General features: G+C 71.5%; 55 protein-coding genes. 37 read left to right on the top strand and 18 right to left on the bottom strand.

The window, feature by feature from the left end; genetic code table 11:
• Positions 1–77 precede the first annotated feature (77 nt).
• The gene (locus tag BIU89_RS10195) at positions 78–953 is read left to right on the top strand and encodes an SMP-30/gluconolactonase/LRE family protein (RefSeq protein ID WP_071246294.1); all 876 of its coding nucleotides are present in this window, start codon (positions 78–80) and stop codon (positions 951–953) included.
• Between the two features lie 70 nt (positions 954–1023).
• Complete coding sequence (locus tag BIU89_RS10190; protein WP_071246292.1) at positions 1024–2094, top strand: alpha/beta fold hydrolase; 1071 nt, start codon at positions 1024–1026, stop codon at positions 2092–2094.
• A gap of 138 nt (positions 2095–2232) precedes the next feature.
• On the opposite strand, the gene BIU89_RS10185 is transcribed toward BIU89_RS10190, so the two are convergent.
• From BIU89_RS10185 to BIU89_RS10165, 5 genes are all read right to left on the bottom strand, one after another.
• Positions 2233–3426 carry an NAD(P)/FAD-dependent oxidoreductase gene (locus BIU89_RS10185; RefSeq protein ID WP_071246290.1) on the bottom strand — a complete coding sequence of 398 codons (1194 nt, stop codon included), beginning with the start codon at positions 3424–3426 and terminating at the stop codon, positions 2233–2235.
• A 31-nt stretch (positions 3427–3457) separates the two neighbouring features.
• On the bottom strand, positions 3458–4258 hold the full coding sequence (locus BIU89_RS10180) for an SDR family NAD(P)-dependent oxidoreductase (protein WP_071246288.1): 801 nt from the start codon (positions 4256–4258) through the stop codon (positions 3458–3460).
• Positions 4259–4266: 8 nt separating this feature from the next.
• On the bottom strand, positions 4267–4773 hold the full coding sequence (locus BIU89_RS10175; RefSeq protein WP_017886495.1) for a Dps family protein: 507 nt from the start codon (positions 4771–4773) through the stop codon (positions 4267–4269).
• A 112-nt stretch (positions 4774–4885) separates the two neighbouring features.
• A complete protein-coding gene (locus BIU89_RS10170; protein WP_027464983.1) occupies positions 4886–5398 on the bottom strand; it encodes a MarR family winged helix-turn-helix transcriptional regulator in 513 nt (170 codons plus the stop codon).
• A 138-nt stretch (positions 5399–5536) separates the two neighbouring features.
• Positions 5537–6103, bottom strand: a complete 567-nt coding sequence (locus tag BIU89_RS10165) for an NADPH-dependent FMN reductase (protein ID WP_027464982.1) — start codon at positions 6101–6103, stop codon at positions 5537–5539.
• A 106-nt stretch (positions 6104–6209) separates the two neighbouring features.
• On the opposite strand from BIU89_RS10165, the gene BIU89_RS10160 reads away from it, so the two are divergent.
• The 6 genes from BIU89_RS10160 to BIU89_RS18515 all read left to right on the top strand — a co-directional run bounded on the left by BIU89_RS10160 (position 6210) and on the right by BIU89_RS18515 (position 12418).
• Positions 6210–7856: a glycoside hydrolase family 13 protein gene (locus BIU89_RS10160; RefSeq protein ID WP_071246286.1), complete on the top strand. Its 1647-nt coding sequence runs from the start codon at positions 6210–6212 to the stop codon at positions 7854–7856.
• A 101-nt stretch (positions 7857–7957) separates the two neighbouring features.
• Positions 7958–9946, top strand: a complete 1989-nt coding sequence (locus BIU89_RS10155; RefSeq protein ID WP_139178956.1) for a lectin-like domain-containing protein — start codon at positions 7958–7960, stop codon at positions 9944–9946.
• Between the two features lie 143 nt (positions 9947–10089).
• Positions 10090–10749, top strand: a complete 660-nt coding sequence (locus BIU89_RS10150; protein WP_051596596.1) for a DUF308 domain-containing protein — start codon at positions 10090–10092, stop codon at positions 10747–10749.
• Entirely contained in the window at positions 10746–11009 is a 264-nt protein-coding gene (locus BIU89_RS10145) for a hypothetical protein (RefSeq protein ID WP_027464979.1), read from the top strand. Before BIU89_RS10150 ends, BIU89_RS10145 begins: the two co-directional genes overlap by 4 nt.
• A 136-nt stretch (positions 11010–11145) precedes the next feature.
• Complete coding sequence (locus BIU89_RS10140) at positions 11146–11685, top strand: RNA polymerase sigma factor (RefSeq protein ID WP_081827229.1); 540 nt, start codon at positions 11146–11148, stop codon at positions 11683–11685.
• The gene (locus BIU89_RS18515) at positions 11675–12418 is read left to right on the top strand and encodes a hypothetical protein (RefSeq protein WP_175475000.1); all 744 of its coding nucleotides are present in this window, start codon (positions 11675–11677) and stop codon (positions 12416–12418) included. The genes BIU89_RS10140 and BIU89_RS18515 overlap by 11 nt, the downstream gene beginning before the upstream one ends.
• Positions 12419–12551: 133 nt before the next feature.
• Here the strand turns inward: BIU89_RS18515 and BIU89_RS10130 are convergent, their stop codons facing one another.
• Positions 12552–13430 (bottom strand): LysR family transcriptional regulator, encoded by an 879-nt coding sequence (locus BIU89_RS10130; RefSeq protein WP_071246280.1) that lies wholly within the window; start codon positions 13428–13430, stop codon positions 12552–12554.
• 81 nt (positions 13431–13511) lie between these two features.
• Here BIU89_RS10130 and BIU89_RS10125 point away from each other — a divergent pair, with 81 nt between their 5' ends.
• Together BIU89_RS10125 and BIU89_RS10120 are read left to right on the top strand one after the other, a co-directional pair.
• Positions 13512–14801, top strand: coding sequence for an MFS transporter (locus tag BIU89_RS10125; RefSeq protein ID WP_071246278.1), 1290 nt, complete (start codon positions 13512–13514; stop codon positions 14799–14801).
• A 130-nt stretch (positions 14802–14931) separates the two neighbouring features.
• A complete protein-coding gene (locus tag BIU89_RS10120) occupies positions 14932–15537 on the top strand; it encodes a hypothetical protein (RefSeq protein WP_139178950.1) in 606 nt (201 codons plus the stop codon).
• A gap of 268 nt (positions 15538–15805) precedes the next feature.
• Here BIU89_RS10120 and BIU89_RS10115 read toward each other — a convergent pair whose 3' ends face one another.
• Positions 15806–16720 (bottom strand): cation diffusion facilitator family transporter, encoded by a 915-nt coding sequence (locus BIU89_RS10115; protein WP_083404300.1) that lies wholly within the window; start codon positions 16718–16720, stop codon positions 15806–15808.
• 48 nt (positions 16721–16768) lie between these two features.
• Between BIU89_RS10115 and BIU89_RS10110 the strand changes: the two genes are divergently transcribed.
• Together BIU89_RS10110 and BIU89_RS10105 are read left to right on the top strand one after the other, a co-directional pair.
• Positions 16769–17437 (top strand): DUF4166 domain-containing protein, encoded by a 669-nt coding sequence (locus BIU89_RS10110; RefSeq protein WP_139178946.1) that lies wholly within the window; start codon positions 16769–16771, stop codon positions 17435–17437.
• Between the two features lies 1 nt (position 17438).
• Complete coding sequence (locus BIU89_RS10105; RefSeq protein ID WP_027464973.1) at positions 17439–18416, top strand: epimerase; 978 nt, start codon at positions 17439–17441, stop codon at positions 18414–18416.
• On the opposite strand, the gene BIU89_RS10100 is transcribed toward BIU89_RS10105, so the two are convergent.
• Positions 18385–19365 (bottom strand): EamA family transporter, encoded by a 981-nt coding sequence (locus BIU89_RS10100; protein ID WP_071246270.1) that lies wholly within the window; start codon positions 19363–19365, stop codon positions 18385–18387. The two genes, BIU89_RS10105 and BIU89_RS10100, sit on opposite strands and share 32 nt — an antisense overlap.
• Before the next feature lie 72 nt (positions 19366–19437).
• Here BIU89_RS10100 and BIU89_RS10095 point away from each other — a divergent pair, with 72 nt between their 5' ends.
• Positions 19438–20352 (top strand): LysR family transcriptional regulator, encoded by a 915-nt coding sequence (locus BIU89_RS10095; protein WP_071246267.1) that lies wholly within the window; start codon positions 19438–19440, stop codon positions 20350–20352.
• Positions 20353–20432: 80 nt separating this feature from the next.
• Here BIU89_RS10095 and BIU89_RS10090 read toward each other — a convergent pair whose 3' ends face one another.
• The 5 genes from BIU89_RS10090 to BIU89_RS10070 all read right to left on the bottom strand — a co-directional run bounded on the left by BIU89_RS10090 (position 20433) and on the right by BIU89_RS10070 (position 24955).
• Positions 20433–21239, bottom strand: coding sequence for a L,D-transpeptidase family protein (locus tag BIU89_RS10090; protein WP_254791583.1), 807 nt, complete (start codon positions 21237–21239; stop codon positions 20433–20435).
• A gap of 2 nt (positions 21240–21241) precedes the next feature.
• Positions 21242–22465 (bottom strand): hypothetical protein, encoded by a 1224-nt coding sequence (locus BIU89_RS10085; RefSeq protein ID WP_071246262.1) that lies wholly within the window; start codon positions 22463–22465, stop codon positions 21242–21244.
• Between the two features lie 149 nt (positions 22466–22614).
• Positions 22615–24000, bottom strand: a complete 1386-nt coding sequence (gene purB, locus BIU89_RS10080) for an adenylosuccinate lyase (RefSeq protein WP_071246260.1) — start codon at positions 23998–24000, stop codon at positions 22615–22617.
• Entirely contained in the window at positions 23997–24509 is a 513-nt protein-coding gene (locus tag BIU89_RS10075) for a low molecular weight protein-tyrosine-phosphatase (RefSeq protein WP_017886476.1), read from the bottom strand. The genes purB and BIU89_RS10075 overlap by 4 nt, the downstream gene beginning before the upstream one ends.
• A 47-nt stretch (positions 24510–24556) precedes the next feature.
• Positions 24557–24955 (bottom strand): phage holin family protein, encoded by a 399-nt coding sequence (locus BIU89_RS10070; RefSeq protein ID WP_027464967.1) that lies wholly within the window; start codon positions 24953–24955, stop codon positions 24557–24559.
• Between the two features lie 61 nt (positions 24956–25016).
• Between BIU89_RS10070 and BIU89_RS10065 the strand changes: the two genes are divergently transcribed.
• From BIU89_RS10065 to BIU89_RS10040, 6 genes are all read left to right on the top strand, one after another.
• On the top strand, positions 25017–26096 hold the full coding sequence (locus BIU89_RS10065; RefSeq protein ID WP_071246258.1) for a histidinol-phosphate transaminase: 1080 nt from the start codon (positions 25017–25019) through the stop codon (positions 26094–26096).
• 23 nt (positions 26097–26119) lie between these two features.
• The gene (locus tag BIU89_RS10060; protein WP_027464965.1) at positions 26120–27256 is read left to right on the top strand and encodes a thiamine pyrophosphate-dependent dehydrogenase E1 component subunit alpha; all 1137 of its coding nucleotides are present in this window, start codon (positions 26120–26122) and stop codon (positions 27254–27256) included.
• 86 nt (positions 27257–27342) lie between these two features.
• On the top strand, positions 27343–28302 hold the full coding sequence (locus BIU89_RS10055; protein ID WP_071246324.1) for an alpha-ketoacid dehydrogenase subunit beta: 960 nt from the start codon (positions 27343–27345) through the stop codon (positions 28300–28302).
• Between the two features lie 41 nt (positions 28303–28343).
• Complete coding sequence (locus tag BIU89_RS10050) at positions 28344–29951, top strand: dihydrolipoamide acetyltransferase family protein (RefSeq protein ID WP_071246257.1); 1608 nt, start codon at positions 28344–28346, stop codon at positions 29949–29951.
• A 90-nt stretch (positions 29952–30041) separates the two neighbouring features.
• Entirely contained in the window at positions 30042–30623 is a 582-nt protein-coding gene (locus BIU89_RS10045; RefSeq protein ID WP_071246255.1) for a GNAT family N-acetyltransferase, read from the top strand.
• Positions 30624–30749: 126 nt separating this feature from the next.
• Positions 30750–31484, top strand: coding sequence for a GntR family transcriptional regulator (locus BIU89_RS10040; protein WP_071246253.1), 735 nt, complete (start codon positions 30750–30752; stop codon positions 31482–31484).
• A gap of 77 nt (positions 31485–31561) precedes the next feature.
• On the opposite strand, the gene BIU89_RS10035 is transcribed toward BIU89_RS10040, so the two are convergent.
• Both BIU89_RS10035 and BIU89_RS10030 read right to left on the bottom strand, forming a co-directional pair.
• Complete coding sequence (locus BIU89_RS10035; protein WP_071246251.1) at positions 31562–32014, bottom strand: PTS sugar transporter subunit IIA; 453 nt, start codon at positions 32012–32014, stop codon at positions 31562–31564.
• On the bottom strand, positions 32011–32247 hold the full coding sequence (locus tag BIU89_RS10030; RefSeq protein WP_027464959.1) for a PTS transporter subunit EIIB: 237 nt from the start codon (positions 32245–32247) through the stop codon (positions 32011–32013). Before BIU89_RS10030 ends, BIU89_RS10035 begins: the two co-directional genes overlap by 4 nt.
• A 178-nt stretch (positions 32248–32425) precedes the next feature.
• On the opposite strand from BIU89_RS10030, the gene BIU89_RS10025 reads away from it, so the two are divergent.
• The 12 genes from BIU89_RS10025 to BIU89_RS09970 all read left to right on the top strand — a co-directional run bounded on the left by BIU89_RS10025 (position 32426) and on the right by BIU89_RS09970 (position 42913).
• On the top strand, positions 32426–33694 hold the full coding sequence (locus BIU89_RS10025) for a PTS transporter subunit EIIC (RefSeq protein ID WP_071246249.1): 1269 nt from the start codon (positions 32426–32428) through the stop codon (positions 33692–33694).
• 127 nt (positions 33695–33821) lie between these two features.
• Entirely contained in the window at positions 33822–34733 is a 912-nt protein-coding gene (locus BIU89_RS10020) for a metal ABC transporter solute-binding protein, Zn/Mn family (protein WP_071246247.1), read from the top strand.
• Positions 34734–34780: 47 nt separating this feature from the next.
• On the top strand, positions 34781–35626 hold the full coding sequence (locus tag BIU89_RS10015; protein WP_051596603.1) for a metal ABC transporter ATP-binding protein: 846 nt from the start codon (positions 34781–34783) through the stop codon (positions 35624–35626).
• Positions 35626–36564, top strand: coding sequence for a metal ABC transporter permease (locus tag BIU89_RS10010; RefSeq protein ID WP_071246245.1), 939 nt, complete (start codon positions 35626–35628; stop codon positions 36562–36564). The genes BIU89_RS10015 and BIU89_RS10010 overlap by 1 nt, the downstream gene beginning before the upstream one ends.
• A complete protein-coding gene (locus tag BIU89_RS10005) occupies positions 36561–36986 on the top strand; it encodes a Fur family transcriptional regulator (protein WP_027464954.1) in 426 nt (141 codons plus the stop codon). Before BIU89_RS10010 ends, BIU89_RS10005 begins: the two co-directional genes overlap by 4 nt.
• A gap of 10 nt (positions 36987–36996) precedes the next feature.
• Complete coding sequence (locus tag BIU89_RS10000) at positions 36997–37692, top strand: alpha/beta fold hydrolase (protein ID WP_071246243.1); 696 nt, start codon at positions 36997–36999, stop codon at positions 37690–37692.
• A 364-nt stretch (positions 37693–38056) separates the two neighbouring features.
• Complete coding sequence (gene rpmB / locus BIU89_RS09995; protein ID WP_027464952.1) at positions 38057–38293, top strand: 50S ribosomal protein L28; 237 nt, start codon at positions 38057–38059, stop codon at positions 38291–38293.
• The gene (gene rpmG / locus BIU89_RS09990; RefSeq protein WP_017886456.1) at positions 38293–38463 is read left to right on the top strand and encodes a 50S ribosomal protein L33; all 171 of its coding nucleotides are present in this window, start codon (positions 38293–38295) and stop codon (positions 38461–38463) included. The genes rpmB and rpmG overlap by 1 nt, the downstream gene beginning before the upstream one ends.
• 2 nt (positions 38464–38465) lie before the next feature.
• Positions 38466–38771: a 30S ribosomal protein S14 gene (gene rpsN / locus BIU89_RS09985; protein WP_017886455.1), complete on the top strand. Its 306-nt coding sequence runs from the start codon at positions 38466–38468 to the stop codon at positions 38769–38771.
• A gap of 290 nt (positions 38772–39061) precedes the next feature.
• Positions 39062–39349: an HU family DNA-binding protein gene (locus BIU89_RS09980; protein ID WP_017886454.1), complete on the top strand. Its 288-nt coding sequence runs from the start codon at positions 39062–39064 to the stop codon at positions 39347–39349.
• Between the two features lie 193 nt (positions 39350–39542).
• Positions 39543–41594 carry a cytochrome c oxidase assembly protein gene (locus tag BIU89_RS09975; protein WP_071246241.1) on the top strand — a complete coding sequence of 684 codons (2052 nt, stop codon included), beginning with the start codon at positions 39543–39545 and terminating at the stop codon, positions 41592–41594.
• Positions 41591–42913, top strand: coding sequence for an ATP-dependent DNA helicase (locus BIU89_RS09970; protein WP_071246239.1), 1323 nt, complete (start codon positions 41591–41593; stop codon positions 42911–42913). The genes BIU89_RS09975 and BIU89_RS09970 overlap by 4 nt, the downstream gene beginning before the upstream one ends.
• A 276-nt stretch (positions 42914–43189) precedes the next feature.
• Here BIU89_RS09970 and BIU89_RS18510 read toward each other — a convergent pair whose 3' ends face one another.
• Positions 43190–43636 (bottom strand): DUF4383 domain-containing protein, encoded by a 447-nt coding sequence (locus BIU89_RS18510; RefSeq protein WP_175474999.1) that lies wholly within the window; start codon positions 43634–43636, stop codon positions 43190–43192.
• 340 nt (positions 43637–43976) lie between these two features.
• Here BIU89_RS18510 and BIU89_RS18505 point away from each other — a divergent pair, with 340 nt between their 5' ends.
• The gene (locus BIU89_RS18505; protein WP_175474998.1) at positions 43977–44777 is read left to right on the top strand and encodes a phosphatase PAP2 family protein; all 801 of its coding nucleotides are present in this window, start codon (positions 43977–43979) and stop codon (positions 44775–44777) included.
• A 187-nt stretch (positions 44778–44964) separates the two neighbouring features.
• Positions 44965–46104 (top strand): LLM class flavin-dependent oxidoreductase, encoded by a 1140-nt coding sequence (locus BIU89_RS09955; RefSeq protein WP_071246235.1) that lies wholly within the window; start codon positions 44965–44967, stop codon positions 46102–46104.
• Between the two features lie 278 nt (positions 46105–46382).
• Here the strand turns inward: BIU89_RS09955 and BIU89_RS09950 are convergent, their stop codons facing one another.
• A complete protein-coding gene (locus tag BIU89_RS09950; protein ID WP_071246233.1) occupies positions 46383–46736 on the bottom strand; it encodes a DMT family transporter in 354 nt (117 codons plus the stop codon).
• Position 46737: 1 nt separating this feature from the next.
• Complete coding sequence (locus tag BIU89_RS09945) at positions 46738–47052, bottom strand: DMT family transporter (RefSeq protein ID WP_027464946.1); 315 nt, start codon at positions 47050–47052, stop codon at positions 46738–46740.
• A gap of 106 nt (positions 47053–47158) precedes the next feature.
• On the opposite strand from BIU89_RS09945, the gene BIU89_RS09940 reads away from it, so the two are divergent.
• The 4 genes from BIU89_RS09940 (at position 47159) to BIU89_RS09925 (ending at position 51235) form a co-directional block, all read left to right on the top strand.
• Positions 47159–47737 (top strand): TetR/AcrR family transcriptional regulator, encoded by a 579-nt coding sequence (locus BIU89_RS09940; RefSeq protein ID WP_071246231.1) that lies wholly within the window; start codon positions 47159–47161, stop codon positions 47735–47737.
• Positions 47738–47924: 187 nt separating this feature from the next.
• Positions 47925–48938 carry a permease gene (locus BIU89_RS09935; RefSeq protein ID WP_071246228.1) on the top strand — a complete coding sequence of 338 codons (1014 nt, stop codon included), beginning with the start codon at positions 47925–47927 and terminating at the stop codon, positions 48936–48938.
• The gene (locus BIU89_RS09930; protein WP_083404297.1) at positions 48925–49779 is read left to right on the top strand and encodes a TIGR03943 family putative permease subunit; all 855 of its coding nucleotides are present in this window, start codon (positions 48925–48927) and stop codon (positions 49777–49779) included. The genes BIU89_RS09935 and BIU89_RS09930 overlap by 14 nt, the downstream gene beginning before the upstream one ends.
• Positions 49769–51235: a hypothetical protein gene (locus BIU89_RS09925; protein ID WP_139178943.1), complete on the top strand. Its 1467-nt coding sequence runs from the start codon at positions 49769–49771 to the stop codon at positions 51233–51235. Before BIU89_RS09930 ends, BIU89_RS09925 begins: the two co-directional genes overlap by 11 nt.
• The last annotated feature ends 31 nt before the right edge of the window (positions 51236–51266 follow it).

Here is a 51266-nt window from a genome sequence, read left to right as displayed (position 1 = left end):
GCAGCCGCAGCCGCAGCCGCGCAGCCGCGCCGCCACGCCTGAGCGATCACGGACCGCCCCCGCGGTAGACGGGGTCGATGAGCACCAACGTCACGACCGGCCCCGCGACCGTCTTCGCCGACGCCGGAGCGGTTCTCGCCGAGAGCATCGTCTGGGACCCGTCCGCACAGCTGCTCCGGTGGGCCGACATCACCCTCGGCACGCTCAACACCGCCGAGGCCGACGGCACGGTGCGGTCGAGCGTGCCGCTGCCGCCCCCGCTGGCGAGCTTCCAGCCCCGGGCCTCCGGCGGGTTCGTCGCGGCCCTCGGGGACACCGTCGTGGTGACGGACGAGCAGGGTGCCGTGGAGCGCGAGATCGCCCGCGTCACCCACAGCACCTCGGGCAACCGGTTCAACGAGGGCAAGTGCGACCCGTTCGGCCGGTTCCTGGTCGGCAGCATGAACGTGACGACCGGCGAACCCGACGCGGCGCTCTACTCGATCGAGGCCGACGGCACGACCCGGGTGCTCCGCGGCGGCTTCGGCGTGACGAACGGCATGGAGTGGTCGGAGGACGGCAGCACGATGTACGTCACCGACACCAGCGCCTCGACGGTCTTCCGCGGGTCGTACGGCCCGGACGGCGAGCTCGGCGAACTCGAGCCGTTCATCGTCGGTCAGGCGCACGACGGCCTGGTCCGCGACGACGAGGGCTGCTTCTGGAGTGCGATCTACGGCGGATCCCGCGTCGAGCGCTACGGGCCCGACGGCTCGCACCTGGAGACGGTGGAGCTCCCCGTCGCCAACCCGACCTCGGTGGCGTTCGGCGGCCCGGACATGTCGACGCTCTTCGTCGGGACGGCCCGCGAGAACCTCACCGAGCAGGACCTGGAGCAGGCGCCGCGGTCCGGTGCGGTCTTCGCGGTGCCGACGACGGTGCGCGGGTTCCCCGCGAACACCTTCAGCGGTTGAGCACGTCGTCGCCGCCCGCGCGGACGGCGGCCGGGTATCCTGGGCGACCGCCCGACCGGAGGAGACCCACGTGGACGACGAACGCCAGGCACCCCGGCCGGACCCGGCCAGCGAGCTCGCCCACGCCGAGGACGCCGACGTCACGGTGCAGGTGGACCGGGTCGCGGTCGACGGCACCTACGTCCGCGTGAGCTCGATCGGTGAGCCAGGCGAGCGGGCCTTCGTGCTCGTCGCGGGCCTGGGCATCGCGTCGACCTACTACGAGCGGCTCGCCCCGCACCTCAACGAGAACGGTCCGGTGCACGCGCTCGACCTGCCGGGGTTCGCCGGCGTCCCGCGGTTCCGCGGGAAGGTCTCGATCGAGCGCTACGCCGACGCGGTCGAACGGGTCATCGACGACCTCGGGCTCCAGGACCCGGTGCTGGTCGGGCACTCGATGGGCACGCAGGTCGTCACCGAGGTCGCCGCCCGCCGTCCGGGGATCTCCGACCTCGTGCTCATCAGCCCGGTGGTCGACTCGTCGGCGCGCACGGTGCGGCAGTCGGCGTTCCGGTTCCTGCGGTCGACGCTGCACGAGCCCGCCGCGGTCCGGTGGCACGGCATCACGGCGTACGCGCTGTGCGGGTGGCACTGGTTCCGGAAGGTCCTGCCACGGATGATCGCGTTCCCGATCGAGGAGCGCGCCGCCCACGTGCAGGCCCGCACCCTGATCGTCCGCGGTGAGCACGACGCGATGGTGCCGCGGGACTGGGTCCGCCGGCTGGCGCGGGTGTTCCCGTACGCGGTCCTCCGCGAGGTCGTCGACGGCGCGCACTCGGTCATGCACGCACAGGCCGACGCGGTCGCGCGGCTCGCGGTGGCGCACGTCGACCACCGGATCCCCGACCGGGGCGTGTCGTCGCTGCAGCGGGTGCACGACGACTCAACGTCGTCGGACCTGGCCCGGCTCAGCCCGGGGGACGCCTGGTTGCTGGTCAAGTCGAGGTTCATCGAGCTGTTCGGGATGGCCCGGAACGACGACGAGACGCTCGAGGCGGCCAAGTCGGCGCACGCCGTCGCGATGGCGGACGGCGACGACCTGCCGGTGGACCCGGCCGATCGCCGGGCGGTCGTCGACGAAGTCGCGCCGGAGTCGAAGTAGCCAGCACCGTCGGGGCGCCGAGGACCGTCGCACCAGCGCGCGTCGCGATCTGCGGGCGACCGCCTGGAGGCCCGGTGCCGGTCCGACGGACCGGCACCGGGCCTCCAGGCCGTCGCGATCACCGCGACGGGCGCGCGGTCAGGGCGTGATGCGGCCCGGCAGCATGTCGGGCGTCAGCGCGTTCGCCTCGGCGAGGACCTTGCGGGCCTCGTCGGTCTTGTCCCACACGTTCCAGAGCAGCACGCCCCGGACCGTGTCGTCGTCGTCCAGGTAGTAGACGACGCCGGTCACGGTGGGGTCCTGCCAGTCCTCGACCGTGCGGAGCTTCGAACTGACCTGCCCCACCGCCTCGTACCCCATGTCGAAGACGTCGGAGTAGAACATCGGCGTGTGGTCGTAGGTCTCGTCGGCGTCGGCCAGGTTGCGGCCGGCCTGCCGACCCTGCTGCTGGGCGTTGTCGACGTGCTCCACCCGGCGCGTGCCGAGGATCCGGTCCGGGTACTCGGCGACGTCACCGGCGGCGAACACGGAGTCGTCGTCGGTGAGCAGTGTCGAGGTCACCACGATGCCGTCGCGCACGGTGAGTCCGGCGTCGGCGGCGAGCTGCGTCGCGGGCTCGATGCCGAGTCCGGCGACGACCGCGTCGGCCTCGACCACGGAGCCGTCGTCGAGCGTCAGCCGCACGCCGTCCGCCGTCTCGGTGCCCTCGGACACCCGGCGGCCGGTGCGGAGCTCCACACCGTGGTCGACGAAGCGCTGCTGGAACGCCCGTGCCAGGTCCTCGGGGAACATGCGTCCGCCGACGACCTCGTCCGGGTCGACCAGCGTGACGCGCGCACCGTTCTGCACGATGCCCGCCGTGATCTCCTGGCCGATGTACCCGCCGCCGACGACGGCGACGTGTGCTCCGGCATCCGCGAGTTCGCGCAGCCGGCGGTAGTCCGACGCGCTGCGGTAGTCGAGCACGCGTGCCGACGGGGACAGCCCCGGCAACCCGCGCGGCTTCCCTCCGGTCGCGAGCAGGAGCCGGTCGTAGCCGTGGGTCGCGCCGTCGGCCGTCGTGACGGTCTTCGCGGCACGGTCGATCGCGGTCACCGCGGTGCCCAGGACGAACTGCGCCCCGGTCTCCTCGGTGTGCAGGTCGACCTTGTCGTCCCAGCTGAAGTGCGGGTCGGTCCAGAGCTTCTTCGACAGCGCGGGCCGTGCGTAGGGCCGGTCGACGTCCTCGCTGAGGATCCCGATCGACCCGTCGGTGTCGAGCTCGCGGATGCCGCGGGCAGCGGCGTCGGCGACCATCCCGCCGCCGACGATGAGGTAGCGGAAGTCGGTCATGACGCCTCCTGGCGGTGCTGTGGCGCCACGATCAGATCGTGGCGACCGAGCCGGAGTCGACCCGGTAGTTGGCGCCGTTCACGAAGCTGGCCAGGTCGGAGCACAGGAAGGCCACGACGTTCGCGACCTCTTCCGGCTCGCCGCGGCGCTTGAGCTCCATGTACGGCCGCTCTTCTTCGAGGAAGCTGCCGATGGCCTCGTCGAACGAGGTCCCGCGCTGCTTGGCCCGCTTGTCCATCATCGCGTCGGTCATCGGCGTGTGGATGAACGCGGGGGAGACCGTGTTCACCAGCAGGCCCTCGGAGGCGTAGGAGCGCGACAGGCCCTTCGCGAACGAGAGCACCCCGGCCTTGGCGGCGCAGTAGGGCAGTTCGTCGTCGTACGGCTGCGAGGCGTCCTCGGACACCAGGTAGACGATGCGTCCCCAGCCGCCCTGGCGCAGGTCGCCGATGAACTCACGGGTGATCCGCACCGGCCCCATCAGGTCGATGTCGATCGTCTCCGCCCATCCGGCCTCGTCGATCTCGTGGAACATGCCCTGGGCGCCGGTGACGCCCGAGGACTGCACCAGGATGTCGATCTCGCCGACTGCCTCGCGCACCTTGTCGTGCAGGGCGGCGAGGCTCTCGGCGCTCCGGACGTCGGCGGCGAAGGCGTGCAGCTTGCCGAGCGGTGCCTCGAGCTGGTCCGCACTGGTGTCCAGACGGCTCTGGTCGATGTCGGTGACGACCACGGTCGCACCCTCTGCCAGGAGGATGCGCGCCGTGTTCCAGCCGATGCCGGAGTCGCCGCCGAAGACGAGTGCGGTCTTGCCCTGGATACCGAGGTCCACCCGGGCCCCTACGCGTGCGCCGACGCGTCGGCGACGGCGGGCGTGGTGGCGGAGGCCAGCGGGGTGCTGGGCGCGCGGTTCTCGGCGGAGACCATCCACGCGAGCTGCTCGAGGCGCTCGATGAAGCCGTGGAGCAGGTCCGCGGTCGTCGGGTCTTCCTCGTCGACCTCGTCGTGGACGTCGCGCATGGTGCCGGTCGCCTGGTACAGCCGGAGCGTGACCTGGTCGATGGCGTCGTGCGTGGTGATCTCGCCCGAGGGGAACGCGTCGAGGTGGCTGCCCGCGGAGACGGTCGCCGAGCGGCCGTCCGGCACGAGGTACAGCGCGCGCATGCGCTCGGCGGTGTCGTCGGCGAACTCACGAGCCGCGTCGACGATCTCGTCGAGCTGCAGGTGGAGGTCGCGGAAGTTGGTGCCGAGGATGTTCCAGTGGGCCTGCTTGCCCTGCAGGTGCAGGTCGATGAGGTCCACGAGGACCGCCTGGAGGTTCTTGGCCATCTTGTCCGAAGCGTGCATGGTTGTGGCTCCTTTCGCGTCGGTGTGACCGTTCCGGTCTACGCGGTGCCGCAGTGCACGCTCTCAGTGCGCTCGGAGGCAACGTCCCCCGGGGCGTCCGGCGCGGTGCCGCTCAGTGCGACGGCGCGGGGTCCACCTGGTCGACGGCTTCGCGCATCTGCTCCAGGAAGCCGGCGACGATCCGCGCCTCGGACGCGGGGAGTCCCTCGGCGATCGACATCATCCGGCGGTGCATCACGCCGAGCGTGGCGCGGACCTCGTCGTCGGTCTCGGTCGTCGGCGTGATGACAAGCGCCCGTCGGTCGGTGGGGTGCGGGTCGCGGCGGACGTGGTTCGACTTGACCAGGCGGTCGATGAGGATCGTCGTCGAGGCCGACGAGATCTTGAGGTACGCGGCGAGGTCCTTCGGGCTCACGGCGGTGCCGGAGCGCTGCGCCTGCAGCAGGAAGCGCACGGCGAGCAGGTCGGTCTCGCCCATGCCCATCGAGTCGCGGGTCCGGCGGCGCATGGCCGTCTCAGCGGATCGGTACCGGCGCAGGGCGTTGAGCACCGCGACCCCGCGTTGAGTCGCGTCGTCGTCCGGGAACCAGTACCCGGACGCCTCGGTGATCTCCTGCGTCGACATGGCGTTCAGGGTAACCCGTCTCGTATCTCGGTCGTCTAGCGGACTCCCGGGTTCCGCTCCGACCGGTGCGTCCGCACCGGACGGACAGGAGGCCCGTGGCGGGGTCGCCACGGGCCTGGTGTCCGATGGTTCGTCGCGTTACGCGGCTGCCTGCTCGTCCGTGCCGGCTGCGGCCTCGGCGAGCGCGGTGAGCGCGCCCTGCACGAGCGTCGTGACCTCGGCGTCCTCACGCGGGTGGGTCTCCGCGAAACGGACGACCGACTGCGGGATGGCGACCTTGACGTCCTCCAGGACCTTCGCGCCGGCGATGCCGGCGGCCTTGCGGGCGTCGTCGTGCGCCCAGACGCCGCCGTACTGGCCGAACGCCGAGCCGATCACGGCGAGGGGCTTGCCGGACAGCGGCGAGGCGCCGAACGGACGCGAACCCCAGTCGAGCGCGTTCTTCAGGACGGCGGGGATGGTGCCGTTGTACTCGGGGGTGATCAGCAGGACGGCGTCCGCGGTGGCGACGGCGTCGCGGAAGGCGACGGCAGCGGCGGGCGGGGTGTCGCCGTCGATGTCCTCGTTGTAGAACGGCAGGTCGACGATGCCGTCGAAGGTGTGCAGCTCGATGCCCTCCGGCGCGTGGTGCGCGGCGGCCTCGGCGAGCTTGCGGTTGATGGAGTCGGCGCGCAGGCTGCCGACGAGGACGAGGACGTTCGTCATGGAGCTCCTTCTGTTGCGGGATGCTGTTGCTGGACGGAAAGGTGTCAGCGACAACCAATGCGATCGTACGGGGCGCTATTCCCAGCCCCCTGGGTACGGTGGCGACGTGACCACGCTTCGGACCCCGGCCAGCACGCCACGAACCACCGACCCGACCTGGTGGCGCGATGCCGTCGTCTACCAGGTCTACCCACGCAGCTTCGCCGACACCGACGGCGACGGGCTCGGTGACGTCGCGGGCATCACCAGCCGGGTGCCGTACCTGGCGTCCCTCGGTGTCGACGCGCTGTGGCTCTCCCCGTTCTTCCCGTCGCCGCTCGCCGACGGGGGGTACGACGTCGCCGACTACCGTGCCGTCGACCCGAAGCTCGGGTCCCTCGACGACCTCGACGCCCTGGTCCGGGCCGCCCACGAACACGACCTCAAGGTCATCGTCGACATCGTGCCGAACCACACCTCGGACCAGCACGAGTGGTTCCGGGCCGCACTCGCGTCCTCGCCGGGGTCGGCCGAGCGTGCGCGGTACGTGTTCCGCGAGGGGTCCGGCGACTCCGGGGAACTGCCGCCGAGCGACTGGGTGTCGAACTTCGGCGGCAGCGCGTGGACCCGGGTTCCGGACGGGCAGTGGTACCTGCACCTGTTCGCCCCCGAGCAGCCGGACCTGGACTGGTCGAACCCCGAGGTCCGCGCCGACTTCGAGGACACGCTGCGCTTCTGGTCCGACCGCGGTGTCGACGGGTTCCGCGTGGACGTCGCGCACGGTCTGGCGAAGGACCTGTCGACCCCGTACCGGCCCTCGAACGAGCAGGACCTGCCGCTCGACGGCTCCGACCCGCTGTACGACCGCGACGAGGTGCACGAGATCTTCGCCACCTGGCGTCGGGTGCTCGACGAGTACGAGCCGCCCCGTGCCGCGGTCGCCGAGGCCTGGGCCCCTGCACCCCGCCGCGTCCTGTACGCGCGGCCGACGGAGCTCGGGCAGGCCTTCAACTTCGACCTGCTCGAGGCCCCGTTCGAGCCCGAGGCGTTCCGTCGGATCATCGAGCGGAACCTGGCCGCCTCGGAGCACTCGGGTGCCTCGAGCACCTGGGTGCTGTCGAACCACGACGTCGTGCGGCACCCCACCCGGTACGGCCTGCCGGACGGCACCGACACCGACGCCTGGCTCATGACGGACGGCACGACGCCGGAGCTCGACCGTGCACGGGGGCTCCGCCGGGCACGCGCGGCGACGCTGCTGATGCTGGCGCTGCCGGGGTCGTCGTACGTCTACCAGGGCGAGGAGCTCGGGCTGCACGAGGCCGCCGCGATCCCGCGCGACCTGCTGCAGGACCCGAAGTGGCTCCGCACCGAGCACACCGTGAAGGGCCGGGACGGCTGCCGCGTGCCGATCCCGTGGACGCGCTCCGGGCCGTCGTTCGGCTTCGGGGACGTCGCACCCCACCTGCCGCAGCCGCAGGACTTCGGGGAGTCCTCGGTCGAGGCCGAGGACGGCGATCCCGGGTCGACCCTGTCGCTGTACCGCCGGGCGCTGGCCGCACGACGTCGGCTGCAGCAGGGGGAGGCGCTGACGTGGCTGGAGTCCGGCTCCGAGGTCGTGGCGTTCGCCCGGCACGACGGCTGGCGGTCGTTCACGAACTTCGGCACGCAGCCGGTGCCGTTGCCGGCCGGCACCGTGGTCGTCGCGTCGGGGCCGCTCGACGAGGTCTCGCCCGGTGTGCTGCCCGGCGAGACGACGGTGTGGTTGGCCTGAGCGGACAGGTTCTTCCTCCACAGCCCGGAGGCCCGTGGCGGCGTTCCACAGATCGTCTCGCCGCCGCCCGGGGGTGACCTCCCGATCGCGAGCATCGGGGCATGACAGATCCCACTGCTCCAGCATCCGGTCCACGACCACTCCGGCCGCGGGTTGTCCGCCGCCTCGCTGCGGTCGGCGCCGCGCTGACCGCGCTCGGCGTGCTCGCGGCGCCCGCCGTGCTCCCGTCCGGGTCGAGCGCCGCTGCGCTCGACTTCCCCTACGTCAACGAGTTCTCCGGTGCGTCCGGCGGCACCCTGCAGGGTGACGCCGCGGTGTCCGACGGTCGCCTGCGACTCACCGACGACGTCCGGAACCAGGCCGGGGCCTGGTCGACGAACGACACGTTCCCCTCCGACACCGGGCTCGAGATCGAGTTCACCTACGCCATGTACACCGCGAAGGACGACCCCGGGGCCGACGGCCTGCTGCTGTACCTGGCCGACGGGGCCGCACCACAGGGTGTCGGGTCGTACGGTGCCGGCCTCGGGTACGCCTGCCGCAGCACCGTGACCGAGGGCGGGGGACGCCCGTGCGACCTGCCCGGGGTCCCCGGTGGGTTCGCCGCCGTCGCGATCGACCACTACGGCAACTTCTCGTCGCGCATCAACGACTCCGGTCCCGGTGCCCAGGCCGACCACGTCGTCGTCCGCGGCTCGGGCGACGGGACCGAGGGCTACCGGTACGTCGCCGGCGTCGCGGCCCCCGGCGGCACGGTGACCGACGGAGCCACACCGCGGAAGGTCCGCGTCACCCTGCTGCCCGAGGCCGACGGCGGCCTCGCCGTGACGGTCCGGATCCAGGCCGGCGAGGCCCTGCGGACGGTACTGGACTCGGTGCCGCTGCACGGCGACGGACAGGCCCCGCTGCCGAGCACGCTCCGCCTCGGGTTCGCCGCGGCCACCGGCAGCCACGTCGACAAGCACGAGGTCGACGCGCTGCAGGTGTGGAAGCCGGCGGACCTGTCGGTCGAGCACGACCTGCCCGCGACCGTCACGGCCGGCGACCCCGTCCGCTACGACGTCACGGCTCGGAACCCCGGTCCGAACGCCGCCGATCCGAGCCCGTTGCACGTCGACGTGCCGGACGGCATCGAGGACGTCACCTGGACGTGCACCGCGGCGGCGGGCTCCGCCTGCGCGACCGCGACGGGGAGCGGTGACGTGGCGACCGACCTGTCCCTGCCCCGCGACGGTTCGGCCGTGGTGACGATCGAGGGGCGGGTCGCCACGGGCACCGAGGGGAGCCTGGAGAGCGTCGCGACGATCGCCACGCCTGCGTCGTTGTCCGACACGAACGAGACGGACAACATCTCGCGGGCGAGCACGACCGCGACGGCACCGGCGGCCGTCGCGCACGTGGAGACGGACAAGTCGGTGTCACCGTCGACCGTCGCACCCGGAGACGAGGTCGAGTACCTCGTGACCGCACGGAACCGGGGTCCGGCGGTCGCGGAGCACGTCGGGGCCGTCGACGAGCTGCCCGAGGCCATGCGCTTCGCCGGTTCGGACGACGGGTGCACCGCCGAGGGGCAGCGCGTGACGTGCCGATCCGACGCCTCGCTCGACGTGGGGGAGACCCGGGCCTTCCGGATCCGCGCCGTGCTCGATCCGGGCTACCGGGGGGACGGATCCGACGTGGTGAACGTGGCGACCGCGACCTCGCCGACCGACCCGGACGGGGGCGACCCGTCCACCGGTGTGGCGATCGTCGTCGACCCGGACGACGACGGACCGGCGCCGAGCCCTGCGCCGACGACCGGTCCTGCGCCGGACGACGGGGACGGATCGGGTGCCGGCGGTTCCGGTGGTGGCGGCCCCAGCGACGGCGACGGCCCCGGGACGGGTGCTGACCACGGGCGTGCGGGTGCGCCGGCAGCTGACCACGGCGCCACTGCGCCCGTGGGAGCTCTCGCTTACACCGGTGCCGAAGGGGTCGGCCTCGCCGCCGCGCTCGCCGCCCTGGCCGCCGCCGTCGGGTCCGTGTGCTGGTGGCTCGCCCGACGTCGTGCCCGCCGGAACGCGCCGACCGACGACCCGCAGCAGCCCTGAACGCCGCCGGGACGGCACCGGACGCGGTGCCGTCCCGGCGCACGGGTGTGCACGTCCACAGGGGGTGGAGACGCCGCCGGTCGGGCGTTCACCCCACCGGCGGTAGGATCGGATCCACGATCCGCATGCCCGAAAGAGGTCTCGTGTCCGACACCGTGGACGACGCCACCACCGTGGAAGACGCGACCCAGCGCGCGCGGTACTGGCCGATCCCGATCCTCCGGGCGGTCCCCGCAGCGGTCGTCGCGATGGTCATCACCTTCTCGACCAACCACGCCGCGGGCTACGGTCTCGTGCTGTTCGGCGGCTTCGCCCTGGTCGAGGGCCTCGTGCTCCTGTTCGCCGGGATCTCCCGACTGCCCCTCGATGGCCGTTCGCGTCGCACGACCCTGCTGCAGGCCGTCATCACCCTGCTCGCCGCGGTCGCCGCGTTCGCGTGCAACGGGTTCGGGCTGCCGGCCTTCATCACGGTCATCGTCGCGTTCGCGGTGCTGACCGGGGCCCTCGAGCTGTCGCAGGGGCTCCGTGCCCGGCGTCGCTCACCCTTCGCTCGCGACTGGACCACGATCGGCGGCCTCACGCTGCTGCTCGCGGTCGCCTTCCTCGTCACGCCGCCCGACTACTCCCAGCAGCTCGGTGGCGTGGAGCAGGTCACCGGCACCCTCGACGCCTCGATCGTGCTCGTCGGCCTGCTCGGCGCGTACCTCGCCATCACGGCCGTCTTCCACGTGATCGCCGGCCTCTCGCACAAGTGGGGCACGGCCACGCCGGCCGTTGCCCCGGACGGAGCACCACACGCATGACCACCCCCAGCCGTCGTGACCGTCTGCGCCCGGTCGAGCTCCTCGGGATCTCCGCGATCGTCGCGGTGTTCACCGGGCTCGTCGTGCTGTTCTCGACGCGGGAACTGCAGCTGGCCGTGATCTTCCTCGGCGTCGCGTTCATCGTGGTCGTCGTCGTGCTCGCGATGCTGCAGCTCGCCTCGTCGAGCGAGCAGGACGACAACGACATGCTCGGCGGACACAAGACGCCGGGCGAGGGCGACGGCGACGACTTCCACTGACGGCTGACGGCTGACGGCTGACCCAGCGGCGACCGTGTCCTGACGCCGGACACGCCCGAGGTCACGAATCAGGAACGGTCCTGTCAGGATCGCGGGTCCTGCCGACACCTCTGGGTGAAGGAGGTGGGATGTGGACGTGACGACCGGCACCGACACGGACGAAGGACTCGTCCGTGCGATGGCACAGGGGGACACCGGAGCGCTCGCACGAGCGTTCGACCGGTACGCCGCCACCCTCACCCGCTACGCCTGGGCACTCGTGGACAACCGCTCCGACGTCGAGGAGATCGTGCAGGACGCGTTCCTCACGCTCTGGCAGCGGGCGGCGACCCTCGAGCTGCCGGCGGACACCGTGCTGCCGTGGCTGCTCGTCGTCTGCCGCAACCACGCCTTCAACACCGGCCGCAAGCAGGCCCGTCGTCGCGCGGACGAACTCCCCGAGCACCTCGCCTCGCCCGCCGACCACGACGAGGCACGCGAGACCCTGCGCTGGGTCCGTGCCGAGATCGCCGCGCTCCCCGACCTCGACCGCCGCATCTGCGAGCTCTGCCTCCTCGAGGGGTACTCCTACGCCGAAGCCGCTGAGCTCCTCGGGCTCACGGTCGGCGCGGTCACCCAGCGGGTCTCCCGCAACCGACGTCGACTCAAGAAGGCGGTGATGCACGATGAACACTGAACCTCCCCAGGGAGACGAGCTGCAGCGCATGCTCGTCTCGATGAAGCAGAACGTCCTCGAACGCGCCACGCCCCGCCCGAAGCGACGTCGTGGTCGCTCGGGCGTCGTGGTCGGCGTCGTCGCCCTGCTGGCACTCGGCACCGCGACCGGTGCCGTGGCCCTGACCCTGTCGCAGCAGAACGCCGACCCGGTCGTCGCTCCCACCCAGACCCAGCAGCCCGAGCCGTCGCCGTCCGCGACCACGCCGAGCTCCGCCCCGATCACGGGCGCCCCGACCCCGAAGCCCACCCCGACCCCGCGCAACACCGTCGCCACGATCCCCACGAGCTGCCGCTCGATCGTGCCCGCGTCGGAGTACTCGCGGTTGTTCGGAGATGCGTCGGTGACCGAGAAGGACACCCAAGACCCCGACACCGTGGACGTCGTCTCGGCGTCGATCAGCTGCGTGTGGCAGAAGCCGGATGCGGACAGCTCGTTCCTGTCCGTCTCGATCCACACCGCGAGCGCCGAGCACGTCCAGTACCAGATCGACTCGTTCGGCGACGAGGCTGGCGGCACCTGCACGGAGCGACCGGACGGCACGCTGTGCCAGCTCCGAGCGACCCTCGACGACGGCGCCGCCAAGGCGTACACCCTGTACGTCCGCGGCGACAGCTACGTCGTCGTCGACCAAATCGGCTTCCCGACGAACGGTCTGCTGAACGCCGTCATCGGGGAGATCTGGGGGGACTGACGGCCCGGAGGCACGGGGCGGACCCGACCCGTGCCTCCAGTCCGTCGGTGGTCAGATCGTGAGCAGGAACGGTCGCCTCGCGCACCGTGACGCGACCGTTCCTGCTCACGGAGCACACCGACCACGCGCCGCGTCACCCCACCCGCGCCGCCACGATGTCGCGCGCCAGCGTCCGGACCGCACGGCTCGGTTCCGGGGACGTCCGGACCGCCAGACCGATGCGGAGCGGGTCGACCTCGTCCTCCAGGTCGAGCACCGCACCGTCGTACCGCACCCCCGAGTCCGGCACGACCCCGACGCCGAGCCCGGCCGAGGCGAACCGGATCACGGCGGGCATGTCGTTCATCTCCGCGACGATGCGCCGCCGGATGCCGAGCCGCTCGAGTGCCCCGTCGAGGATGATCCGGTTGCCGAACCCGTGCGCCGTGTCGACGAAGGGTTCATCGGCGAGTTCGGCGAGCGACACCGACGACCGGCCGGCGAGCGGGTGGTCCGACGCGGTGAACACCCGGAACGGCATCTCCCGCAACGGCTCCACGACGACGCCGGCGGGCACGGTGGGCAGGCCCGTGTAGGCGATGTCGAGCCGCCCGGCGACCAGGTCCTGCACGAGCCCGGTCGTCCCAGACGGCGAGGTCATGAGCTCCACCGCGACGAGCGGGTGCTGCCGTCGGAACCGCTGCAGCACGCCTGTCAGGTCGACGATGTCCATGCTCGTGAAGATGCCGAGCCGCACCCGGCCCCGCAGGTCGGCGTCGTCGGCGGTGGCCAGGTCGCGCATCCGGTCGAGGGACTCGAGCACCGCGCGGGCGTGGGGGAGCAGGTCCTCGCCGGCCGGCGTCAGGACGAGCTGTCCGCCGGTGCGGTCGAAGAGCCGCACCCCGAAGCTGCGCTCGAGCGAGGCGATGCCCGCGGACACCGTGGACTGCGCCGCCCAGAGTCGTTCGGCCGCGCGGGTGACACTGCCCTCGGCGGCGACGGTGACGAACTGTTCGAGCAGTCGGGTCTCCATCGTCCGAGTATCGAACAGATCGATCGCGCACATCAAGCGCATCCGTTGGACTCGATGCACCCCGAGCGCGATCATCGGAGCATGTCAACCGTCACCGACAGCCCGACGGGCACCGTCCCCGCCACCACCGCCGCTCCCGCATCCGCGAGCGACCGTGTCGTCGCCCCGCGCGGACGCCGTGTCCACACCCGTCGGCGCCACGGTTTCGGCTTCTGGGTCGTCGCCTTCGCGTTCCTCGCGGTGATGGCCTTCGCGACCGTCCCCGCGCCCCTCTACGTCATCTACCAGGCCCGCGACGGGTTCCCGACCTTCACCACGACCGTGATCTTCGCGGCGTACGGGGTCGGGGTGGTCGGGTCGCTGTACCTGGCGGGACACCTGAGCGACGTGCACGGGCGGCGCCCGCTCATCCTCGTGTCGATCGCGCTCGAGCTCGTCGCCGCGGTGCTGTTCCTGCTCTGGAACGACGTCACCGGCCTCATCGTCGCCCGGCTCGTGACCGGCCTCGGTGTCGGGACGCTGACGGCGACCGCGACGGCGCACCTCGGTGAGCTCCGGGTCCGTGCGACCGGGTCGAGCGACTCCGCGAAGGGGGCGAGCGTCGCCGCCGGGGCGGTGAACCTCGGTGGGCTGTCGCTCGGCGCCCTGGTCGGTGGAGCGCTCGCCGAGTTCGTCGGGCAGCCGCTCATGGTCCCGTACGTGGTGTTCGTGATCGCGCTGGCCATCGCGTTCGTGCTGGTGCTGGCCGCACCGGAGACGGTCGGCCGCCCCGAGCAGCCCGTGGCCTACCGCCCGCAGCGCATGCAGGCTCCCGAGGGCCAGGGAGCTGCGTTCTGGGCAGCCGGTGCAGCAGCGTTCGCGGCACTCGCCGTGCAGGGCCTCTTCACGTCGGTCGCGCCGAGCTTCCTCGGCACCACCTTCCACGTCACCGACCGCCTGGCCGCCGGGGCCACGACCTTCGGGGTCTTCGCCGCGAGCGCGCTCTCGCAGATCGTCTTCGCCCGGCTGTCGCAGCGTGCGCAGATCCGGCTCGGCATGGTGCTGCTGGTCGTCGGGCTGGTCGTCCTCGCCGTCGCCGCGGTCCTGCTGCAGGTCGCCGGGTTCATCGGCGGCGGGGTCGTCGCGGGCGCCGGGGTCGGCCTGCTGTTCCGCGCCGCGATCGGCAGCGCCGCAGCACTGGTCGGGCCGGAGCGTCGGGGCGGCGTGCTCGCCGCCACGTTCCTCATCGCCTACGCCGGACTCACCGTGCCGGTCGTGGCCGTCGGGGCGGCGCTGCTGGTGATCCCGACGCTCCCCGTCCTGATCGGGTACGTCGTGCTCGTCGCCGTCCTGGCCGTCGTCGCCGGCACCCGGCTGGCCGCGCGCGCCTGACGCGCCACGGGCCTGGCGTCCGCCCGTCGCCTCCCGGAACCGGGTTCCGGACACCGGACCACGCGATCGCGCGGTGCCGTGTCCGGAACCCGGTTCCGTCGTGCGGACGCACTCCCGGCATACTGGGTGCGTGCCCCGGAACCGCAACCGTCCCGTGATCACGGGGATCGCGGCCGTGGTCGCCGCCGGTCTCCTCGCCGGCGGGCTGTTCCTGACGGCACGGCAGGGTGCGGACGACCCGACCATCGGCGCCGGCTCGGCCTCACAGACCCCGGTCGATGCGCCGACCGCCGCCGGCGACGGCACCGTCACGATCACCCGCACCGGCCCTGACCTGCCCGGCAGCACGGCGCTCGGCCGGTGCGACACGACGACCCAGGCGGCCGTCGCGCAGTACGAGACCGAGGCCCTGGGCCGCGTCACCCTGCAGTGCGGCACCGCTGCCCAGGGTTACGAGCACATCCGGGTGCGGCACACCGCCGACTGGCAGGACGTCGTCGCCGGGCACGGCTCGCGCGACTGGGACGACGCCATGCTCACCGCGGTGCAGACGGCCCTCGAGGACCCGCGCCCCGGGTTCCCGCTCGACGCCGGCGACGGCAAGGTCTGCTACGCCGCACCCGTCCGGTTCGACGACGGTTCGCGCCCCGACGACGAGCCCTTCGTCAAGGTGATCGTCTCGGCCACCACCGACCGGGTGATCACGGCGTACCCCACCCGCACCGACGACTGCTGACGCCCTCGCTGTCCACCCGTTCTGCGACAGACCACGCTGCCCACTGACGTCGAACGACACCGCCGTCGTCGTACGACATCGACGCTGTCGCAACCACCGCCACGCAACAGTCCGCGTCTGCACGAGGCGACGAGGTCGTCGTCGTACGACGTCGACCTCGTCGTTCCGCGTCGTCCCCCACCGCCGCAGCGTCCAGACGCCCAAACGCCCACACGCCCACACGCCGAGACGCCCAAACGCCCACACGCCCACACGCCGAGCGCGCGACCTACGCGTGCACCTCGTACTCGTGCCGCCGGTGCGACGCCGGCTCCAACTGGAACGTCGAGTGCTCCACCGGCACGTCGAAGTGCTCCGCCACGCACCGCTGCAGCTCGTCGAGGATCGCCGGGGCGTGCGCCGTCGAGAAGCAGTGGTCGTCGACGACCACGTGCGCGGTCAGGTTCGGCACCCCGGTCGCCACGAGCGTCGCGTGCAGGTCGTGCACGGCGATGACGTGGTCGAGCTCGAGGATGTGGCCCCGCACGTCGTCGAGGTCGAGCCCCGGCGGCGTCGACTCGAGCAGCACGTTCGCGGTCTCGCGCAGCAGCCGGATCGCCCGCGGCAGGATGAGCAGGCCGATCAGGATCGCGGCGACGGAGTCCGCCCGCTCCCATCCGGTCAGCATGAGCACGACCGCGGCGATGATGACGGCCACCGACCCGAGGGTGTCGTTGAGGACCTCGAGCCGGGCGGCACGCGAGGTGAAGCCCTCACCCGAGGCCCGGAGCAGCACCGCGTAGGCCACCAGGTTGCCGACGAGTCCGACGATGCCGAAGACGAGCAGCGGCCCGGAGTGGATCTCCTCCGGCACGACGAGCCGCTGGACCGCCGAGATGATCACGTAGACGCCGACGGCGAGCAGGATCGCGGCCTGCGCGGTGGCCCCGAGGACCTCGGCCCGCTGGAAGCCCCAGGTGCGCTGTGCGGTCGGCGACCGGCGGGCGAGCCGCGTCGCGACGAGTCCGATGCCGAGTCCGCCGGTGTCGACGACCATGTGACCGGCGTCGACGAGCAGTGCGAGCGAACCCGTGACCACGGCACCCACGACCTCGGCGAGCAGGATGCCCGCCGAGATGCAGAACGCGATGAGCAGGGCGCGCTCCGAGGCGTGCCCGACGCCGTGCCCGTGGTCGTGTCCCATGTGCGACATCGTAGGGATCCGCACTGACGACATGCCAGGATCGTCAGCGTGAGCCGGTCGCCCTACGAGCTGTCCACACCACCCGAGGTGCTGGCCCGGCTGCACCCCCGGCTCCGGACCTACTTCGCTGCCGTCCCGCCCGGACACGTCGGTCGCGGCGAGGGCGTCTTCACCGTGGTCGGCACCCCGCGCCGGTGGGTCTGGCCGGTCCTCGCGTGGTTCGCGCGCGACGCCGTCATGTTCCCGGTGTGGGAACGGGACGTGCCCTTCACCGTCGAGAACCGCCCGGCTCGCGTTCGTCGTGGATCCGGCACCGGCCTGGAGGCCCGCCCCGCCGTCCGCGCGCACCGCACCTTCCGGTTCCGCTCAGGCGCCCGCACGATGGTGGACGCCATCACCGCCGAACCCGACGGCCTGGTCGACCACCTCGGTTGCCGCGGGCGCGTCAGCGCGCGTCTGCGGGCGCAGGTCGACGACACCGGTCCGGACGCGGGCGCCCTGCGCCTGGTCTCCACGCGCGTGACGTTCCGTGCGCTGGGACGCGATCTGCGCCTCCCGGCCGCCCTGAGCCCGCGTGTGACGCTCACGGAACGATTCGATGACGAAGCCGACCTGCAGCGCGTGTCCCTGGTGCTCACCGCGCCGGTGGTCGGCACGCTGTACCGGTACGAGGGGGCGTTCCGGTACGAGATCGCGCCGGACACAGAACGGGGATGAGATGAGCGACGAGAAGGGCCGCGTCGTGATCGCGGGAGCGAGCGGCTTCGTGGGGCGGTACCTGCGGGACGCCTTCGCGGCAGAGGGCTACCGGGTCGTCACCATCGGCCGGACCGGCGACGCGGTGTGGGGCAACACCCTGCGCATCCGGGAACTCGTCGACGGTGCCGCCATGGTCGTGAACATGGCGGGCAAGAGCGTCAACTGCCGCTACGGCCGACGCAACCGTGCCGAGATCATGCGCTCACGGGTGGACACCACGCTCGAGCTCGCCGAGGCCATCCGAACGTCGGAGCACCCGACGCCGCTGTGGATGAACGCTTCGACCGCGACGATCTACCGGCACGCCGACGACCGCCCGCAGGACGAGACCACCGGCGAGATCGGCGAGGGGTTCTCGGTCTCCGTGGCCCGCGCGTGGGAGGACGCCTTCTTCGGCGCCGACCTGCCCGGCACCCGTCGTGTGGCGCTCCGGATGGCGATCGTGTTCGGCGACGGCAGCGCCCTGCTGCCGCTCCTCCGGCTCGCGCAGGCGGGCCTCGGCGGGCCGCAGTACGACGGGCCGTGGGTGCCGACGCGCTCCCGGCTCCGCGCCGGCACGTACCACCACCACCGGCCCACGCACGGTCGGCAGCGCTTCAGCTGGGTGCACATCGCCGATGTCCTCGGGTCGATCCGGTTCCTCCGCGACCACCCGGAGATCGAGGGGCCGGTGAACCTCTCGAGCCCGAACCCGTCCGACAACCGCACCGTGATGGCGACCATCCGCGACGCCGTCGGACGCCGGTTCGGGGTGCCGACCTGGCGGTGGATGCTCGAACTCGGGTCGTTCGCGATCCGCACCGAGACCGAACTCGTACTGAAGAGCCGGTGGGTGGTGCCGACCCGGTTGACCGAGGCGGGCTACGAGTTCCGGTACCCGCACCTGCGTGGGGCGCTCGCCGGGATCATCGCGGAGCGCCGCCAGCACCGGGGCTGAGCACCGGCACCGGGACCCCGTCGACCGGAGCTGGTGTCGGGGCCGGATCCGGCGCCGGGTTCCGGCCCGGTCGCTGCCCGCGGTCCCGCGCCGGACGCGACGACCACAGCACGGCGGCCACGACGACCGCGCCGGCGAGCACCTCGACCAGGTCGGGCACCTCGCCGAAGGCCGCCCACGACGCGAGCACCCCGACCACCGGCACGAGCATCGAGAACGGCGCGACCGTGCTCGAGGGGTAGGTCGCCAGCAGTCGCGACCAGATGCCGTAGCCCACCAGGGTCGCGACGACCACGATGTAGAGCAGGCCGAGGTCGGCCGGCAGCGCCGCCGGCGTGAACGCGGTGCCGAGTGCGGCCCCGATGCGGTCCGGTCCCTCGACCACGAGCGACAGCACTGCCATCGGGATCGGCGGCACGACCGACCACCAGAGCGTCAGGTGCAGCGGGTTCGCGGCTCCTGCTCGCCGGGTCGCGACGTTGCCGATCGCCCACCCGAGGGCGCCGCACAGCGCCAGCACCACCGGCAGCAGGGCCGCCGTCTGTGACCGGTGCAGGGCGATCAGACCGAGGGCTGCGACCGCGATCGTCACGCCGATGACCTGACGGCCGGTGAGTCGTTCGCGCAGGAACACCCCGGCGAGCACGACCGTGAACGGCGCCGAGGCCTGCAGGACGAGCGAGGCGAGCCCGGACGGCATCCCCGACGCCATGCTCAGGTACAGGAACGAGAACTGCAGCACGCCGAGCCCGAACCCGACGAGCAGCAGTCGCCCGAACGGGATCTTCGGCCGCGGCACGAACAGCAGCGTCGGGACCGCCAGGATCGTGAACCGCAGAGCCGCGAGCAGGAACGGCGGGAAGTGCTCGAGCGCGAGCGCCGTCGCGGGGAAGTTCAGTCCCCAGACCACGGCCACCACGACGGCGAAGAGACGGTCACGAGCGGTCATGCTCCTCATCGTCCCGGCCAGTACGTTGTAGGTCCATCGAATCCTTCGCGAAGCACGATGTAGGGTCCCTGCATGGTCGACTTCGACGTGCAGCTGCTGGCGGTCCTCCGCGAGCTCGCCGAGCGTGGCAGCGTCACGGCCGTCGCCGAGGCCACCCACCGCACACCGAGCGCCGTCTCCCAGCAGCTGCAGACGCTGCAGCGGCAGGTCGGGGTCCCGCTGGTCGAACGCGTCGGGCGCGGCGTGCGTCTGACCCCGCACGGCCAGGTCCTGGCCGGCCTGGCATCCGGGGTCGCGACCGCCATCGCCCGGGTGGACGCCGCCTGGCAGGAACACCTCGGCGGCACGACCGGACTGGTGTCCCTGGCGATCTTCCCGTCCGCCGCCGAACTGCTGTTGCCCGGCGTGCTCACCCGGATGCAGGCGCACCCCGGCATCGCGCTGACCCTGGTCGACGTCGACGTCAGCGAGGGGGAGTTCGCACCGCTCGCCGCCGACCACGACGTGGTCGTCGGGCACCGGTCGGACGGCGTGCGACCGGCCGACCAGGGATCGGTGGACACCCTGCCGCTCCTGCGCGAACCGCTCGACGTCGCCCTGCCGCCCGGGCACGCCCTGGTCGGCCGCGCACGCGTGGGCATCGACGAGGTCGTCGCGGAACGCTGGATCGGCGTGCCGGAGGGGTACCCGATCGACCGGGTGCTGCACGCGATGGCCGCGGCGACGGACACCCCGCCGAGCGTCGCGTTCCGCACGATCCACCTGCCGGTCATCGAGAACCTGGTGGCGGCAGGGCACGGCATCGCACTCGTCCCGCGGTACACGTCGGGCACGCGGGCCGCCGGGCGCTTCCACCTGGCGGAACTCGCCGACGTCCGTGCCGGACGCCGCATCGAGGCACTGGTCCGCCCCGACCGTGCCGTCCGGCCCGTGGTGCGCACCGTCCTGGAGGCGCTGGTCGCCGTCGCCCTGGACGTCACCACCTGAGACGGTGGCGCCCACCGCCGGGCGCACGCCGTGCCTCCAGGCCGCGTCAGCGCCCCTGGAACGTCAGCGCCCCCGGAACGTCAGCGCACCTGGAACGGCGTGCCGAGCGGCAGGAGCTCCGCCAGGGCCGTGATGTCGGCGTTGTGCATGCGGATGCAGCCGTGCGAGGCGGCGGTGCCGATGCTCGACGTGTCCTCCGTGCCGTGCAACCCGATCTGGCCCGGGCCACCGCCGAAGGAGTTGAGCACGTCCGAGAACGCGGTCGTGCCGTACGCGTACGGGCCGTAGCCCTCGTTCGTCGGCGCGAGCAGCTCGGTCAGCGCGAACCGGCCGGTCGGCGACGGGGTGCCGCCGGTGCCGGTGGCGACGGGGTAGCTCTCGACGACCTTGCCGGCCTCGTAGAGGTCGAGGGTGTTCGTCGAGCGGGTGACGACGATCGCGTACGGGTCCTCGGACAGGGTGACGGCGCTGGCCGGTACCCAGCCCGTGCTGCCGTTCGGGCGCTGTGCGAGCTGCACCTCCGCCCAGCCGTCCTGCTGGTCGACGACCCGGAAGACGAGCGGGGCGCCGGAGGCCTGCGGGTTCTCGAGGGTCTGTGTCGCCGTGCCGCCCGCGCTCGCGCTGACCGGGACGGACGCGCCGCTGACGGCGGCGACGGTGGTGCTGGCCGGGGCGTCGACCGCGTCGACGGGTGCTGCCGACGGGGTCGGCTCCGGTGCCGTCGTGGGAGTCGGCGTCGGCGCCGCGACGGACCTGCTCGGGGTCGGGGCGGGCGCGGCCGACAGGGGGCCGAGCGCGACGAACGCGACGGCCCCCGCACAGACGACGGCCACGGCGGCGGCGATCACAGTCGCACGCCGCCGTGGCTCGGTCGGGAGGATCGGCAAGATCAGCCCGTGAAGTTCGCCGTTCCGGGCACCGGTACGGCGACCGGTGCCGTGCCCGCGTCACCGGCAGCGGCCGGGTCGGCGGTGACGGTGAGCGCGGCCTGTGCGGCCTGTGCGGACGAGGCACCGACGAGACCGACGCTGTAGGTGCCGGCGGTGTTCACGAAGTCGGCGGGCAGGACGATCGTGCCGGAGACGTTGCCCTCGGCGTCGGCGCGGAACGCGACCCCGGGGATCTCGGTGCCCTGGGCATCGGTGCCGACGCCGGCGCCGACGGTCTCGCCCGGAGCGAAGCCCGAGCCCTGGATGCGCACACCGGTGGTGGTGGCCGCGGTCAGGGTCGCGGTCGGGGTGAGGAGCTCGGCGGCCGCGGTGGGCTGCGGCGTGAAGTAGGTCGTGGTGTCGTCGACGCGGAGCGCGGAGATCGAGCCGCTGGCGTCGGCGGCGAGGGCCTGGCCGGTGACCTCGAGCGGGGCGGCGAGGCTCTTCAGCTCGGTGCCGGGCAGACCGGTCGGTGCCGGAGCGCCGTCCACGGTCGGGGCCGGGGTGGGCTGGTCGGTCGGCGCGGGGGTCTCGGTCGGCCCGGTCGGCGGCGGGGTGATCCCGCCGGCGATGTCGATGCCGACGTAGACGACGTAGCCGACGACCTCGGCGTCAGCGTCCCGCAGGTCGGCTGCGAGCTCGGCCGTCGACTCGACGTCGCCGGTCGTGGGGTCGATCCAGTTGCTGGTACCGCTGACCGTGCCGCCGCCGTCGGTGACGGGCGCGTCCGTGGCGAAGACCACGGACTGTGCGGTGGAGTCGTCGCCCGCCTGGACCGCGAGGCCGAAGGTCGTCGCACCGGTCGTGGTCATGCTGATCCCGGCGGCGAGCGCGGGGACGGCATCCGGGGCCACCGGCGTGTTCAGCCCGCGGACCAGCGCGACGGCCTCGCCCTCGGAGACGGACAGGCCGTCCTCGTCGAGCGTGGCGTGGTCGGTGATCGAGCCGCCACCGCCCAGATCGTTCACGGACGCCCAGTACCACTGGTCGGTCAGCGGGAAGGTGCCGGTCGGCGCGGCGGTGAAGTCGTCGGCCGAGTCGGTCCAGGTGACGATGGCCGAAGCGGTGGAGCTCGTCACGAGGGCGGTCGAGACCGTCGGGACGAGGGCGGCGGAGACGCCGAGCACGGTGGCGCCGACGGCGGCCGCGGTGATGCGAGAACGAAGCACGGTGTGGAGATCCATCCGATCAGTGGACAGGGTGCATCCACTGCGACGCCCCCGTGCTGAGATCTACTCAGCACCATGAACCTATCGAACCGCTCAGGATTCCGCACCCCGGGACGCGGATCCGACGACGAACCGGCGGCCGTCCGGCCGCCGGTTCGTCGTGCTCAGACGTCGAGGTGGTCGACCAGCTCGTCCGCCAGGCCCGTGTAGGTCGCCGGCGTCAGGTTCGTCAGCCGGGCCTTCGCGCCGTCGGAGATGTCCAGACGGTTCACGAACACGATGAGGTCCTGCTGGCTCACCCGCTTGCCCCGCGTGAGCTCCTTGAGCATCGCGTAGGGGTCCTCGATGTTCGACTGCCCGGCGGTGACCTCGGCACGGATGACCGTCTGGATGGCCTCGGCGAGGACCTCCCAGTTGTGGTCGAGGTCGTCGGCGAGCTTGACCTCGTTCACGGCGATCTCGCCCAGCCCGCGGCGCAGGTTGTCGAGCGCGAGCAGCGAGTGCCCGAACGCGACACCGATGTTCCGCTGCGTGGTGGAGTCGGTCAGGTCGCGCTGCAGTCGGCTCGTCACGAGGGTCTCGGACAGCGTCGAGAAGAGCGCCGACGAGATCTCGAGGTTCGCCTCGGCGTTCTCGAACTTGATCGGGTTGATCTTGTGCGGCATCGTCGACGACCCGGTCGCACCCGCGACGGGGATCTGCGTGAAGTACCCCATCGAGATGTAGGTCCACACGTCGGTCGCCAGGTTGTGCAGGATCCGGTTGGCGTGACGCACCCGGTCGTAGAGCTCGGCCTGCCAGTCGTGCGACTCGATCTGCGTGGTGAGCGGGTTCCACGTCAGGCCGAGGCCCTCGACGAACTCGCGGGACAGCGCGGGCCAGTCGGCCTCGGGGTCCGCGGCGAGGTGTGCCGAGAAGGTGCCGGTCGCGCCCGAGAACTTGCCGAGGTACTCGCCGCCCTCGATCTGGGCGAGCACGCGCTCGAGCCGGTAGACGACGACCGCGAGCTCCTTGCCGAGCGTCGTCGGGGTGGCCGGCTGACCGTGGGTGTGCGAGAGCATCGGCACGCTCTTCAGCTCGACGGCGAGCGTCCGGAGCTTCTCGAGCACGGCGCGGAAGCCGGGCAGCCAGACCTGGTCGACGGTGTCCCGCACCGTGAGCGCGTAGGACAGGTTGTTGACGTCCTCGCTCGTGGCGGCGAAGTGGGTGAGCTCGGCGATCGCGTCGAGCCCGAGTTCGGACAGCCGGCGGCGCACGAAGTACTCGACGGCCTTGACGTCGTGCCGGGTCGTCGCCTCGATGTCGGCGAGCTCCGCGATCTGGTCCTGGCCGAAGGTCGAGACGATCCGGCGCAGCGCGGCCTTGTCGTCCACGCTGAGCGGCGAGGTGGTGAACATCGCGTGGTCGGTCAGGAAGATGAGCCACTCGACCTCGACCACGATGCGCGCGCGGTTGAGGCCGGCCTCGGAGAGGTGCTCGCCCACCGTGTGCACGATCGGGTAGTAGCGCCCGTCGAGCGGGCTGATCGGCTGCGGGGGAAGGGGGGTCATGGGGCTCCCTGACGGACTGCCGGCTCGAGCTGGTGGAAGAGCGCCCGGCAGGCCCGTTCGACGGTCGAGAGCACTCGGTCGAACTCGTGCCGGTCCGCGTAGTACGGGTCCGGCACGTCGGCCTGCTGGGGCCAGGCGGCGTCGTACCGCAACAGGAGCGTCACCTTGGCGGAGTCGTCCATGGTCGGGGCCCACGAACGCAGGATGCGCTCGTGGGAGCGGTCGAGTGCGACCACCAGGTCGAGGTCCGGGAACCGGTCCGGGTCGAACTGACGGGCGCGATGCCTGCTGCCATCGTATCCGCGCGCCGCCAGCGCTGCGATCGTGCGCTCGTCGGCGGGTTCCCCGACGTGCCAGTCACCGGTGCCGGCCGACTCCACCTGGAACCGGTCGGCGAGGCCGGCGTCCGCGGCGATCTGCGCGAAGACGACACCGGCCATGGGGGAGCGGCAGATGTTGCCGCTGCAGACGAACGAGACGCGGAACGGGGCGTCGACGTCCTGGGTCATGAGCACATCATGACGCAGGGCGGGGTCCTCCGCGAGGCCCGCCGGGGTCACGCCCGCTGGCGGTTGAGCACCGGGCGGGCGAAGAGCCCGATCAGCCAGGCGAAGACCGCGAGCACGAAGGCACCGACGATGCCCCAGCCGAAGGAGTCGACCTCGAGCCCGAAGCCGAACGCGTCCGAGATGCCCGCGACGATGAGCAGCAGGATCGCGTTCACGACGAACGAGATGAGCCCAAGCGTGAGGATGTAGATCGGGAACGCCACGATCCGGATGACCGTGCCGATCACCGCGTTCACGAGACCGAACACGAACGCCACGAGCAGGAAGGTGAGGACGGTCGCGGTGGTCCCGCCGTCACCGAACGGCGTGACGGAGACGCCGCTGACGATCAGCGTGGTGAGCCAGAGCGCGAGGGCGTTGACGACGAGGCGGACGAGGAATCGCATGCGCCCATGATGCCCTCGCTTCCCCTCGTGGGTGCCGTGGGCCTGCCGGTAGCCTGAACCCGTGAGCGAGCAGCGTGTGCACATCCGGCCCGAGGTGGCCGTCCTCCCCGCGTACAAGCAGGGGCGACAGGCGTCCGACTCCGCCTTCAAGCTGTCGAGCAACGAGAACCCGTTCCCGCCGCTCCCCGGGGTCGTCGAGGCCGTGCAGGCACAGACCTCGTACAACCGCTACCCCGACGCCACCGCCCTCGCCCTGCGCGCCGTGCTGGCCAACCGCTTCGGGTTGACCGCCGAGCAGGTGCACGTCGCCCCGGGCAGCGTCGCGATCCTGCACGAACTCGCCCGCGCGACCTCCGGCCCCGGTGACGAGATCGTCTACGCGTGGCGCTCGTTCGAGGCGTACCCGGGCGTCGTCACGGTCGCCGGCGCCACCAGCGTGCAGGTGCCGAACCGCGCCGACGGTGGGCACGACCTCGACGCGATGGCCGCGGCCGTCACCGAGCGCACCCGCATGGTGCTCGTCTGCTCGCCGAACAACCCGACGGGGCCGATCGTGACCGCCGCGGAGTTCGACGCGTTCATGGCCGCGGTGCCGCAGTCGGTGCTGGTCGTGCTCGACGAGGCATACGCCGAGTTCGTGACCGACGAGGCCGCCGTGCACGGCCACCCGCTGCTCGCCGCGCACCCCAACCTCGTGGTCCTCCGCACCTTCTCGAAGGCGTACGGGCTCGCCGGGCTCCGGGTGGGCTACGCGCTCGGTCCGGACTACGTGCTCGACGCCGTCCGTGCCTGCGCGATCCCGCTGTCCGTGACCGCCCAGGGCCAGGCGGCGGCGCTCGCCAGCCTGGAACGCGAGGCCGAGCTGCTCGAGCGCGTGACCGAGATCGCGGCCCTGCGCGACCGGATCGTCGTCGAGCTCCGTGCCCAGGGCTGGGACGTCCCCGACGCCCAGGGCAACTTCCTCTGGCTGCCGACGGGCGAGCGGACGGCCACCGCTGCGGCCGCGTTCGAGGACGCCGGCATCATCGTCCGGGCCTTCCCGCCAGAGGGCATCCGCATCTCGATCGGCGAGCACGAAGCTGTGGAAACGCTCCTCCAAACAGCCCGCTCACTTGTGGGGGACCTCCAGGTGGCCGACTAGTGCCTGGCGCTACGCTGGCCCGCATGTCATTCCGCGCCGCGGCTCCCGCGACGACCACCGTCCGGCTCCTCGACCCCGAGGGTCGGTTCGTGGAGACCGACGAGAACGCCGAGTTCGCCGCCGCCGCGCGGGCGATCCCCGACGAGACCCTGCTGGCGATGCACCGCCGCATGGTGCTGACCCGTCGGTTCGACCACGCCGGCCACAACCTCCAGCGCACCGGCCAGCTCGGCCTGTGGGTGCCCAGCCACGGACAAGAGGCCGCGCAGACCGGCTCGGCCTTCGCCCTGCGCGCCCAGGACCACGTGTTCCCGTCCTACCGCGAGCACGCCGTCACGATGCACCGCGGCGTCGAGCCGATGGAGATCATCGCGATGTACCGCGGGCAGACCCACGGCGGGTGGGACCCGGACCAGCGCGGCAACACGCACATCTCCACCCTGGTGATCGGCTCGCAGACCCTGCACGCCACCGGGTACGCGCTCGGCCAGAAGCTCGACGGCGACGTCGGCACGGGCGACCCGGACCGCGACGCCTGCTCGATCGTCTACTTCGGCGACGGCGCCACCAGCCAGGGCGACGTGAACGAGGCCTTCGTGTTCTCCGCGTCGACCAAGGCCCCGGTCGTCTTCTTCCTGCAGAACAACCACTGGGCCATCTCGGTGCCGGTGTCGGTGCAGTCCCCGACGCCGCTCGTCGACCGCCCGCGCGGCTTCGGGATCCCGAGTGTCCTGATCGACGGCAACGACATCCTCGCGTCCTACACGGCCTCGGTCGTCGCGACCGAGCACGCCCGCAGCGGCCAGGGACCGGCCTTCATCGAGGCCGACACCTACCGCATCGGTGCGCACACCAGCTCCGACGACCCGAGCCGGTACCGCGCCGACGGCGAGCTCGAGGAATGGGTCCTCCGCGACCCGATCGTCCGGTCCGAGGCGTACCTGCGCTCGAAGGGTGCGACGGACGAGCAGTTCGCCGCGTTCGACGAAGAGGGCGAGGACATCGCCGCCGACGTCCGACGTCGCACCGTCGCCCTGACCGCACCGTCCGTCGACGTCATGTTCGACAACGTGTACCGCGAGCCGCACCCGCGGATCGCCGAGCAGAAGGCCTGGCTCGCCCAGTACGAGGCCGGCTTCGAAGGGGGCGCCCACGCATGAGCACCACCGAGCAGCTCTTCGACTACACCCTGCGGTCCCACCCGGGCGCCGGCGAGGTCCCGAGTGACCCCACCCCGACCCTGCCGATGGCCAAGGCCCTGAACGCCGGGCTCGCCGCGGCCATGGAAGCGGACGACAAGGTCCTGCTGATGGGCGAGGACATCGGCCAGCTGGGCGGCGTCTTCCGCATCACCGAGGGCCTGCAGGACCGCTTCGGCGCCGAGCGCGTGCGGGACACCCCGCTCGCCGAGGCCGGCATCATCGGCACCGCGATCGGCCTCGCCCTGCGCGGCTACCGCCCGGTCGTCGAGATCCAGTTCGACGGCTTCGTGTGGCCCGGCTTCGACCAGATCACCTCGCAGCTCGCGAAGATGGCGAACCGCCTGCCGGCACACATGTCGCTGCCCGTCGTCATCCGCATCCCCTACGGCGGCCACATCGGTGCCGTGGAGCACCACCAGGAGTCCCCGGAGACGTACTTCGCGCACACCCCGGGCCTGCGGGTCGTCAGCCCGAGCACCCCGAACGACGCCTACTGGATGATCCAGGAAGCCATCGCGTCGAAGGACCCGGTGGTCTTCCTCGAGCCGAAGTCCCGCTACTGGCCCAAGGGCCAGGTGGACCTGGTCGACGGCCACGTCCCGATGCACACGACCCGCGTCGCCCGCACCGGCACCGAGGTCACGCTCGTCGGGCACGGCGCGATGGTCGCCACCCTGATGCAGGCGGCGGACATCGCCGAGGCCGAGGGCACCAGCTGCGAGGTCATCGACCTCCGCTCGATCTCGCCGATCGACTGGGAGCCGCTGCTGGTCTCCGTCCGCAAGACCGGTCGCCTGGTCATCGCACAAGAGGCCTCCGGCTTCGTCAGCGTCGGCAGCGAGATCGCCGCGACCGTCGCCGAGCGGGCGTTCTACACGATGCAGGCACCGCCGCTCCGGGTCTCCGGCTTCGACGTGCCGTTCCCGGTGTCGAAGCTCGAGCACCTGCACCTGCCGGATGCCGACCGCATCCTCGAGGCCGTCGACCGCGCCCTCGCCTACTGACCCGTCCGACCGAGCTCGACCAGATCCGCGAAGGAGCCGTAGTGGCCGCCGCCGAATTCCCCCTGCCCGACGTGGGTGAAGGTCTCACCGAGGCCGAGATCGTGCAGTGGCGCGTCGCGATCGGGGACGAGATCGCCGTCGACCAGGTGCTCGTCGAGATCGAGACCGCGAAGTCGCTCGTCGAGCTGCCGTCGCCGTTCGCCGGCACCGTCACCGGCCTGCTCGTGTCCGAGGGTGACACGGTCGAAGTCGGCAAGCCGATCATCCGCGTCGACTCGGACGCGTCGGTCGCGTCCGGAGCGGCCCTCACGCCGCCTGCGGAACAGTCGGGAGGCGCGGCGCCCGTCGCCGAGTCCGCCCCGGTCTCGCCCGTGGTCGCGTCCACCCCGCAGACCGCTGCCGCCCCGTCGGCTCCGGTCGCGCAGACCCCTCCCGCTCCCGCGGCGGTGCCGGCACGCGCCGCTGCCCCCGCACCGGCAGCGCCCGCCCCTGCCGCCCCTGCCGCCGCGCCGGCGGCGCCGGTCCAGCCGGTCGCGGTCGACGCCTCCGTCCAGGGCACGGACGAGTCCTCCGGTGCCGTCCTCGTCGGCTACGGCTCGGCGACCTCGTCGCCCTCCCGTCGCAAGCCGGGCGCCCGCCGGGCCGCAGCGCTCGCGGCCGAGGCGAGCCGCGCCTCCAGTGTGGACACCGCCGCGGCGGCGGAAGCCTCCGTCGACCCGGGCGAGGAGAGCACCGCCGAGGCGATCAGCGCCCTCGGCACCGGCTCCGCGCACAAGCAGAGCACCGCGACCAACGTCCTGGCGAAGCCGCCGATCCGGAAGCTCGCGAAGGACCTCGGCGTCGAACTGACCGAGATCGTCGCGACCGGTCTTGCCGGCGAGGTCACCCGCGACGACGTCATCCGGCACGCGAAGCAGGCCAGCGTCTTCCGGAACATCGAGACGCCCGAGTGGGGCGAGGTCCGCAGCGAGACGATCCCGGTCAAGGGCGTCCGCAAGGCCATCGCCACCGCGATGACGACCTCCGCCTTCACGGCACCCCACGTGTCGCTGTTCGTCGACGTCGACGCGACCCACACGATGGAGTTCGTCAAGCGGCTCAAGGCCTCGCCGACGTTCGCCGGCGTGAAGGTCTCGCCGCTGCTCATCGTCGCGAAGGCCGTCATCTGGGCGGTCCGCCGGAACCGTTCGGTGAACTCGACCTGGACCGACCGCGAGATCATCGTCCACCACTTCGTGAACCTCGGCATCGCCGCGGCGACCCCGCGCGGGCTCATCGTGCCGAACATCAAGGACGCGCAGGACATGTCGCTGCTCGAGCTGGCACAGGCGCTCGAGGAGCTCACCCTGACCGCCCGTGACGGCAAGACCACGCCGAAGCAGATGGCGAACGGCACGGTGTCGATCACGAACATCGGTGTGTTCGGCATGGACACCGGGACCCCGATCCTCAACCCGGGCGAGGTCGCGATCGTCGCCATGGGCACGATCAAGCCGAAGCCGTGGGTCGTCGACGGCGAGGTCCGCTCGCGCATGGTGACGACCATCGGTGCCTCGTTCGACCACCGGGTCGTCGACGGTGACGTGGCGTCCCGCTTCGTGCACGACGTCGCCTCGGTGCTCGAGGAACCGGCACTCCTGCTCGACTAGCGCTTCGGCCTGCTGCCGGTCTCCTGCGGGCTTCCGCAAACGTCGCGTGGTGTTCACACGGATGTCGGGGGTCGGCGGCATGATCGGTGCATGGTCCACCAGCTCCTGACCCCCTCGCAGGAGATCCGAACGGATCGCCTCCTGCTCACGCCGCTGACCCCGGCCGACATCGACGACGTGCACGCGCTCTTCTCGGACGCCCGCACGTGGCAGCACCTGCCCACCGGCCGGCACGTGGCGCGGAGCTCGAGCGTGGACATGGTGCAGCGCAAGATCGGCGGTCGTGCACGCCACGGCCTCGGGTCCTGGGCGGTCCGCAGCGCCTCCGACCACGCCTTCGTCGGTGTGGGCGGGGTCGACATGACCGCCGGTGGGGTCTGGAACCTCGGCTACCGTCTGGCACCCGCGGCGTGGGGGCAGGGCTTCGCGTCCGAGATCGCCTTCGCTGCCGCCCGTGCCGCCGCCGACACCGCTCCGGACGTCCCGGTGACCGGCCGCGTGCTCACGAACAACCCTGCTTCTGCAGCCGTGCTGCGTCGTGCCGGGCTGTCGCTGGTGTGGCAGGGGGCTCCCGCAGCGCAGAACCGTGCGGCCGCCGGGGTCGAGGGGCAGGTCTGGACCGATCGGCTGCTCTCCGACGAGCAGTTCGCCTGGCTCGTCGCCAACGCCTGAGCACCGACTCCGTCCCTTCGTCACCGCGCACGTTGGTCTTCCCGGCCTGACTCGCTACTGTGATGGGCACTGGTCATGTCCGCGCATGACCACCGCCCAGGACCAGCAACGGAGCACGAGGGACGCATGACGAGCCGCATCACCGAGGGTGCCGAACCGAAGCACCAGCAGCTGCGGCGCATCCTGCTCGACCTCGTCACGACCCGCCTGGCTCCCGGTGCCGCGATCCCGTCCGAACGCCAGCTCATCGCCGAGTACGGCGTCTCCCGGATCACCGTGCGCGAAGCCCTCGGACAGCTGGTGAACGAGGGGTACCTGGAGCGCGTCCGCGGCAAGGGCACCTTCGTCGCGCACCGGCCCGTGCAGTCGACGCTGCACCTCGCCTCGTTCACCGAGGAGATGCGGGCGATGGGGCACGAGCCGACCACCGTGGTGCTCGTGCGCGAGGAACGCGTGCCGCCGGCCGACACCGCCGCGGCCCTGCGGATCGATCAGGACGTGCCGGCCTTCCACGTGAAGCGCCTGCGGATGGCCGACGGCGCCCCGGTCTCGATCGACGACGCCTGGCTCGTGGCCGACGCCTTCCCGGGCCTGCTCGACCACGACCTGGCCGGGTCGGTGTACTCGATCATCGCCACGGAGTACGGCACCCCGATCGACCGCGCGCAGCAGACCGTCGCGGCGAACCCGGCGGCCGACGACGTCGCGACCCTGCTCGGCACGAAGACCGGAGCACCGGTGCTCGAGTTCGACCGGGTGTCGTACGCGGGGGAGCGACCCGTGGAGCACACCCGCAGCTGGTACCGATCGGACCGCTACCGCGTGCAGATGGAGGTCACCGCGACCCCCGCGGTCGCGTAGTCCGTCCAGCAACGCGAAAGCGACCGTGTGCCGCGGGTGGTCCGCAGCACACGGTCGCTCTCGACGAGGAAGAACCCCTAGACCTCGAAGAGGGTGTCGCCGTCGAGCACCGTGGTGCCGACGGTCCCCTGGTCGACGCTGTCCGCCGTCGAACCGAGCACCACGACCGGGCAGATCGGCGAGTACCCGGCTGCTGAGATCACCGAGGGGGTGAACCGGACGACGGGGTCACCGGCGGTGACGGTGTCGCCCTCGGTCGCGAGGAGCTCGAAGCCCTCGCCGGAGAGCTTCACGGTGTCGATGCCGACGTGCACCAGGACGTCGGTGCCAGCGGCGCCCTGCAGGGCGAACGCGTGCGGGTGCAGCTTCACGATGGTGCCGTCGACCGGGGCCACCGCGGTGACCGCGCCCTCGACGCCCGTGGGGTCGACCGCGACGCCGGCACCGACGAGCTGCCCGGCGAACACCGGGTCGGGCACGTCGGCGAGGGCGACGACCGGGCCGGCGAACGGGGTGCGGACGACGGTCACAGTTCGTCCTGGATGTCCTGGGCGAGGTTGTCGGCGACCGTGCCGACGATGACCTGCCAGCCGGTGCCGCCGCCGATGACCGCCTGGGCCCCGGCTGCCTGCAGGGCGGCCTTGTCGACCAGGTCCCCGTCCTCGACCTCGACACGGAGGCGCGTGATGCAGCCCTCGACCTCTTCGATGTTCTCGGCACCGCCGAGTGCGGCGATGATGTCGGCTGCCTTGATGTCGGCCATCGTTTCCTCCTCGTTAAGGGTTTGCGTCGCAGGTTGACACCGGACCGCTCGCGGATCAGACTACGGAACTGGTCATGACCGGACAGGACCGGACCTGGCGACACCGCCGAGGTTACCTGCGCTGGCTGCACGACTCAACTCACCCCGACAGCTCCACCCAATGACGAGAGGACCTCCGATGAGCGCCACCACTGCCACGGATGTGCCGGAGAAGAAGAAGCCGAAGAAGCAGTCACGGCTGTTCGCACAGGCCCAGCGCCTCGGACGGAGCCTGCTCCTGCCGATCGCGGTCATGCCTGCAGCGGGCATCCTGCTCCGCATCGGCCAGCCCGACCTCCTCGGGGCGATCCCCGGCTTCGGCCAGTGGGCCGGAGTCATCTCGGCGGCGGGAAACGGTGTCTTCAACTGGCTGCCGCTGCTCTTCGCGGTGGGCATCGCGATCGGCTGGGCGAAGAAGTCCGACGGCACCACCGCGCTCGCGGCGGTCGTCGGCTACATGGTCATGTTCGAGGTCTGGAAGGTGATGTCGCCGATCGTCCTCGACGGTGTGAAGGACGCCAACGGCGACCAGGCGATGATCAACTTCGGGGTGCTCGGCGGCATCGTGATGGGGCTCGTCTCCGCGGTCATGTGGGAGAAGTTCCACCGCACGAAGATGCCCGACTTCCTCGGGTTCTTCTCGGGCCGTCGCCTCGTCCCCATCCTCACCGCGGTCGCGGGTCTCGTCATCGCCGTCGCGATGTCGTTCGTGTACCGCTACTTCGACATCGCGCTGACCGCGGCGGGTACAGCCGTGGCCGACAACGCCGTGATCGGTGGCGGCATCTTCGGCTTCGTGAACCGCATGCTCATCCCGATCGGGCTGCACCAGCTGCTCAACTTCTTCCCGTGGTTCCAGCTCGGCAGCTTCACCGGCGCGGACGGCGTGATCTACCACGGCGACATCGCACGCTTCCTCAACGGCGACCCGACCGCCGGCATCTTCCAGACCGGCTTCTTCCCGATCATGATGTTCGCACTGCCCGCCGGTGCCCTCGCGATCTGGCGCAACGCCAAGCCGCAGAACCGCAAGCTCGTCGGCGGCATCATGATCTCCGCCGCGCTGACCTCGTTCGTCACGGGCATCACCGAGCCGCTCGAGTACTCGTTCATGTTCGTGGCGTTCCCGCTGTACGTCATCCACGCGGTGCTCACGGGTACCTCGCTGGCCCTGGTGAACGCCCTCGGGATCCACGACGGGTTCTCGTTCTCGGCCGGTGCGATCGACTACGTGCTGAACTTCGGCAAGGCGGACGGGGCGATCTGGCTCATCCCGATCGGCCTCGGCTACGCGGTCGTCTACTACTTCCTGTTCAGTTTCGTGATCAAGAAGTGGAACCTCCGCACCCCCGGGCGTGAAGAGGACACGATCGCCGAGAACACGATCGACGCGGCCACCAAGCCGTAGACGCGCGTTCCGACGGACGGGAGGCCCGGTGCTAGCTGGCACCGGGCCTCCCGTCCGTCTCCTGGTCGCGCTGAGAGCCCTCATAGCGGTTTTGACAATCGTTATCAGTAGGCGTTAGCGTCGTGCCATGCACAACCGCCTCCTCGCCCTCCCGCTCGTCGCCGGCGCCGCCGCGCTCGCCCTGACCGGGTGCGCCACCTCGTCCGCCTCGGGGGAGGCCAGCGGTGACGGCACGGTCAACGTCGTCGCCTCCACCAACGTCTACGGCTCGATCGTCAAGACGATCGGTGGCGACGCCGTCACCGTGACGAGCATCCTGAGCGACCCGTCGCAGGACCCGCACTCGTTCGAGTCGAGCGCCCGCACCCAGCTCTCCGTTTCCAAGGCCGACCTGCTCATCGAGAACGGTGGCGGGTACGACGACTTCATGACGACGCTCGCGAACGCCTCGGACACCAAGGCCGACACGATCAACGTCGTGAAGCTCTCCGGCCTCGACAAGGGCGGCAGTGCCGAGTTCAACGAGCACGTCTTCTACAGCTACCCGACGATGGTGAAGCTGGTCGAGGCGGTCACGAAGGACCTCAGCGCGCTCGACGAGAGCGGCAAGGACGCCTTCGAGAAGAACGCCGCCACGCTCACCACCAAGCTCGAGGACCTCGAGGCCCAGACCGACGCCGTCAAGAAGCAGGACTCCGGCGACAAGGTGGCGTACACCGAGCCGGTGCCGGGGTACCTGTTCGACGCGATGGGGCTCGAGAACGAGACCCCGCCGGACTTCTCCGAGGCCATCGAGGAAGGCGACGACGTCCCGCCGGCGGCCCTCCGCGACACCCTCGCGCTGTTCACCGGCAAGCGCGTGCAGCTGCTCGCCTACAACAACCAGGCGTCGAGCCCCGAGACCGAACAGGTCCAGAAGGCGGCCGAGCAGAACGACATCCCCGTCGTCGGTGTCACGGAGACGCTCCCCAAGGGGCAGGATTACGTCTCGTGGCAGCAGGCGAACATCGACGCGGTGAAGGCAGCGCTCCAGAAGTGACGACCTCGACCGCAGCAGCGGCGACCCACGGCCCGGCGACCACCACGGTGGACGACCGGGCTGCGGCTCGTCCGGTCCTCGCGCTCCGCGACGCCGGGTTGTCCTACGGCGCCCGGAAGCTCTGGGCAGGCCTCGACCTCGACCTCGCGCCGGGGGAGTTCGTCGCGGTCCTCGGTCCGAACGGCGCCGGCAAGACCTCACTGCTCCGCACCGTCCTCGGGCAGCAGCGGCTGACGAGCGGCACGATGTCGTTCCTCGGGCAGCCGGTGCACCGCGGCCACCGGAAGATCGGCTACATCCCGCAGCAGCGTCTGATGGAGGCGGGGACGCCCCTGCGCGCGCGGGACATGATCGCCCAGGGCGTGACCGGGCACCGGTGGGGCATCCGACGTGCGTCGAAGGCCGATCGGATGCGCATCGACCGGGTCCTCGACGAGGTCGGCGCCACCGCCTTCGCGGACGCCCCCGTCGCCGAGCTCTCCGGCGGCGAACAGCAGCGCACCCGCGTCGGGCAGGCCATCGCCGCCGACCCCGCCCTGCTGCTGTGCGACGAACCCCTGATCTCGCTCGACCTGCGGCACCAGCGCGGGATCACCGAGCTCATCGACCGCGAGCGCCGGCAGCGCGAGGCCGCCGTGCTCTTCGTGACGCACGACGTGAACCCGATCCTCGACGTCGTCGACCGCGTGCTCTACATCGCCGGGGGTCGGTTCCGGATCGGTTCCCCGGACGAGGTCCTGCGCGCCGACGTCCTGAGCGACCTGTACGGCACGCCCGTCGACGTCGTCCGCACCATGGGACGCATCGTCATCGTCGGGGCGAACGAGGCCCACGAGCACCACCCGGGCGAGGTCGACCCGCACGCCGACCAGCCGGACGAAGGGCGGATCTGATGGACGTGCTGTCGACCGTCTTCTCGTTCCAGGACTACGGCCAGCTCCTCGTGCTGGTGCAGAACTCGATCTGGGCCGGCGCGGTGCTCGGCATCGTCGGCGGGCTCATCGGCCCGTTCGTCGTCGCCCGGAACATGCCCTTCGCCGTGCACGGCATCTCGGAGCTCTCGTTCGCCGGGGCCAGTGCCTCGCTGCTGCTCGGGGTGAACGTCGTCTCCGGCTCACTCGTCGGGTCGGTCATCGCCGCCCTGCTCATCGGCGTCCTCGGGTCGCGTGCCCGGGAACGCAACTCGATCATCGCCGTCCTCATGCCGTTCGGGCTCGGGCTCGGCATCCTCTGCCTGGCGCTCTACAAGGGCCGGGCCGCCAACAAGTTCGGGTTGCTCACCGGGCAGATCGTCTCGGTCGACAACCCGCAGCTGACGTTCCTGATCGTGGTCGCCGCGATCGTCGTGGCGACGCTGCTCGTCATCTGGCGCCCGCTGATGTTCGCCTCGGTCGACCCCGACGTGGCTGCGGCCGCGGGCATCCCGGTGCGCACCCTCGCGATCGTGTTCATGCTCGTGCTCGGACTGGCCACCGCCGTGTCGGTGCAGATCGTCGGTGCGTTGCTCGTGCTGTCCCTGCTCGTCACCCCGGCGGCCGCGGCCCTGCGCCTCAGCTCGCACCCGGTCGTCGTGCCGGTGCTGTCGACGGTGTTCGCGGTGACGTCGGTCGTCGGTGGCATCCTGCTCGCACTGGGCGGCGGCCTGCCGATCAGCCCGTACGTGACGACGATCTCGTTCGCGATCTGGGTGGTCTGCCGGATCATCGGGTCGCGACGCGACAGGCGGGGACGCAACCGCGTTGCCGGCCGGAACCAGCGTGGCGGGGGCGAGCCGGGCCTCCAGGCAGGGACGACGTCGACAGCCGGTCGGAAGGAAGAGGTGTCAGCATGAACGCCGTGCAGAAGACCAAGCGGAACACGTGGCAGCGCGAAGCGGTGCGCGGTGCCCTCGACTCCACCGAGGGGTTCGTCAGCGCGCAGGCGCTGCACCAGCACCTGCGGGACGAGGGCTCGACCATCGGACTGGCCACGGTCTACCGGGCACTCGCCGACCTGGCCACCGAGGGCGACGCCGACTCGCTGCAGCAGGACGGCGAATCGCTGTACCGCGCGTGCACGACGGACGCGCACCACCACCACCTGATCTGCCGGAACTGCGGCCGGACCGTCGAGATCGAAGCGGACCCGGTGGAGCAGTGGGCGCAGGACGTCGCCGCCGCCAACGGGTTCACCAACGCCAGCCACGTCGTCGACATCTTCGGCGAGTGCGCCGTCTGCACGGCAGCCCGAGCGACCGCCGCCACCGACGAGTAACCTGCCCCGCATGCACGTCATCCTGGTCCCCGGGTTCTGGCTCGACGCGAGCGCGTGGGACGACGTCGCCCCGGTGCTCCGCGAGGCCGGGCACTCGGTGCAGGCGGTCACGCGCGACGGCGACACGCTCGACGAGCAGGTCGCCGCGTTGGTCGCGATCCTGGACGACGTCGCGTCCGCCGACGAGCCGGTCGTGCTGGCCGGACACTCGGGTGCCGGGCCGATCGCGTACATGGCCGCCGACCAGCGCCCGTCGCTCGTCGCGCACCTGCTCTACGTCGACACGTTCCCGGGGCCCGAGGGCGGGTGCGTCAACGACGAGCTGCCCGTGGTCGACGGGGTCGTACCGCTGCCGTCGTGGGACATCTGGGAACCCGCCACCGTCCGGGGCATGACGCCCGAGGTCCGGCAGGACGTCGAGCACCGGGCGATCCCCGAGCCGGCCTCGGTGCCGTCGGACCGGTTCCACTACGCCGACCCCGCACGGCACACGATCCCCGCGACGATCATCACCTGCGAGATCCCCGCCGCCGAGCTGCTGGCGATGGTGGCGGACCACCAGGCCTGGGCGGCCGAGCTCGTCGCGACCGAGGAACTCTCCATCGTCGGGCTCGAGACCGGCCACTGGCCGATGTTCACGGCGCCGCAGCAGCTCGGTGAGCTGATGGTGCAGGCGCTCGCGCCCAAGCCGACGCAGGCGCCGTAGGCGGCGCATCCGACGAGTTCGTCGCGCACTCGAACGCCGTGGGGGCGACCACGCGGGTGCGTGAGCGGTCCGGTCCGAGCGCCACGCGCCTCCAGGCCTGGAGGCGCGGCTTGCGACACGCCCGGTCCTCGCGTAACGTGGACCCCTGGTTCTCCGCGTGCGCGCGGCGGACCCGTTGTTCCAAGCCCTCCGACCGTCGCGAACGCCGCGGTCGCGCGGTGTCCGGCTCTCCTTCGACAGGGGATGCGGACCTGGGCGGTGCACACAACCCCCTCGCACGGTCACCCCGGTGGCAGTGCGCGTGTGCACCAGGCAAGTGAACTTGGGTGCGGCCGTCCGGTCGCACGGTACTCAGGAGGAAACCATGGCAGCAGTGTGCCAGGTGACCGGCGCCGTTCCCGGCTTCGGTCACAACATCTCGCACTCGCACCGCCGGACGAAGCGTCGCTTCGACCCGAACGTGCAGAAGAAGACGTACTACGTGCCCTCGCTTCGTCGTAACGTCACGCTCACGCTCAGCGCGAAGGGCATCAAGGTGATCGACGCACGTGGCATCGAGTCCGTCGTCAAGGATCTCCTCGCCCGTGGGGAGAAGATCTGATGGCGAAAAAGGGTCAGGACATCCGTCCGATCATCAAGCTCCGCTCGACGGCGGGCACCGGGTTCACCTACGTGACCAAGAAGAACCGTCGGAACAACCCCGACCGACTCGTGCTGAAGAAGTACGACCCGGTGATCCGCAAGCACGTCGACTTCCGTGAGGAGCGCTAAGCATGGCGAAGAAGAGCAAGATCGCGAAGAACAACCAGCGTGCCGTCATCATCGCGCGCTACGCCGAGCGTCGTCTCGAGCTGAAGAAGGCCCTCGTGGACCCGAACGGCACCGACGAGTCGCGTGAGGCCGCCCGCGTGGGCCTGCAGAAGCTGCCCCGCGACGCATCGCCCATCCGGTACCGCAACCGTGACGCCATCGACGGCCGCCCCCGTGGCCACCTCGGTGAGTTCGGCATCAGCCGTGTCCGCTTCCGTGACATGGCCCACCGCGGCGAGCTCCCCGGCATCACGAAGAGCTCCTGGTAAGCACTCGCAGTACGCGACGCCCCGTCACCTCCTGGTGGCGGGGCGTTCGCTGTGTACGGGGTACACGCGAGCCGTCATTCGTCACATCTGCCCCTCCAGCACCCCCTCGGAGCCCCGACAACCCCGGAAATCCGGGCGAGTCGGCGGTTTTCACCCCCGGCGGCTGGTAGGTTCAACTCCGGTTCCGCCGGGCCCTCGGCCCACTGGCACCGTGGCACGGGGCAACCGCTCCGGGCGCCGGACGACACGTGCGTCCGACCGATACTGCAAGAAGTCCGAGGAGGACATCCATGGCTGACAAGTCACTGAACCGCACCGAGCTCGTCGCTGCCGTCGCCGCTGAGTCCGGCCAGAGCCAGGCCACCGTCAACGGCGTCGTCGACGCGCTCTTCAGCGTCGTCTCGTCGTCCGTCGCCGACGGCACGAAGGTCACGATCCCGGGTTGGATCGCCTTCGAGAAGACGCACCGCGCCGCCCGCACCGGCCGCAACCCGCAGACGGGTGACGCCATCGAGATCGCCGCGAGCGACTCGGTCAAGGTCAGCGCCGGCTCGAAGCTCAAGGCTGCGGTCAAGTAAGACTGTTCCGCGCATCGGGAGGGACGGCTTCGGCCGTCCCTTTCGTCGTTCCCGGGCGCGTGCGGGGACGTGTGCTCGGTCGGGCGCGCGTGCGTGCGCCCGGTGTGCATGTCCTGCCTGGAGGCCCGTGCCGGTTTGCACAGATCGGCCCGCCCCGTCCGTCGGCCGGGTGGGCACCGCCTAGGCTTGACGGGTGAATCGGATCGCGCGCATCGCCGGTCCCGCCGTGCTCCTGCTCGTCGGGTTCGTGGCGCTGCTCACGGCACTCGTCATCGGTGGGGGCGCGAACCCCGCACTCATCGCCGACCCGGGGCCCGTCGTCCGCTTCGGGCTGCCGATCGCCCGGCTCGTCGTCGACCTGTCCGCGGCCACCACGATCGGTGGGCTCGCGCTGGCGACCATCGGCCTCTCGCGCTCCGGCCCCGAGTGGAACCGCGCGATCGACGTCGCCGCCGGGGCCAGTGGCGTCTGGACGGTCGCGTCGGCCGTCGCCACGTTCTGCACGTTCCTCAGCGTCGCCGGTTCGCGCATCAGCATCGACGAGCAGTTCGGGCAGTCGATGGGGGTCTTCCTCACCGGCACCGAGCTCGGGCTGGCCTGGCTCGTGACCGTCCTCGTCGCCGCGGCCGTCACGGTGCTCTGCTTCGCCGTCCGTTCGCGGGGCATGGTCGCCCTGACCGCCGGCGTCTCGATGATCGGCCTCATCCCGCTCGCGCAGCAGGGCCACGCCGCCGGCACCGCGAGCCACGACGCCGCCGTGACGGCACTGGGGCTGCACCTGGTCGGTGCGGCGCTGTGGGTCGGTGGGCTCGTCATGCTCGTGCTGCTGCGCGGGGTGCTGCCCGGCGACCGGCTGGCCGCGGTCGTGGCCCGGTACTCGAGCATCGCCCTCGGCTGCTTCGTGCTCGTCGCCGTCTCGGGCACCGCGTCGGCGCAGATCCGCGTCGGGGCGCTGTCGAACCTGTTCACCCCGTACGGCACGCTCGTCCTGGTGAAGATCGGTGCGATCGTCGCCATCGGGGTCCTCGGCGCGGTGCAGCGTCGTCGGGCCATCCGTGCGCTGACCACCTCGCCCGATCGGCAGCGGCCCTTCTGGACCCTCATCGTCGTCGAACTCGCGGTGATGGGTGTGGCGTCGGGGTTCGCCGCGGCACTCGGTCGGACCGCCACCCCGGTCGACCAGATCGCCCTGAGCAAGACCACCGACCCGAGCCCCGCGGAGCTCCTGACCGACGACCTGCTGCCGCACGCGCCCGGTGCGTGGGGCTGGCTGACCCAGTGGAACATCGACCTGTTCTGGCTGATGGCCGCCGTCCTGCTCGCTGCGACCTACGTGGCCGGCGTCGTGCGACTGCGGCGGAGCGGCGTGCGGTGGCCGGCGCGTCGCTCGATCGCCGCGGCCCTGGCGGTCGTGTCCCTGGTGGTCGCGACCTCGGGCTCGCTGCACCAGTACGACCGGTTCCTCGTCTCGGCGAACGTCGGTGCCCACGTGCTGCTCGGCCTGGTGGTCCCCGCCCTGGTGTGGGCGGCGGCACCCGTCGCCCTGATCCGCGCCGCCGTGCACCCCCGGAACGACGACAGCACGGGTGTGCGTGAGTGGACCGACGTCATCGTCGAGCACCCCTCCGTGCGGTACCTGGCGCAGCCGTTCCCCGCGTTCCTGCTCGCGGCGGGCCTGTGGTGGGCCTTCTTCGCCACCGACGCTGTCCGGTGGTCGGTGAGCGACCCCACCGGCCGCACCGTCAGCGACGCCGTGTTCCTGCTGGTCGGGCTGCTGGCCGTCCCGACGCTCTGCACACCGATCCCCGCCGGGCACCGTCGTCCGACCACGGCTGCCGTGGCCGTCCGGATCGTCGGGGCCGTGGTGATCGCGGCGGGCACGGTCTCGCTCGGCATCGCGATGCGGGGGCCGCTCGGGCTGCTGCAGGCCTCGTGGTTCGGCGCGATGGGCCGGACGTGGGGGCCGGACCCGCTCGTCGACCAGGCCAGGGCCGGCCTGGTGCTGATCGTCGCCGGCGTGCTGCTCCTGGTGACCGTGGTCGTGGTGGTGCTCGTGCGGCTGCGGCGTGACGGCGGAGACCCGGTCGACGTCGTCGACGCAGCTGCTGCCGGCGACGCAGCTGTGGCCGGTCCGACCGCCGCCGCCGAGCCCGCGGCCCGGGTTGCCCGGGACGACCAGGACGACCTGGACTTCGACGACGGCAGTGACGACCTCGAACCCTCGCCCGGGGCGGACGCCCGATGAGCATCGAGCTGAGCGACGAACAGCGCGCCGTCTTCGAGTACATCGAGCACACCCGTGACCATGTGTTCATCACCGGCCGGGCCGGCACGGGCAAGTCCACGCTGCTCAACCACCTGTCGTGGAACACCGAGAAGCAGGTCGTCATCTGCGCCCCGACGGGAGTCGCTGCGCTCAACGTCGGCGGCCAGACGATCCACTCCCTGTTCCGGCTGCCGATCGGGCTCATCGCCGACGCCGAGCTGCGGCAGGGCCCGGACACCCGCAAGCTCCTCAACACGATCGACACCCTGGTCATCGACGAGGTCTCGATGGTCAACGCCGACCTGCTCGACGGCATGGACCGCTCGCTCCGCAAGGCCCGCGGTCGGCAGTTCGAGGCGTTCGGCGGCGTGCAGGTCGTGATGTTCGGCGACCCGTACCAGCTGCCCCCGGTGCCCGGCGACGCCGACGAGCGCGCCTACTTCACCGACCACTACCGGTCGATGTGGTTCTTCGACGCCAAGGTGTGGCTCGAGGCCGAGCTCAACATCATCGAGCTCGCCACGGTGCACCGGCAGCGCGATGACGCCTTCGCCGCGATGCTCACCGCCGTCCGACACGGCCGGGTCACCGCGGACATCGCCGAGCAGCTCAACACCGCCGGGGCACGTCCGGCTCCGGACGACGCCATCACCCTGGCGACCCGCAACGACACGGTCGCCCGGATCAACAAGGCGGCCCTCGAACGGCTGCCCGGCAAGGTGAAGACCGCCAAGGCCGACGTGAATGGCGACTTCGGCGGACGCAACTTCCCGGCCGACGAAGCCCTCGAGCTGAAGCCCGGTGCGCACGTGATGTTCCTGCGCAACGACGCCGACCAGCGCTGGGTGAACGGCACCCTGGGCATCGTCACGGCCATCCGCGACACCGTGTGGGTCGACGTCGACGGTGAGTCGTTCGAGGTCCAGCCGTCGGTGTGGGAGAAGTTCAAGTACTCGTACGACGCGGACAAGAAGGAACTCAAGAAGGACACCGTCGGGGAGTTCCAGCAGTTCCCGCTCCGACTGGCCTGGGCCGTGACCATCCACAAGTCGCAGGGCAGCACCTACGACCGGGCCGTGGTCGACCTCGGCAACCGGGTGTTCAGCGCGGGCCAGACGTACGTGGCGCTGTCGCGGCTGACCTCGCTCGAGGGGTTGTTCCTCACCCGCCCGCTCCGGCCGCAGGACATCATCGTGGACCTGGACGTCCGACGCTTCATGTCCGAGGCACCCCGCATCGTCGCCACCGAGCTCGAGGCCCCGAAGAAGCAGCCCGACGCCGAGCCTGACGCCGACTGACGCGTCCGACCTGCGGCTGTCCCCACGCCGCCGTCCGAGCGGGTTCCGTCCGTTCCGCGCGGCGCGGTTGAGCGGTCACGACTCCCCGTCGGCCCGGCCTCGAGCGGTCACGACCTGTCGCTCCGACGCGCCCCAGTCGACGATTCGTGACCGGCCGGCGGACCTGAGCGGGGAGTCGTGACCGGACGACACACCCGCCGCCCGACTCCGCGCACACGACGACGCCCGCCTGCCGGAGCGGCAGACGGGCGTCGGGAGTGCGGTCGAGCGGGTGCGTCAGGCGCGCGCCGCTCGCAGCGCGCGGAGGTTCTCCTTGTCGGCACCGAGCGCGGTGAGCAGCAGGAGCACACCGACGACGGCGTGGAACACGTTGTCCGTGGTGTTGAGCGCGAAGACGTTGGCCGAGGTGTCGACGAAGACGAAGCCGTACACCGCGAAGACGACGAGCAGGACCCCGACGAGCAGGTTGCCGTTGCGCGATCCGACGGTGTTGCCGAGGCCGGTGATGAGCAGCACTGCGGCGAGCAGCACCCACACCAGGCAGAGCGCCGGGTTCACGCCGAACGCGTTCCACAGCATGCCGCCCTGGCGGTTGAAGAAGCCCGGGTCGCCGTCGGCGGCGAAGAAGAAGCCCAGGACGCCCCAGAGTGCGAGGACGCTGCCGGCCGTGAGTGCGAGACCCCGGTTCGGCGAGGCGATGATGCCCGGTTCCTTGATGGCCACTTCGGTTTCCTCCTCGTACACTGCCGACGCGACGTGCGTCGGTCCCGCGTGGTGCGACGGCCCGGCGGGGATCACGGATCCCCTCGTATCAGCGCGCAGTGCACGGCCGACGGGGGTGCGGTTCCCAGCCTCCGGCCGGTGCTCCAACGGTATCGTGTCGGACCCCGACCGACCCAATCGCAGCGCCGCCGCCAGTCGTGCGACGAGCCCGACGACGACCACCCCGAGGAGGACCAGCCCGGTGACCTTGACACCCGAGCGCAGTGCATCCGAGTCGCGCGGACCGTGGGTCTCGCGGCGGGGGCGGTGGGCTGCGCTGGCGGCTCTGGGGTTCGTGATCGTGCCTCTCGTCTACGGGGTCGCGGTGCTGACCCCGGTCGGTCAGAAAGCGGAGGACGCCGCGCTCGGCGGGGTCCGGGAGTCCGACCTGTTCAGTTCGGACACTGCGCTCAACGTCATCTCGGTGCCGGTGATCCTGTTGCTCGTCGTCGTGATCGTCGCCGTGGCGTTCGCCAGACGGCGGCTCTCGGTGGGACTCGGTGCGGGGGTCGTGGTGCTCGCGTCGGCGGCCACCTCGACGCTCGTCAAGCGTATCGCCGTGCGCCCTGAGATCGCTCAGTCGACGACGCCGAACTCGTTCCCGTCCGGGCACGCGACGATCGCGCTGGCGGCGCTGTTCGCGGTCCTGATGGTCACGCCTCGTCGGTTCCGCCCGCTGGTGACCATCGTCGGCGCCGGGTACGCGGTCTTCGTGGCGAACCAGACCGTGGTCTACGGCTGGCATCGGGTCAGCGACATCATCGGTGCCTGCGCGATCGCGATGTTCTGGCTCGGGATCGTCCGCGCGGTCGGGCCCCGGGTCGACCGCGGGCTCCGGGGCGACCGTGACGGTCGGCGGGGGCCGCGGCGGGTGGTGAGCGTCGTGCTCCTCGTCGCGACCGGGGTCACGCTGGCGATCGGTGTCGCGGCGCTCGTGGTCGGCCTGACCGGCGGCGGCGCGCACGACCACGCTGCGATCCTGGTTGCGGGACGGCTGGCGTCCAGTGCGAGCGTCCTGGCGGTCGTGACGATCGTGTGGTTCCTCGACGGGATGCACAACGCCGCGCGCACCGACCCGGCCGCGCTGCCGGCCGCCGGCTGACACGGCCACGCTGCCGGCCGCCGGCTGACCCAGCCACGCTGCAAGCCGTCGGCTGACCCGGGAGCCGACTCGGGCCTCCAGGCTGCTTGTCCGACGGGCGTGAGCCTGGCGGGAATGCCACGCCGTGCGCTACGTTGTACCGAGCAAGTCGATGCAAACGCATCGAAATCGCGAAAGGCGGCGCATCATGCAGTTCGGCATCTTCACGGTCAGTGACGTCACGACCGACCCCACGACCGGCATCACGCCGGACGACACCCAGCGCGTCCGCGACATCCTGACGATCGCCGAGCACGCCGACCAGGCCGGGCTCGACGTCTTCGCGACCGGGGAGCACCACAACCCGCCGTTCGTGGCCTCGTCGCCGACCACGCTGCTCGCCTACCTGGCGGCGAAGACGAAGGACATCACCCTGTCCACGTCGACGACCCTGATCACCACCAACGACCCGGTGCGCATCGCCGAGGAGTACGCGATGCTCCAGGTCGTCTCCGACGGCCGCATGGACCTGATGATGGGCCGCGGCAACACCGGCCCCGTCTACCCGTGGTTCGGGCAGGACATCCGCCAGGGCGTCAACCTGGCGATCGAGAACTACGCACTGGTCCGCCAGCTGTGGGAGAACGACGTCGTCAACTGGCAGGGCAAGTTCCGCACGCCGCTGCAGGGCTTCACCTCGACCCCGCGTCCGCTCGACGGTGTCCCGCCGTTCGTCTGGCACGGCTCGATCCGCACGCCGGAGATCGCCGAACAGGCCGCGTACTACGGTGACGGCTTCTTCCACAACAACATCTTCTGGCCGATCCAGCACACCGAGCAGATGGTCGGCCTGTACCGCCAGCGCTTCGAGCACTACGGGCACGGCCGCGCCGACCAGGCGATCGTCGGGCTCGGCGGGCAGTTCTTCGCGCGGAAGAACTCGCAGGACGCGATCAACGAGTTCCGGCCCTACTTCGACAACGCCCCGGTCTACGGTCACGGCCCCTCGATGGAGGACTTCACCGCCCAGACCCCGCTCACCGTCGGTTCGCCGCAGCAGGTCATCGACCGGTACGCGGCGATGAAGGACCACGTCGGCCACTACCAGCGCCAGCTGTTCCTCATCGACCACGCCGGTCTGCCGCTCAAGACGGTGCTCGAGCAGATCGACATCCTGGCGACGGACATCGTGCCGGAGCTGCGCAAGCTGAACGACGAGGGTCGCCCCGCCGACGTCCCGTCGGACCCGCCGTCGCACGCTGCACGTGCCGCTGCCGCGATGGCGGCCGGCACGGTCGGCAGCGACCACGTCGCCGCCGAGGACGAGTGGACGGGCGCGTCCGTCTGACGCTCCCAGTGCTCGCATCGTGAGCAGCAATGGTCGGGTCCCGCGAGGTGACCCGACCATTGCTGCTCACCATGCGCGGTGGGCGCGGCCCCGAGCGGACGGGAGGTGGGCCCCATCCGCCGGTTCCGGCGTGACGCGCCAGCGGGACGACGGCCGTGCCGGGAGGGACGGTGCCAGCTGGCACCGGGCCTCCCGTCCGCTCGGCGCGTGTTCTCGGACCGCACTCGCCCCACGGGGTCAGCGACACCTCACGGGGTCGCTGGTGCGTGAGCTGTCGCTCAGCGCGTGAGTTCGGCGGCGGGCTCCGCGGCGGGGCGGGCCGGCACCAGCTTGAGGCCCACGACGCACCCGACGATGCCGGCGATGAACAGCAGGCGCAGGACGGTGACGGGCTCCGCGCCGGTGGCCATGCCCCACAGCACCGTGAGCGCGGCGCCGGTACCGGTCCACACCGCGTAGGCCGTGCTGATCGGGATGTGCTTGAGGACGTAGCCGAAGGCGACCAGGCTGATCACGATCGTGACGGCGAACACGATCGTCGGTCGGAGCTCGGTGAAGCCGTCGCTCTCGCCGAGGGCGGTCGCCCAGACGGTCTCGAGCGCGGCGCTGACGAACAGGACGATCCACGCCACGTCAGCTCACCACCTTGAGGCCGATGACGCACGCCACCAGGCCGAAGACCAGGGCGAGGCGGGCGAAGGACGCGGCCTCCTGTCGGCGGAGGATCGCGACGACCACGGTCAGGCTCGCCCCGATGCCGACCCACACGGCGTAGGCGGTACCGACCGGGATGCTCTTCATCGCGAACGCCAGCCCCACCATGCTCAGTGCCATCCCGGCGACGAACACGATCGTGGGGACGACCTTCTTGAAGCCGTTCGAGGCGCTGAGGGCGGTGGCCCAGACGGCCTCGAGCACGCCGCTGAGCACGAGGATTGCCCATGCCATGACGATGTCCTTTCCTGCTGGAGTCGTTCGTTCTCGTTGTCGTACGACTGTGCGACAACGACATCGACGGTAGCACGAGTTCGTACGACTGTGCGAGTATGGGGTCGTGGCCAGGAGCATGGACGTCGACGAACGGCGCCGCACCGTGTCCGAAGCGGCCTGCCGGGTCCTCGCCCGCGACGGCCTCGGAGCCCTGAGCGTGCGGAACGTCGCCGCCGAGGCGGGGCTGCCGCCGAGCACGGTCCGCTACACGTTCCCGACCCAGGCGAGCGTCCGCGAGCACACCATCACGCTCGTGTTCGACCGGATCCGCGAGCGCATCGATGCCATCCCGGCTGACCTCACGCCCGCCCGACGCGCCCGCCGGATCGTGCTCGAGCTGCTGCCCCTCGACGAGGAGCGGGTCATCGAGCTCGAGGTCTACCTGGCACTCGGCAACGCCGCGCTCACCGACGTCGCGCTCCGGCCGACGCTCGACCGTACCGTCGCGGCGATGCGGACGTGGTGCGAGGAGATCCTCCGGTTGCTCGGGGTGCCGTCGGACGACCGGGAGTACGAGGCCTGCCGTCTGCACGCGCTCCTGGACGGGCTCGCGATGCAGGTCGTCCGACTGGCTCCGGGGGAGTCTGGCGACTGGGCGATCGACGTGCTCGACCGACACCTGGACGGCGTCACCGAGGGCTGATCGCGTGCCCCCCTCGCACCGTGCGAGGGGGGGCGTGCGGGTCGTGCGAGGTTCCGTACTCGGTGGGAGGCTCGCGACCCCGCACCGAGTACAGAACCTCGCACCGAACGATTCACCGGCCGTCCCCTCGCACGGTGCGAGGGTGCGCGCGCAGCCCCGGGCAGGACGCGTCACCTATCCTGTCCCGGTGACGACGACCACGCGGCCGCCGCAGCGCACCCGGAGCCTCACCGGCCCCGGCCTGGTGCTGCTCGCCGTCGTCGTCCTGCTGGGGATCCGGCTGTTCTCCCCGAGCATCGGGTCGACCGGGCTGCCGGACGTCGTGCAGGACTTCCTCACGCTGGCGATCAGCGTCGTCGTCGAGTCCCTGCCGTTCGTGGTGCTCGGCATCGTGCTGTCGATCGTCGTCGAGGTCTGGGTGCCGGTCGGCGCGCTCGAGAAGGTCCTGCCGCAGAACGCCTTCGGCCGTCGCGCCGTGATCTCCCTGATCGGCATGCTGTTCCCGGTGTGCGAGTGCGGCAACGTCCCGCTCGCCCGAGGCCTGATGATGCGCGGGTTCACGCCGGCCGAGGCCGTCACGTTCCTCGTCGCGGCCCCGATCCTCAACCCGCTGGTCATCATCAGCACCGCGCAGGCGTTCGGCTGGTCCGGGTGGATCCTGCCGGTGCGCATCGTCGGCGGGTTCGTCATCGCGAACCTCGTCGGCTGGATCGTCGCCGCGCACCGCCGTCCGGCCGACCTGCTGCTCCCCGCCTTCGAGGCCCGGTGCCGTGCGGCCGTCGGAGCGCCCCGCGGCCTGCACCGTTGGCGCCAGAGCGCCGCGCAGTTCGGCGGCGAGACGGCGACGATGATGCCGGCGCTGTTCGTCGGTGCCGGCCTCGCCGCGGCGATCCAGGTCGCCGTGCCCCGCTCGACCCTGGTGGCCGTCGGCTCGAACCCGGTGCTGTCCGTCGCGGCGATGATGCTGCTGGCGATGACGGTGTCGCTCTGCTCGAACGTCGACGCCTTCTTCGCGCTGTCGTTCGCGTCGACGTTCCTGCCCGGGTCGATCACGGCCTTCCTGATCATCGGGCCGATCATCGACGTCAAGATGATCGCCCTGCTGCGCACGACGTTCCGGGTCCGCTTCCTGGTGCTGCTGTCCGTCGTGTGCGTCCTGTTCGCCGGAGCCGTCGGGTTGGTGATGAATGTCCTCGTCTGATGCACGCAGCAACGCGGCCGCGTACCTGGGTCTCGGGTCGGTGCTGGCCGCGGCGCTCTGCACGCTGTGGCTCGCGCTGGTCGGGCACCTCGACCTGTACATCAACCCGCGGTACTCGGTGTTCACGGTCGTGCTCGCCGCCGTCGGGGTGCCCGCGTCGATCGCCGGACTGGTGGCCACCGCCCGCGGGTACGGCCACACGCACGGCGACGAAGTCGACGAGCACCACGCCGACGATCACGCCGCCGCTGATGCCCACGGGCACGACGCCCACGAGCCGCGCCCCGGCCGCGGTCGCGCCGTCCGCCTCGCCCTCGGCGGAGCCGCCGCCGTCGTCACGATCGGCGTCACCGTCGCGATGCTCGTCCTGCCGCCGACGACCCTGTCCGCCCGCACCGCCCAGCAGCGGAGCGTGGACTCCGCGACCCTGTCCAACGCGACCGGTTCCGAGTCCGCGGTGCAGCTGCTCGGCAGCGAGGGTGTCGACACCTCGAAGTACGGCGTCAAGGACTGGGCCGCGCTGATCCGGCAGACCACCGACACCACGGCCCTCGTCGGCAAGCAGGTCGAACTGTCCGGCTTCGTGGTGCCGGGCGACGACGGGTCCTTCACCCTCACCCGCTTCGTGATCAGCTGCTGCGCCGTGGACGCGCAACCGGTCGGCCTCGGCGTCGTGACCGGCGACGGCGACGGCACCGGGACCGTCCCCGACGAGGGGCAGTGGGTCACCGTCCGCGGAGCCCTGGCCGCCAACCCGGACCAGTCCGCCGACGCCCGCATCGTCGTCAAGGCCGCGAAGATCACCGACATCGCGCAGCCCGAGGACCCGTATGAGTTCTGAGCGCCGCCGAGACCAGCGCCGCGGAGAACAGCGCCGCGAAGGCCACCGCCGCGAAGACCAGCGCCGCGAGCGGCGCCCCGTCGCACACCGCTTCCACCGCCGGTACGTCGCCGTCGTGGTGGTCCTCGCCGTGGTCGCCGCGCTCGCCGCGGTCGTCGGCTCGCAGCAGGGCCCGCGGCTCCGCGACGTGTCCTACGACGCGACCGGTCTCGTCACGCGTCCGGCCCAGCGGGTGATCCTGACGGCGAACCAGGCGCTGCAGAAGGTCGCCGCCGCCGATGTCCGGGTCAGCCCGGCCGCGGCGCACACCGTGACCTCGAGCGGCAACACGATCGCGGTCGAGTTCGCCGGACCCCTGGCCTACGACCGCGAGTACACCGTGACGGTCGCGGACGTCCGGGCACCCGGGCAGCGCGCCACGTCCGACCTGACGGCGGCGATCCGCACCGGCAGCACCGACGTGCTCGCACTCGTGCCGGGGCAGGCCGGGGCGAAGGACCGCATCGTCCGGCGCTCCCTCGATGCGGGCGGCGCCACCACGGTCTACGAGGGCACCGCGATCTCCGAGTACGCCCGGCTCGGCCGTTCCCTGGTGGTCGTGAGCGGCACGGACGCCAGCTCGTCCGTCGACATCGTGGCGCTGAGCGGTGGTGTGCAGGACGCCGACGCCCCCGTCGAACACCTCACCCTGCCGACCTCCGAGGGCCGCGTCACGGCGCTCCACGTCGCCGACGACGGTGCGTCGTTCGGGTTCGAGTACGCCGACACCTCGACCGGGCAGTCCCGGAACACCGGCCTGTACGTGGTCGACATGACGGGCACCCACATGCCCACGGCGATCGCGGCGAACGGCAAGCCGAAGACGGGCGCCGTGCCGATGACCGTCGGGCAGTGGGCCTACGTGCCGCGGACCGAGAGCGCCCTGGTCCGGACGGGCGGCGACGACCTGGTGCTCGTCGACATGAGCGGGCGTGCCGACCCGGTCCGGCTCGGCAGCGCCACCTACCTGCACGGCTTCGTCGGCACCGGCACCACGGCCGTCGTCGAGACGGGCACCGGTATCGAGCGGCTGGACCTGACCGACGGGTCGAAGTCGGCGCTGCAGGCGCCCGCCGCGAGCACCGATGCGGCCGTCCTCGGCCGCATCGCCCAGCTGTCCGACGACACGTACCTGCGGGTGCTGGGGGATGTGCGGTCGGACGGCACCATCGCGGCACGGATCGTGCGCGTGGACGGGGGACGGGCCTCCCGGCTGCCGGTGACGATCCCGGACGACGCGAGCGTCACCGCGGTCTGCCCGTCCCCGAACAGCCAGTTCGTCGCGGTCGCGACGAAGTCGGCGGCCGGCGAGCTCGTGAGCATCGTCGACGCGGCCTCCGGCGCGCTCGAGGCGAGCATCGACGCGGGCTCCGTCGACTGGTGCGGTGCGCTGCCGTCCGGTGACGAGGTCGGCTGACGGCCCGGAGACGACAGACGGGAGGCCCGGT

Origin of the sequence: Curtobacterium sp. MCBA15_005, assembly GCF_001864855.1 — a bacterium.
In the GTDB taxonomy this organism is placed as follows: Bacteria; Actinomycetota; Actinomycetes; order Actinomycetales; family Microbacteriaceae; genus Curtobacterium; species Curtobacterium flaccumfaciens.
This window is presented reverse-complemented; position numbering and strand designations above follow the sequence as displayed.

Excerpts from the sequence above, each read along its gene's own strand:
- BIU89_RS10060 (WP_027464965.1), top strand. The coding sequence starts at position 26,120 with ATGTCATTCCGCGCCGCGGCTCCCGCGACGACCACCGTCCGGCTCCTC.
- BIU89_RS10005 (WP_027464954.1), top strand. The coding sequence starts at position 36,561 with ATGAACGCCGTGCAGAAGACCAAGCGGAACACGTGGCAGCGCGAAGCG.
- BIU89_RS10130 (WP_071246280.1), bottom strand. The coding sequence starts at position 13,430 with ATGGAGACCCGACTGCTCGAACAGTTCGTCACCGTCGCCGCCGAGGGC.
- BIU89_RS10075 (WP_017886476.1), bottom strand. The coding sequence starts at position 24,509 with ATGACCCAGGACGTCGACGCCCCGTTCCGCGTCTCGTTCGTCTGCAGC.
- BIU89_RS10145 (WP_027464979.1), top strand. The coding sequence starts at position 10,746 with ATGACCACCCCCAGCCGTCGTGACCGTCTGCGCCCGGTCGAGCTCCTC.
- BIU89_RS10025 (WP_071246249.1), top strand. The coding sequence starts at position 32,426 with ATGAGCGCCACCACTGCCACGGATGTGCCGGAGAAGAAGAAGCCGAAG.
- BIU89_RS10055 (WP_071246324.1), top strand. The coding sequence starts at position 27,343 with ATGGCCAAGGCCCTGAACGCCGGGCTCGCCGCGGCCATGGAAGCGGAC.
- BIU89_RS09955 (WP_071246235.1), top strand. The coding sequence starts at position 44,965 with ATGCAGTTCGGCATCTTCACGGTCAGTGACGTCACGACCGACCCCACG.
- BIU89_RS10195 (WP_071246294.1), top strand. The coding sequence starts at position 78 with ATGAGCACCAACGTCACGACCGGCCCCGCGACCGTCTTCGCCGACGCC.
- rpmG (WP_017886456.1), top strand. The coding sequence starts at position 38,293 with ATGGCGAAAAAGGGTCAGGACATCCGTCCGATCATCAAGCTCCGCTCG.
- rpsN (WP_017886455.1), top strand. The coding sequence starts at position 38,466 with ATGGCGAAGAAGAGCAAGATCGCGAAGAACAACCAGCGTGCCGTCATC.
- BIU89_RS10125 (WP_071246278.1), top strand. The coding sequence starts at position 13,512 with ATGTCAACCGTCACCGACAGCCCGACGGGCACCGTCCCCGCCACCACC.
- purB (WP_071246260.1), bottom strand. The coding sequence starts at position 24,000 with ATGACCCCCCTTCCCCCGCAGCCGATCAGCCCGCTCGACGGGCGCTAC.
- BIU89_RS10115 (WP_083404300.1), bottom strand. The coding sequence starts at position 16,720 with ATGGGACACGACCACGGGCACGGCGTCGGGCACGCCTCGGAGCGCGCC.
- BIU89_RS09930 (WP_083404297.1), top strand. The coding sequence starts at position 48,925 with ATGTCCTCGTCTGATGCACGCAGCAACGCGGCCGCGTACCTGGGTCTC.
- BIU89_RS10040 (WP_071246253.1), top strand. The coding sequence starts at position 30,750 with ATGACGAGCCGCATCACCGAGGGTGCCGAACCGAAGCACCAGCAGCTG.
- BIU89_RS09925 (WP_139178943.1), top strand. The coding sequence starts at position 49,769 with ATGAGTTCTGAGCGCCGCCGAGACCAGCGCCGCGGAGAACAGCGCCGC.
- BIU89_RS10175 (WP_017886495.1), bottom strand. The coding sequence starts at position 4,773 with ATGCACGCTTCGGACAAGATGGCCAAGAACCTCCAGGCGGTCCTCGTG.
- BIU89_RS10085 (WP_071246262.1), bottom strand. The coding sequence starts at position 22,465 with ATGGATCTCCACACCGTGCTTCGTTCTCGCATCACCGCGGCCGCCGTC.
- BIU89_RS10170 (WP_027464983.1), bottom strand. The coding sequence starts at position 5,398 with ATGTCGACGCAGGAGATCACCGAGGCGTCCGGGTACTGGTTCCCGGAC.
- BIU89_RS09980 (WP_017886454.1), top strand. The coding sequence starts at position 39,062 with ATGGCTGACAAGTCACTGAACCGCACCGAGCTCGTCGCTGCCGTCGCC.
- BIU89_RS10165 (WP_027464982.1), bottom strand. The coding sequence starts at position 6,103 with ATGACGAACGTCCTCGTCCTCGTCGGCAGCCTGCGCGCCGACTCCATC.
- BIU89_RS10105 (WP_027464973.1), top strand. The coding sequence starts at position 17,439 with ATGAGCGACGAGAAGGGCCGCGTCGTGATCGCGGGAGCGAGCGGCTTC.
- BIU89_RS10010 (WP_071246245.1), top strand. The coding sequence starts at position 35,626 with ATGGACGTGCTGTCGACCGTCTTCTCGTTCCAGGACTACGGCCAGCTC.
- BIU89_RS18515 (WP_175475000.1), top strand. The coding sequence starts at position 11,675 with ATGAACACTGAACCTCCCCAGGGAGACGAGCTGCAGCGCATGCTCGTC.
- BIU89_RS10100 (WP_071246270.1), bottom strand. The coding sequence starts at position 19,365 with ATGACCGCTCGTGACCGTCTCTTCGCCGTCGTGGTGGCCGTGGTCTGG.
- BIU89_RS10070 (WP_027464967.1), bottom strand. The coding sequence starts at position 24,955 with ATGCGATTCCTCGTCCGCCTCGTCGTCAACGCCCTCGCGCTCTGGCTC.
- BIU89_RS10185 (WP_071246290.1), bottom strand. The coding sequence starts at position 3,426 with ATGACCGACTTCCGCTACCTCATCGTCGGCGGCGGGATGGTCGCCGAC.
- BIU89_RS10155 (WP_139178956.1), top strand. The coding sequence starts at position 7,958 with ATGACAGATCCCACTGCTCCAGCATCCGGTCCACGACCACTCCGGCCG.
- BIU89_RS10020 (WP_071246247.1), top strand. The coding sequence starts at position 33,822 with ATGCACAACCGCCTCCTCGCCCTCCCGCTCGTCGCCGGCGCCGCCGCG.
- rpmB (WP_027464952.1), top strand. The coding sequence starts at position 38,057 with ATGGCAGCAGTGTGCCAGGTGACCGGCGCCGTTCCCGGCTTCGGTCAC.
- BIU89_RS10045 (WP_071246255.1), top strand. The coding sequence starts at position 30,042 with ATGGTCCACCAGCTCCTGACCCCCTCGCAGGAGATCCGAACGGATCGC.
- BIU89_RS09970 (WP_071246239.1), top strand. The coding sequence starts at position 41,591 with ATGAGCATCGAGCTGAGCGACGAACAGCGCGCCGTCTTCGAGTACATC.
- BIU89_RS10030 (WP_027464959.1), bottom strand. The coding sequence starts at position 32,247 with ATGGCCGACATCAAGGCAGCCGACATCATCGCCGCACTCGGCGGTGCC.
- BIU89_RS09945 (WP_027464946.1), bottom strand. The coding sequence starts at position 47,052 with ATGGCATGGGCAATCCTCGTGCTCAGCGGCGTGCTCGAGGCCGTCTGG.
- BIU89_RS10000 (WP_071246243.1), top strand. The coding sequence starts at position 36,997 with ATGCACGTCATCCTGGTCCCCGGGTTCTGGCTCGACGCGAGCGCGTGG.
- BIU89_RS10095 (WP_071246267.1), top strand. The coding sequence starts at position 19,438 with ATGGTCGACTTCGACGTGCAGCTGCTGGCGGTCCTCCGCGAGCTCGCC.